Genomic DNA, 54,260 nt, shown 5'->3' with positions numbered 1-54,260 from the left:
AATATACCAAAAATAATAAAAACAGAAGATGTATTATTCGTTGATAATTCATCAGAAATTTATCATGGCCAAAAAACAATTAAGAAACATTTTCTCGTGTCGGTTCTACTTAAATTTAATGAGTAAGAAAGATATATAACTACAGATATTTTGGCTGCTAACGAGGACCATGCAAAGAGAATTATCAAGGTAAACTATAGTATGTTTCATATTTTAAATATAAATGTTAAGAATGTGAACATTGTTAGGTTATTCAATAATATCCAATAAGGAAAAGGGAGAAACCACTATTACTATTATCACTAGTAGTGGTTTCTTAATGAAAAAGATTTAATTGACATACTTAATAAACGTGGATGGGATTATATAATCGAAAAAAAAGGAAACATTAGATTTATTTTAGAGAATCAAGAAATTATATGTTCTAAAGTGGACACAGAAGGCATTAAAAAAATCATACTTGATATTATAAACTGGTAAACTAGCAGGATTGCATTAGAGGGGAGAAAATCCTTTTAGAACAATTATTATAGATTTTAGATAAGAAACCTTTCTCTTATAACAGAAGCGCAAATAACAGCTATTTTGTAAGTTAGAGAGTATCTAGAACACATCCTTGACACTAAATCTATATTGGAGGAAATAAGATGTTATTAAAACATGTAGAATTAGAAGATATTGAAAATAATGATGGTTGGACTAATAAAGTTGACATTTATGGTTATGAAAATAAGGTATGGGTAATGGCTCATGGTTTTTTTAAAGAATACCCTACTAGGGATTTTGAGAATACAAAAAATAAAATTGATAGTATTATTGCTAAATTAAAAGAGGTGTCTTTTAAAATAATTTATATCAAACAATATTAGTACTAAACAAAGGGTATGGATAATATAATTTATCTATACTCTTTATTATATATAAATTATCTAGCTTTCTAGTTTTAATATTTTAACTTATTTTTAATAGTTTTAGATGTTTTAATATTTTATCGTAGCTTTAAACCCTTGGTACTAATAGGTTAATAGTAGACAATTATAGCAAAATTGGGATAAAATATAACATTTTTAGGATGAAATATAGCAATTTTGGGACGAAATATAGCAAATTTAGGGTGAAAATGTAACATTTTTGGGATAAAATATAACATTTTTAGGATATGTAGTTACCTTAGTTTTATAGTTTTAATATTTTAGGTATCTGATGAACCCTTGATATATCTGTGTTTAATGATAGTAAATATATCATATTTGGGATAAAAAATAACGTTTTTGGGATAAAGTATAACAATTTTGGGATCAAATGAACAAATGATATTTAAGCACGTTACATTTAGTTGATAATTTAAAGACATCTTTTATAAATTGCATTTCTTAAATTACTCGAGTCCACAGGATCTTTAAAATCATAATGATATGCATATATTTTTTATTAAAAAATATATTTAATACGCTCTTAAAAATTACTACTAAAAAACATCCCAAATATGTTATCTTTTTTCAGATTTTGAATTATAACATATTTGGGATGTTTTTTCTTTTAATAATTGAACTATAAAATTTTTGGGATGCAGTGTCTTTTGAAAAAGGAACTATAACATATTTGGGATAGTGTTATCTTTGGATAAGTGAACTATAACATATTTGGGAATGTTATCAATGGAATGAGTGAACTATAACATATCTGGGGTAGGGTCATCTATGGAAAAAGCGAAACTATAACATATTTGGGATAATGTTATCAATGGAATGAGTGAACTATAACATATCTGGGGTAGGGTCATCTATGGAAAAAGCGAAACTATAACATATTTGGGATAATGTTATCTATGGAAAAAGCGGAACTATAACATATTTGGGATAGTGTTATCTATGGAAAAAGCGGAACTATAACATATTTGGGATAGTGTTATCTATGAAAAAAGCGGAACTATAACATATTTGGGATAGTGTTATCTATGGAAAAAGCGGAACTATAACATATTTGGGATAGTGTTATCTATGAAAAAAGCGGAACTATAACATATTTGGGATGTGTTATCTACGGAATAAGTGAACTATAACATATTTGGGATAGTGTTATCTATGAAAAAAGCGGAACTATAACATATTTGGGATAGTGTTATCTATGAAAAAAGCGGAACTATAACATATTTGGGATAATGTTATCTATGAAAAAAGTGGAACTATAACATATTTGGGATAATGTTATCTATGAAAAAAGTGGAACTATAACATATTTGGGATAATGTTATCTATGAAAAAAGTGGAACTATAACATATTTGGGATAGTGTTATCTATGAAAAAAGCAGAACTATGACATATTTGGGGTAGGCAAGTTTAAGATATTACCAATTAGAATATTCTGAAATATAACAGTTAATAATCTTTTGTTATATTTCACTTTCTTTTCTCTGAAAATAATGTCATAATTTGTTTAAGATTACAAACTTGTTAGTAGGTGATAGTTTGATAGAAACAAAGCAAGTTGAATTTAAAGTAAATGATCTAATCATCCAGTCTAATGATTTAATAGAGGCTTATTATGATAATGAATTAACCACTTTAGAGCATAAGTTTATTCGATATGTTGCTAGTAAAATTAAGAAAAATGATTCCCAATTTCCAGACTACACAATTACTGTTAAAGAATTTGCAGAAGTCATGAATGTTAAAGGAAATAATTATCATAGTCAGGTAAAAGAGTTAGCTGATGATCTAACAAGAAAAAGAATAAAGATTCGCTCGTCTAATGATAAAATGGGATGGTTTCCATGGTTTAGCGCTATTATATATGATAATGGTACTGTTCATGTTTCTTTTAATCCAATAATTAAAGATTATTTAATTAGCTTAGACAGTAGATTTACAGGATATTCATTTGATGATATAAAAAAATTAAAAAGTGGATATACAGTGAGAGTTTATGAACTGTTAAAACAGTATGAGAAAATTGGAAAAAGAACAATAGAGCTAGATGAACTTAAAAGGATGATTGGAGTAGGGGATAAGTATCCTGTATACGGGAATTTCAAACAACGAATATTAAATGTTGCAAAAAAAGAATTAGAAGCAACTGGAGAATTATACTTTTCTTTTAAAGAAGTCAAACAAGGTAGAAAAACAGTAGCAATAGATTTTAATATTCATAAAAAAAGTCCTAAACAACAGACTCCTCTTTCAAAAGAAGCACAAGAATTTATTGAATCAGTAAAGAAATCTCTATATATTCATGGTATCGCTATTTCTGATAAGAAAATTCTATCCTGGAAAAAGTATGGAATAGAATTAATTTTAGAAGTTTTGGAAGAAATAAAGCATAGAGACATTGAAAATTATGAGAATTACATATCAAAAGTGTTAAAAAGTAAGTATGAAAATAAAGATGTTGATCCTGATATAGGAAAAGAGGAAAATACTAGCAAAGAAGTAATAGATGATATAAATGAAATAGATGAATCTCTATTAAATCTTGCTCGTCAAAACATCGTTGCAAAATATGCGCCTGGTAAGGAATTAATTCCAGATTATTTTCTAGAAAAAGAAGTAATTCCATTTTTCATGAAGTTCATGAACGTTAGTGAAAAAGTTGCAAGTGAATTATGGGAAAAATATAAAACAATTATTATGTATCAAATTAAAACCAAAAAAGATGAACAATTACAGAAACGATATAATAGATAACATAACAAAAAATAACTCAATGGGACTACCCCAAATATGAAGGTAAATCAAAGTTACCTAATATTTGGAGTAGTCTTTTTTGCGAAGGAGACTGAATAATGAGAAAGGAAAGAATACATTCAATTGATATTATAAGAGGATTTGCAATCTTAGGCATAGCTTTTGCAAATATATTACCACTAAGTGGTCCTCATTTATATGAATCCTCTCCAAGTAGTATTTGGATGGATCCTATTGATAAACTAGTAGAATCGATTTTATTTATCTTCGCTGAAGGTAATTTTTATTCCCTCTTCTCTATCCTTTTTGGTTTTAGCGCAATTATTTTTATGGAGAACGCAGAAGACAAAGGATATAATCCTTACTATTTATTCTCAAAGAGATTATGGATACTGTTTGCAATTGGATTTTTACATGCCTTTTTCATTTTTTATGGAGATATACTCATGATATACGCAGTAATCGGTTTGTTCTTACTTCCTGTATATAAAGTTCCTGGTCGTGTTATGATGCTGCTGATTGGTATATTTATGATTCCAATGTTGTTTGAATTAATTAAGATACTGTTATTTGATTATCAAATTGCAGCTGTTGATTATAACTTATTACAAAATGTGATTATTAATTATCAAACAGGGGGAAGAATTGCATTATTACAAAATACTGTTGATTGGTTAACGATTTACTCTATAGAAAATCTTCCATCTTTGTTCTGCAGTATTTATCCAATGTTTTTGTTAGGGATGATATTAGGAAAAAATAAAGCATTGATTACTAATATTAAGGGAATCCACAAATTAATGTGGGTGATAAGTGGTAGTATTGGTATTGCAATAAAAACATTAGCAATAATATATTCTGACTCCTACTTTTTAATAAGACTTTCAGAAATTTTTGGTAATATAAGCATGTCCATATTTTATGGTTTATCTATTCTGTTATTACTAAAAAAAACAGGAAAGCATTTCAAATTAATTGCTAATATAGGAAAAACATCTATGAGTAATTATTTATTCCAAACAACATGTTGTTTTTTCCTGTTTAAAGTATTTAAGTTATATGCACAAGTTTCACCTGGTCATTTAGTTTTTCTTTCTATAGCTTTAATATTCATACAAATATTATTAAGTAATTGGTGGTTAAAAAAACATAAGCAAGGACCCATTGAATCGATATGGCGTAAGTTAACTTACTATAAAAGGACTCCTTCCTATAATAGGGTTGATAAGAAATAGATATAATAGTAGAATGAAAATGTAACTATTTTATATTTTTAACATTTTAGCAGCCTTTTATCGGCTAGCAGTTTAGATATTAAACGCAGCGTCCTTTGGGATGATTTATTGAGTATTACACTTTATGTGTAATTCATTAAACCATCTCTCAGGGCGCTTTTTTGCGTTTTATATAAATAATATATTGAGAGGATGAAGAAAAATGATGAAAGAAACAATTAGTAAGGGGCCAGTTTTACAAGGAAATGTATTTGAGGAAAGTAAAAGAAAAGCGGAAAAAATTATTGCTAGTAAACCAATCTTACATTCTCGTCATAGTATCGAGATCATTTTGCCAGATGGGGAACGAAGAATATTTAAAGCTAAGTCAGTGTCAAAAGAACATGCATTTAATGAATTCTTAGTATTTATTGAGTGTTTAGAGCAAGGAATTAACTCAAAAGTAATGTGGAGGTATAAAGGCGATAAGGTTTATCATTTTAGTACAACTATCAACGAAAAACCTTCTACAATTACACGCTTAAAGAAAGCGATAATGGGATATTTTTTTGATATTGAATAAGAGCTATGAGGACATTTACATTTAATTAAGAGAGGTAGATTTATTATGAGTAGATATAACGACGCAAAGGAATATATTAAGTATTTTGGGGAGAATGACACTAGTCTTCCACATTTACTGGCTATTATTGTCGGTGAAACCGTATGTGACTCAACGATCGATACTTTAGGTGAGTTAGGTTTTAGTGGGATTTCTCAATTATCTGAAGAGGAGCTATTGAAGTTCGAAGGAATAACTACGGAAACTTTATTTAGAATAAAAGCACTAAATGGAATCTTAAATATGGTACCAAAATTTGATTGGCAATCGGAATTTAAAATATCTTCTAAATTTGATGTAATTGAATATGTGAGAGATATTCGTTATAAGCAGGATTCACAATTAGATCTTTTATTTTTAAATAAGAATAATGTGGTTATAGGCAGACAAAATATTGTTAAAGGGACTAGAACACTCAATAAAGACTTAGTTCATTTGGCATTTCGACAAGCAATTAAAAGAAACGCTTCAAAAATAGTAGTCTGTAGTAATGAACCTGCAGGTTATGCAGTTTTAAAAGATGAAGACTATTCTTTATTCGACTATTTTTTATCTATATCCAATCTAATGAATGTTGAGGTACTTGATCATATTATTTTGGGTAAAAAAATGTGCGTTTCTATTGCGGAAGAGATTACGAATAAGTCCAAAGGAGAATTAGCATGAAAAACCAATGTAACCTAATAGGCCGATTGAGTAGAGATCCTTATTTAGCAGGTACAGAGGAAAATCCAGTCTGTTTTATGACACTTGCTGTAAATCGAAACTATAGAAATCAGCATGGAGAAAGAGAGGCAGACTTTATTCCAATTAAAGCATTTAAAGAGAAAAAGTTAGCTACCACTTGTCATAATAATTTACAAAAAGGTAGTTTAATTGCTGTTACAGCACGTTTGCAAGCAAAATTTAAGGATAATAAAACAGAAATTGAAATCATTGCAGAAGATATAGTCTTTTTAGATTCAGGTAAAAGGAGACTGAAGACTGAGGATGATGGAGAGAATAATCACAAATATTCATATGAGGAGAATTATCATCAAGAGGATATAATGCCTTGGGAAAGATAATATTGAGTAAACGTTCATTCTAATAGAATGGGCGTTTTTTCATGATTAAAAATAGGAGGAAATAACATGTCTCATATAGGTAACAAACGTGCGACACGTTGAGCTATAAATGACATTAAAAAAAGTCGTGAAAAGCTCGGATATGGGATTGCAAATTCATATCTAACTGTCATTCCAAACTATGAAATGAGGGAACTAACCACCCCGAAGCATAGTCACTAAGACTCCTACATGCGTCAACTCCCTCCGAAGGATTTGAGGTGTGAAGCTAGGTAAAGTCGATTGAAGTTGGTCCCAATGCTGTTATATGTAATGGTTCAACGATAAATCGGGTGTCTATAAAATATATATGGTGAGAATGTCCTTGTAACTGACGAACTTTCGAATGTACACAACTATAACCTAGATGATTAGGAATAATCATCGCCGTATAAAGCGGTACTTGTGAGGATGAGTAAGAATGTTTGTTATGAAAATCCTTAGCAACAAAGAAGGGTTGCTCCAGCAAGTAGTTGTAAAGAAAGCACCTAAGTATATATGAACAGATAGGAATGATTGGAACGTGGAAAGCGAGTAACGTGGAGGTTCGGAGACTTTTGAAGCGTTCATACGGAAAAGAGCAAATCTATAACGTGTGTTAATACTCGTGATGGTGGTGGCATGGTACCGAAGAAACAGGGATAACAAACTGTGGAGGGAAGGCCACTAGTCTAACGGAATTAAACAGAAAATTACTAGGGTAAGCAATCGGTTAGGACAAGTAGGCAAAATCCTTTTAAAGGAGAGTAGCGAACTTACCAATGAATGATAGTGTAAGATATTCCGAATATTATTTAATGCAACCAATTTTTGATAATCTATACGCCAAATCAAAAGAAAATTTTTCATTTTCTAATCTCTATGAACTAATTATTAGTAGAGACAATCTACTTTTAGCATATAGAAATATCAAATCCAATACGGGCAGTAAAACTGTTGGAACAGACGGATTAAGTATCAAAGATTATAAAATAATGGATGAAGCTACCTTTATCAATAATATCCGAGAAAGGTTAGCCAACTTCCACCCTAATAGTGTACGTCGAGTTTTCATTCCTAAAGCTAATGGAAAGGAAAGACCGCTTGGCATACCTACAATGGAAGATAGACTTATCCAACAATCCATAAAACAGATACTTGAACCAATATGTGAAGCGAAATTCTTTGAACATTCCTACGGTTTTAGACCAAACCGCTCAACACATCACGCTCTTGCAAGGATGCTAAACCTTATAAACGTAGGGAAAAATCATTATGTTGTTGATATTGACATTGAAGGATTCTTCGATAACGTCAATCACAACAAATTGATTAAACAACTATTTTCTTTAGGTATTAAGGACAAAAAGCTCCTGGCAATTATTAAAAAGATGTTAAAAGCCAATATTGAAGGTGAAGGGATACCAAACAAAGGTGTTCCACAAGGTGGAATACTTTCCCCTTTACTCTCAAATGTCGTTCTAAACGAACTCGACCATTGGGTAAGTGACCAATTTGAAACCTTCGACATTAGCAAACTAGGAAGTAAAGATACTCGTAAATACCGCTTTTTGCAGACCAAAACAAACATGAAGCAAGGCTTTATTGTTAGGTACGCAGACGACTTTAAAATCATCACAACTTCATATAATGAAGCGAAAAGATGGTATTTTGCAGTACAAAATTTCCTTGAAAAGAGACTAGGTTTAAATATCTCGAAAGAAAAATCGAAGATAACTAATCTCCGCAAAAGAAAATCCGAATTTCTTGGATTCAAAATTAAAGGGGTTAGGAAAGGAAAAAGAATCGTAGCACATAGTTTCATCAGCGATAAAAAGAAACAAGATATTATACAATCCTTACGCGAAAGAGCTAGAACACTATATCGTTCTAACACCCGAAAAGAAGCATATGAATACAACTCTTATATTAGAGGAATTCATAACTACTTTTCTGCTGCATCGCACGTTAGCGTTGATATGAAAGAAATTGCCTACAAAACTTACCGAACTATATGGAATAATCTTTCAAAAATTAGTGAATCAGGCAAATGTGAAGTGAAAGGATATGAAAGATACAATTACACTACCTTTTCCATCAAAGAAGTACCTTTAATTCCTGTTTCAGCGGTGAAATCTATCGTGGTGAAACAATTTCAACAAGATATTAATGACTACAGTCCGAAAGGTAGAGAGCTAAATAGTAAAGTCAATCTCATGTATAACATTCAAAAAGCTGTGCAACAACTAGCGAAAACTTACATTGAGAAAAGAAGCATTCAATACAATGATAATCGTGTCTCAAAGTTCAGTGCCAGTAAAGGCAAATGTTTTGTTACAGATGTGGACCTAACTAGAGACATTCACAACTATCATTGCCACCATATTACACCTATATATTTAGGTGGAACTGACGAATACGAAAATTTGGCTGTACTTCATAAATTTGCTCATATCTTGGTTCATGCTACGAAAGAGGAAACTATAGAAAAATATATGAGGTTGTTGAATATAAACGAATATCAACTAAAGAAATTAAACAAGCTTCGTAAAGCTTGCAAACTACAACCTATTAAAGACTAGTAAACTGTATAACCAGTTAGATGGGGCGCCGTATGAGGTGAAAGTCTCACGTACGGTGCTAACCGGGGGAAAAGTCGGAGATTACATCAAAGACTTACCTATCGGAACTAAAAGCAGGTTTTTTTGCAACACCTGAAACACAAGGTGAATATATCATTAAATTACTAAATGTCGAAGGTAGTGGTGTTTGGTTTGATCCCACTTGCGGAGAGGGAGAGATTCTAAATCAACTTGCAGCTGCCTTTAATAATGAAGAGACTATTATTAATACTTATGGAGTCGAACTTGATAGAAGACGTGCTGAACGCGCTTCAAAGCTTTTGAATCATTGTATAAATGCCCCTATAGAATCTATGGTAATACAAAATGAAGCTGTGTCATTCTTATTTCTTAATCCACCATATGATTTTGCATTAAAGGGGATGGATGATTCTTCAGCCAAAAGAAAAGAATGGGTTGAATTAGAAAGGAATTATAGATATCTAAAAGAGAATGGAATATTGATATATATTATTCCTTCATATCGTTTTGCAGATCAAAAAATTTCTAGGTTTTTAGCAACTAACTTTAATGAAGTTGGCATTATGCGATTTTCAAAAGAGGATTATGAAGACTATAAACAGTGTATTTTTATTGGAAGAAAAAAGGCAGGAAAATATAAAGGAATTAATGAAAAATTATATGATTTTTTATTAAGAATGGATTCCGAGGAATTTATATTAAAGAATGTAAATACGATTGATCAGATTGTAACTAGAGAATTTAAATGGAATGTACCAAGCGGTTATAAAAACTTATCTACATTTTATACAAAATTGGCAAATAAAGACGATTTTGTTGAAAGTATTAGAGAGAGTAAAGGATTCGAAGCTTTTATGAATAGAACCAAGCCACGCCAATTAAGTATAGGTGGAGAACCTATTCTGCCGCTTAATCAAGGGCAATTGTCTTTATTATTAGCAAGCGGAGCGATTAATGGTGAGCTAGGTGAAGGCGAAAATTATCATTTAGTACAAGGTCTTGAATCCGTTTCTAAAATTGTGGATGAAGAGGTAAAACATCACGACAATGGCAGCAAGACTGTAATAACTAAAACCAGAACAAAGAGGGATGTATCTGTAAAGATAATAACTCCAAATGGGATGATAAAAAAATTAGTGTGACGGTGATTGATATGATAAAAATTTTAGAATTATTCGGAGGTATTGGGGCCCCAAGAAAAGCTTTATTAAATCTGGGGGTTGATCATAAAGCTATAGATTATGTAGAGATAAAAGAAAATAGAGTACGTGCTTATAATGCTCTATATGACCATGCTCATAAACCACAATCCGTTGTTGGATGGAATCTGAAGCCGGATATCCTTATCCACGGATCTCCCTGCCAAGATTTTTCAAGGTCAGGATATAGAAAAGGTGGAAATATAAAGACTAAGACTCGCAGTTCATTAATGTTTGAAACGCTTAAAATTATAGAAAATATGGGGAAGTGGAAACCAAAAGTTGTAATTTGGGAAAATGTAAAAGGCGTTTTAGATAGAGACCTAATTGGCCCGTTTAACTCTTATATTCAACAAATGCGTAAACTAGGATACACAAATTCTTTCGATGTTTTAAATGCTGTTGACTTTGGTATTCCACAGCAAAGAGAAAGAGTGTTTTGTATATCCATTTTTGGAAAAGAGGCATTTGACTTCAATAAATTAGAAAGAACCCCAATGCGTCATATTAGTGAATTTTTAGAGAATAAAGTAACTGGCTCTCAGTATTTGGTTAATGTTCCAAGTATGTTGAGTAGAATAGAAGAATTTAACCCAGTAAAGGAAACGGATAAGTACAAACGTAGATTATCCGTAATAGAAGATTATTGTTGGACTATAACAGAAAGACAAGATCGATGTCCTAACGCTGGAATTATTAGATTAAAAGATAAAGTGGGATATAGATATCTAACTGAAAGAGAAGTATGGAGATTAATGGGTTTTGATGATAAAGATTTTGAATTAATCTTGGAACAATTCCCTTCTAGAAAGGGTTGTAGAAATGCTACTCTTTACGAACTAGCAGGAAATAGTATAGTAGTCCCAATTTTAGAAGCAATTTTTAAAGTTATTCTAAAAGAGGATTTTGCAGAAGATTTACTAACAAATACAAAAGGGCAATTAGAGTTGATTATTTAAAAATATAAAATGGAAAAAACGGATTAGATCTAATATTCTAATCCGTTTATTAGGAGGATATAAACATGAACTCACAATTAAGTATTTTTGACCTTAATATTAAGAAAGTTAAAGAAATAAGAACAGAAAAGCAAATTGATAAGAATGTTGCATATGACGTTGGAGACTTTATTACTGGTTCTAGAAAAGAATTAGATAAAATAAAAAGAAGATTTCAGGAAAATCATTCTGAGGAAGAATTAGAAAACATAGAAAAGCTTAATCCGCTTCTTTCAGAGGAATTAATAACCAAAAGAGAATTAACAAAATCTTTTTCTCTGAAGCTTGAGAAGGAAAATGGTGTAGAACCAGGAGTTGCTAAATTGAAGCAATTAATTATTAATAGAATAGATAAGGTTCCCGCTGTTCAAACAAAAGAGGGAAGAAGAGACTTTATGTTAGCAATCCAAAGTTTCTTAGAACTTATTAATAAAGTGAAAAAGTGGGACGATGTTTCAGACTTTATTGTTGGTTTTTCCAAAACGCTTATATTAGAAAGAAATAAAGAATCAGATACAAATTTCTTTATTTTAGGGAAAAGCTTCTTAAAATTTTTTCTGAGGGCAGGATATAAATCATCTATTAATACAGCATCAAAAATAAATACATGGGACGATATCTTTGGGAAAAAGGAAAATGGCGTAAAAGGTACAAAAAAGAAAAATAGTAAATGGGAAAGAGTATTACCAGAAAGACCTGATAGAAGAGGTGGGAAACCAAGCGCGGTAAAAAAGCCAGAAGATTTGGTGGAGTTGTTTGGATTTCGAGGAGTGCAATTTGGCCATTATATGGATGATGAAAAAGGCATGGAGCATTTAGTTCGAGCTTCAGAAGCAATTTTGGATTTAGCAGATGTACTTGAAATTGATGTTACTTCTTTATCTTTAGATGGAACACTTGGACTAGCGTTTGGAGCAAGAGGAAGAGGCGGAAATGCATTAGGTACTTATGAGGCTCTATCAAGAGTTATTAATATGACAAAAAATAAAGGTTGTTTAGGAATTCTCGCCCATGAGCTATTTCATAGCATTGATCACTACATTTACATTAAAAGTCATAAAAATACAAGTAGTAGAGGATATGGAACAGAATGTAATACACTAGGTGAACAAATACCTTCTCAAATAAAAAGTGCCTTAGAATATTTATCTGAGAGTTTAAGAGAAGGAAATGGAACAGCATATTTCATAAACACAAACAAAGATGATGTTACTTATAGAGGAGTTGCTTTAAAAAGAGATTATGAACGTTTTAACGGAGATATAGCATTAGCTATAAAAAAAGAATGTACTATTCAGCAAGATAGCATAAATAGAAGACTTGATTTTTCTCAGTATTATGGAGCATCAGAAATTTCACTAAAGAAAGAAAAAGAAAAACTCAAAAGAAGGGCAAAAAGAGAAGTTAAAAAATATGCATTGGCTATGGCTTGGTATCATGAAAAAATTACTGGAGAAAGAGTTGAAAGAATGCCTTATCCAACTGATAAATCACAATATTACCTAAATGCAATCGAGTTAGACGATGGAAATGAATCTAAATATTGGAGTAATATTATTGAAATGGCTGCAAGGGCGTTTGAAGCTTACATTGCAGATAAACTATCAGCAACTAATAGACGTAATGACTATCTAGTGTATGGGACATCAGATGAGATTGCTTTTCCTCAAGGAAAAGAGCGAGAAAAAATAAATAAAGCTTTTGATATATTATTTGATACATTAAAGATCAATGACATATTATAAATCAAAAAATATAAGAAATCCAAGATATCTAGCTCAAGATACCTTGGGTTTCTTTTTTATATAAAAATTACTATTAACTTCTTTATAACTCTAACTTTAGACCCTAACATTTTGTTTATTCTTTATATATACTTTATACTATAGTTTTATTATGATGATGGTAAAATGATAACTAATAGCCAATTTAATTGAAGAGTGAATAAATAAATGGAGTGTCCAAAGGACTTTAAAAATAAAGTTGTTTTCTTCCTCAAAATGGTTATAATATAGGTAATATGTCATTAGCGTTACAAAAGAATAGGAAATTTATAAAGAAATTCACTGTATACCGGAACTTTATTACTTAATATCTAAAGTGTAATAACAGCTAAGTAAACGTTGGTTTAGTTAGCTTTTTTTTGGTGAATTATATACTTTATTGAGAGATATCTATAGAAATTTATAAAATGTTTGTATATATAAGTTAAAATAAATAGAAGATGATATAAGAATGAGGGATATTAAGATGGAAAATTACTTATTAAAACGGATAGGTTTTACATCTGAAGATAATTATGTGATTTTATATTCTTTGTTAAAGGAAAATTTTACAAATTGTAATGAAAATATAAGATCTAGTGTTTTACTTTCTATAATTCAAGAAAAACCTAAAAATAGATGTAAAAAAGTCCAAGAAGTAAAATTGCTAATTTCTAAGGAACAAGCCGATTACTTATTAAAAATTAATGAAGAAAAAGAGTTAATAAGAGAAATAAATTCCATCATATTGAAATAATTAATACCTTTGGAAATTAATCCTATTGAATAATTCCAAAAAGTATGTTTTAATAAATTCAATATTAAATACAAAGGGAAAAACCCTATGAAAAGGCCAAATTTCGATTTGGTATTTTGTCATAGGGTTTTTCCCTTTTTGTTTAATCCATAAACAAAAGCTTGTATGATAAAATAAAAAAAACCACCTAGATACAATTAAACTATCAGGCGCTAAACTGATAGTAGTTTAATTGAGTGAAAGCGGGAGTTTTCTAAACTTATATTCTTGAAAATATTTTAACATAAATATATGTTTTAGCAAGTAAAACTCCTTCTTTAATTTGTTTACTTGGGTTTACTTAGGAGGAACAATAGTGGAAGAAGAGTATTATAATTTAAAAGGTAAAAAGGATAAACTAAAGTATTTTCGATTAAAAGATACAGGTATGTTTACGCAAAGAAGTAAATTGATAAATATAGAGGATACTCAAGAATATAAAACCTATTTTTACCCAGAGCAAGATAAATTGATCTTTGAGGAAAATCAAGTTAGAAATTTTAGTTTAGACGAGCACGGAGAGTCTATTCCAGCAATTGATGGTGAACTTACTATTTTTAATAACTATTTTTTTGACTTTTGGGGATTTTATCTGGGAGACGCCACACGATTATATGCATATTTAAAAAGACATGCTTATGGGGAAAAAGACTATGTGTATCCCAATTTTGAATTGATTTCAGAGAAAATGGATAAATCAAGAAAAACATTACATACCTATTTAGATATACTAGAGCATTACGGCTTTGTCTATAAGTTTAATGTAATAAATGAGTCTCGGAATAATATGGAAGAGAGTCCTATTTTTAAAGTCAGGAAACAAACTCCTTTATTATCTAAAAAGCTAATAGAGGGAGATAATAATATAATTATCCCTGAAAACGCACCTGCTCATGTAAAGAAAATGCTAAAAAAAGAGCGTGAAGGATTACCTCCTAGATTACGCAAAGAGCACGAAGTTTTTACCAAGAAGCATTTAAAAAACAAAGCGGATATCCTTCCAGAACAATTAGATTATGAGGAGATTTACAATAAATACTTACAATATAAAGATATACTTAAAAATATTCATAAAAAAGTTCAAAGTGAAGAAGTTGACCCAACTATTACCTATTCTGAAACAGAGGTACATTTAAAAAAGAATATGACACAAGATGAAAAACTGCTTTTAGCTGTTGTTCTAGAATCTGCACAAGCAAATATTTCTAAACCCTCTTTCGATACTTGGTTTAAAGATATCCTAATAAAAGTTCAAAATAATATTTTAACTATTTATGCACCGAACGAATTTGCTATGGATTGGCTAGAAGAAAGATATAAAGATAATATAGTAGAATGGGTGAATAAAACAGGTAGTTGGATCACTGACATAAATTTCTCCCATTATGAATGTTATAAGCAAGTTTAATTAATATTAATCCGACCGTCACCCAATAGGCTGCAAAGACAAAGGGGAGAAAAGAATAGGGAGGTTGTCCACCTCCTGCGTCTTTGTAGGCATCCCACATGCAAAGAAATACAGACAGGGATAAAACATCAACCATCCATAATTGGTTTGCTCGATTGCTTCTTCAAGCCTTCCATTAAAACTCAATAAGATAACTTCATTAAAGTTTACCTATACAGATAGTAAATACGTTTGGAACTGGTGATTGAAGGAAAAGAAAACTTTAATTTTATTTCAATAAAAAATTCCTTTAAAAAAGAACTTAAGAACTTACTTCGTTATGTATTAAATTCATATCTTTTTGTAGAAATGCACGAATTTCATCTAGTGTAAGCCCCATCTGACGTGCAAGCAAAATTAGCTCAATCCCATTCTGTGTCTAAAGTATCATTATCCAACCTATCAACCACCCCGAAAATTGACCTATGCAATTTCCTTTTATTGTATATCCACATATCCTTTTTACGAATACGATACTGGATTCTATTTAAAGTTTATGTCGTTTTTTAGGAAAATCTATTTATTTTTTTGTGGAAATCTCAAGCGCGAAAGCAGGACATTAAGTCGTTTTTTTACTAGGGGTACAGTCAAGAAAACGAGGATATATTTACTAGCCATATGGGTGGGTAGTAAAGGTAATCTGAAATGTTGTATGTATCCTATAATGAATTTAAATTATTCTTTTGTTTAATATTAAATGGGATGGCAGGAGGTGAAAAAGATGCCAAATATTTTTGAAGCAGTAACTAATACGTTAAAAACGTTAGTTGTTGATGAATCAAATTCACCACTTCATACAGGAGAAGTAACAAGTTGTTGGACTTACTATACTTCTATAAAAGAGTTTATTCGTTTTGAAGAAGTTGGGTTGAATACAACAGTTGATGATGAAGTGCGTGAAATGTTGACAGATGCAATTAAACTGTGTGAGAAACAAGTGACTCAATTAGAGGAATTTATGAAAAAGGAAGGAATCCCACTACCTGAACTGCCAGCATCTAAGCCAGCATCAGACCCAAATGATATTCCGTTAGGTGCAAAATCAACTGATGATGAAATTACAAATGGTGTTGGAATTAAGGTTGCTACTGCAATTATGCAGTGTGCTACTGGTCAAGCACAATCGATTCGGAATGATCTTGGACTAATGTGGGTAAAATTTCATTTGGAAATGGTTACCTTTGGAACAACTCTAAAAACATTAATGCAAAAAAGAGGTTGGATTAGAGTTCCTCCATATTACTATCCCCCAGGAATGCCGAAACAATAAACAAAAAGAGCCAATTTTGGCTCTTTTTTAATCTAGTTCAACTCGAATTGATTTTTTAGTTACTTCTTTTTGACCAATGATAAAATAAAGGCTGAACTGTACCCTATTGATAAGAAAATAGACGGATCGGTTTCTTACATAAAACAATTACGCTAAGAGAGACTAAGTATATTATTTACTTTCTTTGTTAACCATAGTTAAGAGTGTTAACAGTATTAGAAATAGGAGGGCCATGCATTTATGAAGGCTGTAACTTATCAAGGACCAAATCATGTACAGGTTAATCAAGTAGAGGATGCAAAATTAGAAAAAAAAGACGATATTATAGTTAAGATTACTTCTACTGCTATTTGCGGATCTGATTTGCATTTATATCAAGGTAACATGCCATTACCCCCTGGATATATTATTGGCCACGAACCAATGGGTATTGTGGAAGAAGTTGGACCTGAAGTTACAAAAGTAAAAAAGGGAGACCGTGTTGTCGTTCCCTTTAATGTTTCATGTGGACATTGCTTTTATTGCCAACATGAAATGGAAAGCCAATGCGATAACTCAAACCCTCATTATGATTCTGGCGGATACTTTGGTTATACTGAGAAGTTCGGTAACCATCCAGGTGGTCAAGCTGAATATTTAAAAGTCCCTTTTGGAAACTTCACTCCCTTTGTTATCCCGGAGTCATGCGAATTGGAGGATGAGTCACTGCTCTTTTTATCGGATGTTCTGCCAACAGCTTATTGGAGTGTAAAAAATGCAGGTGTAAAATCAGGCGATACAGTTATTGTTCTTGGATGCGGACCTGTTGGGTTGATGGTACAAAAATTTGCCTGGATGGAAGGTGCAAAGCGTGTAATAGCAGTTGATTACTTGGATTACCGAATCAATCATGCAAAAAAGATGAACAATGTTGAGGTATTTGAGTTCACAAAATACCCTGATATGGGGGAACATTTAAAAGAAATCACACATGGTGGGGCAGATGTCGTCATCGATTGTGTAGGTATGGATGGAAAGAAATCACCCCTAGAGTTTCTGGAACAAAAATTCAAACTGCAGGGCGGAACCCTTGGACCTATTCAAATTTCTACTAAAGCTGTCCGAAAGTATGGGACAGTGCAAATGACTGGTGTTTACGGAGGTAACTATAATCTATTTCCATTAGGTGCATTTTGGATTAGAAATATTAATCTTAGAATGGGACAGGCTCCAGTCATTCATTTTATGCCAGAATTGTTTAAAAAAATAACAAATAACGAATTTGACCCAAGAGATATTATCACACACAAAATGTCCCTTGAAGAAGCAAGTCATGGTTATCGAATTTTTAATAATCGTGAGGATGAATGTATAAAAGTCGTTTTAAAACCGTAATACTCTTCTCTTTCCAAAAAGACTTCATAAATTGTATAGAAGTCTTTTTGTCTGTTATTATTTAGATTATTGGATAATTCAGCTCGTAACTTGGGTAGCAATAATATGGTGGTCTCATTCCTATTTTTGGCATGGGCCAGGAATCCTCCATATAGACCATCTTTACTTTTTCATTTGAATGGTTTACTAGCAATAGCTTTACTTCTGGATTAAATTCATATCTCAAAATGGTAACCCCTTCCATTAGGAATGTGTGGATTCTCCCCCATCAACATGAAGAACTTGACCAGTAACAAAACGAGAATCATCAGAAGCAAGATAGACAAAGGTTGGTGCGAGTTCAAATGGATGGGCAACTCGTTCCATTGGATTAAATGCTCCATATACAGCGACTTGGTCTGACGAGAAACTTGCTGAAATAAGTGGGGTCCAAATTCGGCCGGGGGCGACGGCATTGACTCGGATCCCTTGTTTCACGACATTTTTAGCCAAGGCACGTGTCCAACCAACTATTGCGCCTTTTGTGGCCGTATAATCAATCATTTGCTGCTCACCTACATACGTCACCACTGAAGAAGTGCCAATGATTGAGCTGCCTGGTTTTAAATGAGGAAGCGCTGCTCTTGTTGTGTAAAAATGAGAGTATATATTAACTTTGAAAGTGTCATCGAATTGCTCATCTGTAATGTCAAGCAGACTTAGTTGTTGGAATTGGATACCAACGTGGTTACAAAGAATATCAAGACGTCCAAACGTATTTACTGTTTGTTCTACAATGGAGATACACTGTTGTTTGTCTCGCAAGTCCCCAGGCATTAGAAAACAACGTTGTCCGAGTTGTTCAATCCTCGTTTTTGTTCTATTTGCATCCTCGTGTTCATCTAAATATGAAATAGCAACATCTGCTCCTTCTTTAGCAAACGCAATTGCTACTGCTGCACCAATACCACTGTCACCCCCTGTAATAAGTGCTACTTTTCCTGTTAACTTTCCACTCCCTTTATAGTTCGGGTTTTCGATAATTGGAAGGGGTACCATGAATTTTTCCACTCCGGGATGGCGCAGCTGGCGCTGTTCAGGTAAACTTATCGGAATTTCTTCGTAACGTGTAATTTTCCCATAGTTAGGGTACATGGGATAAGGTTGAGTTTTCATGTTCGCTTTAAACATTTGTTGCATTTGCTTTATTTGGTCTAATTGACGACTTTGATCCTTTTGATCCATGGAAACCTCCTATAGAAATAATTTTCTTCTATAGAATGTTTATGTTGTTCACTACAAATATAGTAAAAAAAGTGTGAAAAAAGTTGTTACTTTCAACACAGAAGCGTATTCTTCCTCAAAAGAGACACCTTTTTTCTTTATTGAACTGACCTTTAGGACTAGGAGCTTTACTCAACATTCTACCCCTCTAACGGATCAACTTATTGTTACTTAACAGTTTTTTAATCCCGGCTACCTCAAGAATAGTACCTAAAAAAATAGGTCAACTAGAAAAAACCGGCTAACCACATAATACGATTTGGCCCTTGCTGAATAACAACAAATACGTTTTGTTGTTCCACAAATTCTTTTTTTTATTGTTTTTGAACTCTCTAACTGATTCTAGCAAACTTTCTGACTCTCTTTCTCCAAGCTCTTCAAGAAAATCGGTGAATTCTCCTTCTCCGTTTTTATCACTAAAATCATCCATTAAGTCATTAAACTCCCATTCTATGATTTCTAACTCTTGCGATGTACAGGTTTCTAAAAAATCCATCGTGGCATACATATCATCACGAAGATTGGTGTAAATTTCCCATGAGTCCTAGTCCCACCATCTTTAATCCCATCGGTTCATCATCCATTGAATCTTTTCAACATCTACATTCGATTTACTCCTCTTCATTATATTAAGGATATACTTATTTCTCTTGCTACAGGCACATCGAATGGAAGTTACGGAGGTTTACGATTGAGATCAATACGATATTTCCCAAATCGGTTAACATGTGCCGTCACATAAGGGCTCAAATAAGGAATCAATTCTTCATCATATCCATTTCCATCTTGCATGTAGTCTTGGAGGATACGAGATAAAGTGAAGACGTTGTAAAAAATGAGACAGTTAGCAACAAGGTGATTATATTTAATCATTTTTCGTTGCTTTTCCCGGTCATTTTCAGCGATGATACCTTCACCACCGAAGAACAGCCACTTTGTAAACCCATTAAATGCTTCACTTTTGTTGGTAGCTGACTGAATGGTAGCTCTAAGTACCTCGTCAGCAGCCATATATTTTAACAAGAACATGGTCCTGATCACTCGCCCTAGTTCCCGGAAGGCTTGAAATAATTTATTCTTTTTTGTGTATGTCCCTAATTTATTTAGAATGGTAGAAGGGGTGATCTTCCCGGCTTGAATGGACATGGCCACCCTTAACATGTCTGGATAGTGTGTTTCAATCTCATCTGTAAAAAGGTCATCAATATGATCGTAAACCTCGTCTTTACTTGGACGGAACAATTTTAACTTCTTCCAATTACGAATTCTAGGCATCAGTTGAATACCTAATAAAGCAGACAGTCCAAAAACGGTTGTACTCTGACCTTGCAAGAAATAAAAAGGGTTGCCCAAGAGGACGCTAAAACCGACCTTTTGGGCAACCCTTTTTTTCTATATCTGTATTATGATTTTTCTGTTATTTTATTTCTTACTTTTCCCTGTCTTATCACAGGCTGATATTGTAATAGATGACTTAATTGAATGAAAAACAATATTACCTAAAATGGAAAATGCGTATTTAACTAACAAGTAAATAGCTTCGATTGACAGCTTATTTTTCAAATAAGATTTAAGACATGACTTCAACAAACGGGTCGATTGTTGAAGATCATAGGCAGAAAATGATCAAACTTTCTTATAAAAAATGTATACTAATTCACAGGGGAACAATCCATTTTAATCAATCTTTTTTTAAAATGGATTGTTTTTATTTTACTCTTTTTAAACCACAGGCTCTGCCTGTGTGAAAATAAAACTTGTAGAGTCGTATTAGAAAAAAACTCCAATCGTTATAATAGAAGATGGCCGTCAAACCAACTTCAAATAACGAGAGGAGTTCTGCTCATGTCGAGCGACAATAGTTTATCACATAGTGTGTCCTGAATGCTAGAGGATGCTGAAAGAATTATAGTAACCCAAAAGCAATGCTTTCTAAGAGATGGAAGTAGGTCTTCCGCAATCGACATACAGGTGTAGATTGCAAAACACCCATAGGTGCTGTAGTCAAAAGCTATGGTATTGAGCGTATGAGGAAAAGGCAGTAAAGAAACTGTCAGTTGGGTGCCACAAAGCTGAACGAGAGTGAAGAACTGATGAAGCATCGTTAAGACTTACAAGTATAGTCAAAACCAGAGTATTGTGTGGACGCTGGGATAAATCTATCGGAAACCTGTTTACTGGATAGATGGCTGTCGGTGTTGAGGTTACAGGAGTGTGGCATAGGCTCTTGGGAGGAACAGGAGAATCTTGTATTGCTATGTTAAACGGAAAAATACAAGCTTACAAATATGCGAGTATGAAAGTAGGGATGAGCAGTACAGGTGCGGAAGAATTCGTAGTAGTGGGGAAGCTGATGTAATGTCAGTGGAGCGAAGGGGTTCTGTCATTAAACTTCTTGAATATTACAACCAAAAAATGGGAGGATTTTATGAAAGAGGGGAAATCATTTCGGATTTCACAGAATGAAATACTGAATGCCTATAAGGCAGTCAAGGCAAACAAAGGCGCAGGTGGGGTAGATGGCATAGAAATAGATGAGTTTGATAAAGATTGGAAAAACAACCTTTATAAGCTCTGGAATAGAATGTCATCGGGAAGCTATTTTCCTAAGCCGGTGCGTGGAGTGGAAATACCAAAGAAGAATGGGAAAATGAGACTGTTAGGAATACCAACGATCGAAGATCGTGTGGCACAGATGGTTCTGAGAAATCGGATAGAGCCATTAGTGGAACCAATATTCTATGAAGATTCCTATGGTTATCGTCCAAGAAAATCTGCATTGGACGCAGTGGGACAAGCGAGAAAACGATGTTTTCGTATGAAATGGGTTGTAGAGTTTGACATCGTAGGACTCTTTGACAATATAGAACATGAACGATTGATGAGATTGATAGCGTATCATGTGAAAGATAATTGGATTATTTTATATATTAAAAGATGCCTAAATACATCCATTCAAATGCCAAACGGAGAGATTTTTGAAAGAAAATCGGGAACCCCTCAAGGCGGAGTAATCAGTCCAGTTCTTGCGAACCTATTTATGCATTATATGTTTGATGATTGGATGGTAAGAAATTTTCCAAATTGTCCATGGGAGAGATATGCAGATGATGGACTGATACATTGTGTTAGCAGAAAACAAGCGGAGTATGTACTTGACAGATTGATAGAACAGATGGGTTATGCTGGTTTGGAAATACATCCTGAGAAAAGCAAAATCGTTTTCTGTCAAAGAGATAATAGGCAGTTGGAATCAGATAATCATTCATTTATCTTTTTGGGATATTGCTTTAGGCAGAGAATGGTTAAGAGCCAAAAGGGGATATACTTTATGGGGTTTACACCTGCGGTCAGTAAAGAAGCTGGGAAAAACTTTAGAGAGAAAATCCGAAATGTAATAAAGGAAATGAATACAACTGATATAGTGCTGCTGTCACAAAAACTAAATCCCATCATTCGTGGATGGATGAATTACTTTATGAAATACACTCCAAGTGAAGCATTTAGACAAGGTATAAATTATGTGAATCTAACATTGACAAGATGGTTAGTAAGAACAAGGAAAAAGGTTAGACGAAGCTATATAAAATCACAACATCTTTTGTATCGTATAGCAATGTCAAATCCGGAAAGATTCTACCATTGGAAAGTGGGCTATATGCCAGTGAGATGACAAGAGCCGTATGATGGGAGACTATCACGTACGGTTCTGTGAGAGATTTGGGGTGAAACTCCCCTTATCTACTCGACCAAGATGGAATTGTAAGTATCATATCGTATTTATTCCCAAATACAGAAGGAAAGTAGTATATGGGAAATTAAGAAAAGATATAGGTGCTATATTGAGAAAACTATGTGAAATGAAAGATGTAGAAATAATGGAAGCACATGCCATGCCAGATCATATACACATGCTGGTAAAAATACCACCGAAAATGTCTGTTTCGTATTTCATGGGATATTTAAAAGGTAAAAGTTCATTGATGATCCATGATAGACATGCAAATTTAAAATATAATCATGGAAATCGAACGTTTTGGGCGAAAGGATATTACGTAAGTACGGTTGGATTAAACGAAAAAACAATTGCAAAGTATATACGAGAGCAAGAAGCAGAGGACCGTTTGCGAGATAATATGAGCAAACGAGAATACGTCGATCCATTTAAAGATAAGTAGGGAGAGTAAACGGTTGGCGGTCAATTTAGAGGTCCCTTTAGGGGCTTCGTTGGTAAAGTGCCCTTATAGGGCGAAATTAAAACCGCCGGTTCTACCGGCGGATACTTACTTTGTCCATAAATATGGTTTTGTAAGGTGTTTTTGATCAAACTTTATTCTAAAGCTACACTATCTAAAATGTATGTGGAATGGGGATTCGTATGCTTGTAGAGGCAATATGCAAGGAAAAAGGGATTACTCAAACTCAAGTAATGAAAAGTGGAGAACCAAAGATGAAGAATTTAAACCTTTTTGAAAAAATAAATACTCTTAAGGAAAAAAATATTATTGATGAGGCTCAAAAACAGGTTCTGCCCCAGATTAGAGACATGGGGAATCATACTAAAAACACATGAAGTAAGAATATTAAAACAAGCTCTTCATGTTGTTGAGTTTGTACTCTATAACATATATGTGCTACCGAATATTACCATTATCACCAAGCCGAAGCGATGTAAATATTTCTTAATTCAAAACTATAAATAATGTTAAAGTTATCCACTAAAATTTCCGCATTATCAAAATTGTAATGGGGGTTGTAGTTTTTTCAAAGCGTTTTATAAATTTCACAACACCCCATGTAAAATTTACAAAGCGGAAATATAATATGGGTTGTAAAAATTACAAGGCGTAATTATCTAACAATTTTCGCTTTGTAAAATTTTCAACCCCTATTGTGAAATTTTCAAGGTATTTATAGGTTGAGAAATTTACAAGGGGTGGTTGTAATTTTTGCAAGCAAATAAATACTAAGTTAATAAAAACAAATCTTTTAAAAAGATATATTATATAAGGGAAAACCAATTTTGTTATCTACTTGTCTTAAAAGAAAAGTAGGGATATAATACCACTATACAAATGTTTCGTACTTTTATTTTTTATTTGCAATCCCTTAAGGGATTAGCAGTCTTAATATAACGTTAACAGCCTTTGTGGTTGATGAAAATAAATAGCTTATAAGCTATTTATCTACATTAAATCACAAAGGCTTTTTTGCGTTATTTTAATGAAGCACTTGTATAGATGAATTCATAACAGAAAGGATTGAGAGAGGTATGACGACGAAAAAGCAATCTAAAAAGAGAAAATTAAAAGAGGGTACCAAGAATTCTAGGACCACCAAGGAACTAGTAAAACAAATCGAAAAGAAAGTAGAACAGGATGGATATTGCATTTTAAAGCAGATTCATCATGGGAATGAAACTTACCATAAAATTTGGTGGTGGATGGAAATAGAATTAATGATTGGAGAATATGACGTAGCAGCTAACAAGGTTAAAGAAATAAAAGATATCAATATCGAAAATCGACAGAATCTACTAGATATAGTAGCAGGATTAGAAGGAAGCGTATCCCTTGTGCCGCTTGTTAAAGATTAAACCAATCAGGAAGCACAATGTAATGGGAAATGAGATTATAACCACACACAAAGGTGAAAATATGAACATAGAAACTGTTCAGTTCTCGTATTTCAAATACAAAGATAGATATATAGAATATTGCGGTTATCAATATAACCAATATTGGTTTTTGATTCATAATTCAAAAAGATCCGAAGTAGTGTCTATATCTAATGAGCTTTGTCCATCTTTTGATACAGCAATGTCTTATATATCTAATATGTATATTGATAAAAAAATGAAATAATAAAAGGGAGGTGCCCTACCTAATTAGATAGAGGCATCGATGCTTTCTATTCTTATTAGGTAGAAAGCATGAAGGAAACTAAAACGATAAGTATAACAGAAGAGTTAATAGAAACACCAAAAATGATTGAAGTATATCTTGATGATGCATGGCAGACTGCTTTTTGCTATGGATTAGCCTATGAAAAACCAAAGCAAAATTGGCAAAGAGCAAAACTGCTTTTAACTATTATTGCTGGTAATGATTCTACTGTACAAGCTATGAAGGCTGCTATTGATATAGGATCAAGTGGTTTGTCTTTCGGAAACGGAGAGAAAGGCTTAACAGATTATACTTATACAAAAGAATTGGAACTCTATACAGAAAAAGGGAAATACGAAAAATTTCCAATGACTATTATTAATAATAGAAAAGCAATTGTTGTTGTTCATGATGAATTAATGGGAAATGATGATTATATTTTATCTTTTACTGGGGATCCAGCAGAAGACTTACGTACAGTTTTAGGCGGAGGCAAATTTGGACTACATATCTTACCCGAATGGAAAGATATTATTTTTCATGAATTTTTAAATATAGGAATTTTACAATCTGTAGATATTTACTTTGATTCTAAATTATTTCCAAAAGGATTTTCCTTATTTAAGTTACAAGCTACAGAAGAAGAGGTTGATAATTTAATCTCTAAAATGATTAAAGAGAAAAAGTTAAGATTCCGCAAAGAGGGTACTGGAACTGAAGTAGAAATGGTATCAGATTTGACAGAGTATATGCAACAAAATGTTGAGGGAATGATTAATAAAGTTAGCAGAGAGGTATCACCAATTCATAATCCTTTAGTGGATCATATTAGTCCTAAAATTAGTACTTATAAACGTGAATTGTTTCCAGTTCAAGCTCATGTAAGTACTGCTGTAGCGAAAAAACTTGCTAAGAGTAAGGCTGTAATCATCCAAGGCGAAATGTCGACAGGTAGTGCGGCACGTTCCGCTATAAGTGTAGCTTAAACACGAAAAGCGGGGGCCGAATCTTTATAAGATTGGTTACAACTCTTTAAACGATTTACAGGGTGAAATTTCCCTGTCATGGCTAATATTCCAAGTCAAGTCATGTCTATGAGACTCCTACATGCGTCTATCATTCCAATGTGATAGAGGTCTGAAGCTAGGTGAAGTCGTCCTTGAAGCGAACTCGTTGAACGTGGATATAGGGCGGTAGGCTTTAAAAACATTCTATGATGAGCGAAATCGAACCCTCGTATGTACGCTCCGTTACTCATTCCCCAACCTAATAACGAGATATATGGTTGGGATTTGCGTGAAGGTATTTCTCTTTTGCCAGTAGAGAAATTGCTTATATAGGTCTTTCCAGTGCCTATATAAGATTCATGAGAGTTAGGAATAGTCTACTCATGAACAAGTAGCGCCGGAGTATAGAGGGCATCTAAGGAATGTAAAAGAAGGGCTGGTTTAAAGGGAACGTGCGAGAGCCAATAAGTGGAGGTATTGGAACTTATGAAACTTATTGGAAGTCAGCGACACCATAGTACCAATAATGAATAGCCGTTTGTATCTTGCTATAAGTTGCTTCTGCAACGAAATGTAAGAGAGGGTAGAAACTATTCTAGGGAAGGGTGTTAGTCGAGAAGTATTGCACTAATTGAGGAAAATGTTCAAACGAACCATGTGAGAGTAAAAGAGTTAATTCATTTCGGATAGTCCATTTTCTCTAATCAAGGGGGCGATCCACATAGAAATGAAGGATAATAAACAATTTCCACAAAACGAAAAAGAGCTAAAACTAGCACTTGATAGTATGTACCGATTAGCCAAAGAAAGCAATAAACCTTTCTATAACCTTATTGAACTTATGAAGAACGAGCAGACTATACTGACCGCCATTCATAATATCAAGGGTAATAAAGGAAGCAAAACTGCTGGTATTGATGGTAAGACTATTGATTACTATCTTCAAATGGACAGAGATAAGTTGATGTCCCTAATTCGTAGGAATATCAATAATTATCAACCTAGTCCAGTAAGAAGAAAGTACATTCCCAAATCAGATGGTAAGCAACGTCCCTTGGGTATTCCTAACATGATAGACCGCATCATACAAGAAATAGCCAAAATTGTCATTGAACCCATAGCAGAAGCTAAGTTTTACCATTACAGCTTTGGTTTCAGACCAATGCGTTCAGCTGAACAAGCCATTGCTGAAACACTAGAACGTATTAGGAGAAGCAAAACCTATTGGGTAATAGAGGGCGATATTAAAGGATATTTCGATAATATCAATCATAATAAGTTGATTGAAATAATGTGGACATTAGGAATCCGAGACAAAAGAGTGCTTATGATGATTAAGAAGATGATAAAAGCAGGAATTATGGAAGAAGGTAACTTCAGAGACAGCGTTAGTGGTTCACCACAAGGCGGTATCATCTCACCTCTTCTGGCTAACATTTATCTTAATTACTTTGATTGGGAGATTGCTAGAATGTTCCAAGAGCATCCAGCTAGGTATAAGGTCAAAGACGTTTCTCGAAATGGGTTACAACGTGTTCGTCAAAGACACGAAGATACATTTCTAATCAGATACGCAGACGACTGGGTTATACTCTGTAAAAGTGAGGAAAATGCCAAAAGGATTCTCAAAAAAGTGGAGAAATATTTTAACCACCAATTGAAACTGGAGCTATCCAAGGAAAAGACCTTAATTACTGATGTGAGAACTAATAGGGTCAATTTCTTAGGATTCTGGATTTTTGCAGAAGAACATCGGCTTAGAAAAGGCAGCATACAAGGAAAAGCTATTCCTAATATGGATAAAGCCAAATTGAAAATAAAGGAAATTAATAAAGATATTAAAACCCTTTATGACCATCGCGGTACTAAATCCAAACAGGTTGCCATAATCGAGAGTATCAACTCAAAGATTGTCGGTATAGCAAATTATTATAAAATCGCCAACGTATCTACTATATTTCAAGGGTTTGATAAACGTATTCATTATGCCCAATGGAGAACATGGTTGTTTATGAACAATCGTCGAGGACGATATCATCAACTAACTACTCCAGCGGACACCCTTATAAATAGAAGAGATAGACATAAAGAGCAAAAAAGCAAGGTGTTCTTCGTTGAAGAGCATGGAGCCAAAGTAAGAATAACCAAATTTGCATTTACTCCTAAACGTAATGCAATGAAAGTGAATCTCTTAATGTCTCCCTACACAGAAGAAGGTAGAAATATTTATAAACGGACAACTGGCAAACGTGAGGCACTAGAAAGACCGAATTTCTTCCAAGAGGATATTCCTTTCTATCAACTCAATAACCGTTATCCGATATATAATTTCGAATTCTATCTAAATAGAGAGTACGCATTTAACAGAGATAGGGGGAAATGTAACTGCTGTAAGGTTTCACTATATGAATGGAATCTTAATACACATCACAAAAACCCTAAACTACCGCTCAATAAAGTCAATAAGGTGATAAATCTAGTTTCCTTATGCAAAACATGCCACAAGCTGGTTCACAATGAAAATCCTGTTACCCATACCAAAGGTGGAAAGAAAATAGAGCAACTTAGAAAGTTGCTTAAAGAGGCTAAATAAGTACGGCTTTCGAGGATTAATTAACTCTTATTCGTATTTGAACAAATTAGTGTGATGTCAGTTATAGTCGCAATGCTATAACAGGCTTTATGGAGAACTGAGACAACAGTTTAAAATATGGCTTCCCGATGGAACGCCGTATGCGGTGAAAATCGCACGTACGGTGTGAGGCGGGGGAAAAGATGGAGATTACTTCAAATTCTTACCTATCGCACCCGAAATGGGTAGTGGCTACCTCAATCCTTACGGATTGGGATGCCACACATAAAGTACCATTATGACTGCTGTGGCTGATGTACTATCGGATATGAAAAATAAAGAAGGATATCATAGTGTTTTAATGTGCCCACCTTCTTTAACTAAAAAGTGGCCAGAAGAGATTAAAGAAATAATTCCTCATGCTGAAGTGAGAGTAATTGAAAGAACGAGTCAATTAATTACTTATCATCGTGATTGGTTAATGAGTGGAAGAAAGAAACCAAAAAAACCAGTTTTTTTCGTTATATCTTTTACGACCATGAGAGGAGATTCATCTATCGTTCCGGCTGTTCAATTTAGTCAGAAAAAAACTAGTAAACAGCAAAGTGAAGATAGATTACCTTATCGATATGGTTATTATTGTCCTTCTTGTGGAAAGGCTCACCAGGTAATTGAAGATATAAAAATGATTCCTGATACGGATGAACCTTCTAAAGAAATAGAAGTGCGTTCTACAAGAACCATGGATAAAGACGAATTCGGAACTGGAAGAAGGCTCCAAAATACACAAAAGCCCGCAAATGCCTTTTGTTCAGAATGTGGAGAAAGCTTATGGACCAAGAAGGTAGCAACTCGTTATTCATCAATAAAAGAATGGTATGTATATGAAAAGAAATTGATTCATGCCATTAAAGAGGGAAATAAGAACTTATTAGAGCATATTCAAAGTAACCAAAAAGAGGTACCAAAAAAGCAGGGTCAACCACGAAGAGTTGCTAGTATTGAATACATTCGAAGAAAAATGAAAAATTTTTTTGATATTGCAATTGTGGATGAGATTCATGAACTGAAAGCATCGACAAGTGCTCAAGGAAATGCACTTGGAAGTATTGCAGCTGCAGCTAAGAAAGTGGTTGGAGGAACGGGAACATTATTTGGTGGAAAAGTGCGCCCATAAGGGCATTTAGTAATTCGACTTTAGGCAAGTCGTAGGAGTGTAGAGGCATCGATTGTCTCCTATCATCTACTAATTTACTCGTGAGGGAAACCAATAACGGGGAACACAGCATATTAGGTGAAAAGCCATAAGTCACCAAGTTGTCATGGTGCAACTGAATGGCAAGATGAAACCGAAACAGACGAGGATGAATGCTAAACTGCGTGAACGATAGCCAAAGGAGTCCTAGCGAAGACATAGACGGAAGACTTCTATTAACGTCTATTGACCAAATATTATCTAATAGCCTTGCCGTTAGATAATTACTGCTTTATAAATAGCTTTTCCGTTTATAAAGTTATGCCTCAGTGGTCTTCCAACCATAGTAAATGGTAAATGGCGAAAGTCGCATCCGACACTGGTTCAAGCCTATGTTACTAAATGTACTAAATGGGGATTGCCTAAGTTGGAATGCCTGTAAAGGCTATGGCACTTTAGGTGTCTGAATATCCAATATGGCAACAGAGAGTCCGTAGTAGTCAGAGCTAGGGAAAGCCTAGTACATGGCGAAGGGACCAAGTTATCTAGTCCAGAACAAAATCAGGAAGGTGTGGAGACACTTTGAGAATCCCAAAAGTAGTTATGGACAACCTAGTTGAAATGTCCAAGAGAGATGAGAATTACGTTTTCGAGCGTATATATCGAAATCTATATAATGAAGAGTTCTTCCTAGAAGCTTATGCAAAGTTAGCCAAAAAGGAAGGTAATATGACAGAGGGAACGGACGGAAAAACCATTGATGGTATGAGCATCGACCGAATCCGTAAAATTATTGAACAGTTAAAAGACGAAAGTTATCAACCAAGACCTTCAAGAAGAGAATACATCCCAAAGAAGCCAACAGGTCAAAGACCTCTAGGAATTCCTTCAATGGATGATAAGTTAGTTCAAGAAGTAGCACGTAGAATCTTAGAAGGGTTATACGAGCCTATCTTCCGTGATTCTTCACATGGTTTTAGACCTAAACTTAGTTGCCAAACTGCTGTAGACAAAATACAAAAAACATTCACTGGAGTTAAGTGGTTTGTTGAAGGAGACATCAAAGGATTCTTTGACAACATTGACCATCACACTTTAATCAATCTTCTTAGGAAAAGGATAAAAGATGAAAAGTTCATCCGACTTATCTGGAAATTCCTCAAAGCAGGATACCTAGAGGATTGGGTTTACCACAAGACTTTCAGCGGCACACCTCAAGGTGGCGTTATCAGTCCATTATTAGCAAATATCTATCTACATGAATTGGATAAGTATATGGAACAATATGCTGAAGAATTCAATAAAGGTAAGAAGCGAAAACGGACACATGAATACAGAGCGTTAGAATGGCAACTAACGAAAATGAAGAAATCAGATGAAGAATGGGCTTTAATGTCCACTTCCGAGAAAAAGGAACACACCAGAGTTTACAAGGCACTCATTAAGAAACGTAATGAGATGAATGTGACTGACCCGTTTGATCCTGACTTCCGAAGAATCAATTATGTTCGTTATGCTGATGATTTTCTTGTCGGTGTAATTGGTAGCAAGGGAGATGCATTAAAAATCAAACAGGATATTAAAGCATTCTTAGCTAATAAGCTAAAACTTGAACTATCTGTAGAGAAGACCCTTATCACTCATGCTCATAAGGAGAAAGCTAGATTTCTAGGTTTTGATATTGTAACAAGTTACAGTACACAACCAACAAGAAATAAAGATGGCAAACTCCAAAGGCAAAATAACGGTAAGGTTAAACTTTATGTCCCGAAGGAAAAATGGGTAAATAAACTTCTTGATAGGAACATTCTAAGAATAAACGATAACGATTGGAAAATGATTCATAGACCTGAACTTATCAATAATGACGACCTTGAAATTATTAGCATCTATGATGCTGAATTACGAGGATTCTACGAATATTACAAAATAGCAAATAACGTGAGTGTGCTTAATAAAATGGCATACATCATGGAATACAGTATGTATAAAACGTTTGCTAGTAAATATAAAATTTCGGTTAGAAAAGTCATAGATAAATTCAGTGTTAATGGAGTATTTACTGTTCAATATGAAACGAAAAAAGGAATGAAGTCTAAAACTTTAATCAGCTAGTTTACAAGAGCAGAAAAAGTAAATAAAGATTTCAAAGTGGATAATCTACCTAATGGTTGGATGTACAGTGGTATCACAAGCCTAATTGACAGAATGAAAGCTCGCGTATGTGAATACTGCGGAGCGATAGATGTCGATTTAGAGATGCATCATGTCCGGAAATTAAAAGACCTCAAAAAGAAGAAAAATCTTCAAAAGTGGGAAATGATTATGATTGCTCGTAACCGAAGACAATTAGCTTTATGTGCTAGAGGACAAGGAAACGACTGTCATATGAAATTACACAAAGGACAATTGTAATTAAACTAGGTGGATAATAGTGAGCCGTATGCTTGGAGACTTGCAAGTACGGTTCTGGGGGAGAGTTGGTGGAAACCTACCATAGTAATATGGCAAGGCACCGCCTTCTTATCTCGTTGCGGAAGATATTTATTATACCTTATGGAGGCTGTTTCCTTCTTTGATGGTGGAAAATGGTTATAAATATTCTGAAGTTAGAAAATGGAACGAAGAATATGGGGTAATTGAAACTACCACTTATAATCAAGATTCCAATGCTGAATATACAAACAAGCAATCAAGAGGTGGGACAAAAAGAAACGAGAAAATACTACCAGGTATTTCACCGTTTGTTTTTTCAAAATTTCTTGTGCAAAATACAGTACTTGTTAGATTAGTTGATGTTTGGCCAGATCCAGTTGAATTCGTGAATGTGCCAACTATACTAGTGAAACCAGATGAAGATCTTCAACAAAATTATCTGAGAATGGTCAACACTTTTGAAAGATCCATTGAGGAGTTAGAAGATGGGTTTAAATTATATATGCCGTTAACTCAGACTGGAATTTCATACCCAGATAATCCATTTACTTATCCGGCATTTTATATGAAAGGTGAACTTATTTGGAAGCCAGAACCATTTGAACAAGAAAGAATTCTTAGTAAAGAGAAGAAGTTACAGGAAATAATTAAGGGCGAGATATCTGAAGGAAGAAAATCTATTGTTTATGTTCGAGATACCGGGTCAAGCGTTGAAGGTAGGGATGTTAGACCACGATTAAAGCATATTTTAGAAATGATTGGTGCTAAGGTCTGTATCCTGGATACTTCTTCAACAAGTACAAATAGACGAAGTGAATGGTTAGAAAAAAAGATAAAAAAAGAAAATTATGATGTTTGTATTGTATCTCAAGAATTAGTGAAAGTAGGATTAGACCGTGCGACAAGAAGTTGCTAAATAATAGTGTTTCCATAAGAAACCGTCTTAGTCATTGAGGACGTTCCCGCCCGAAACTGCTTTTCGAGTAATCGAATTGTTGGGTTGCATGAGGGTTAAATGCTTAATGGAGGAATTTACACAGAATTCCAAAAGAGCTAGGGAAAGTTAGGAAGGTATAAGCGTAAGCTGAACCTTTGTAGTCTTCGTTACCGACAACAAGCGTACTGTGATTGAACAAGCTTGTAGATGTGGATAGGAAAAGTTCTACGGTCGAGGAACTGCGAAATGACCCATAGATCCACCGGAGTAAAGAAGGATGCCTAACCTAACGTATCTATTATTAGTGAAACTTGGTAAGCCCTATACATTCCTCTCATCTAAGGTAGGGTGACCGTAAGGAAACCACAATATGTAGAGGGTAAAGGAACGTGGAGAAAGCGAATGTCGACATAACGAAAGTTAAGGTGAAAACTCATTTGTATAAGCCGTCGAATAGGGCAATACCCAAATCGAAAGATTGCAGACTTCCACGTGGTCATCAACACGAATAGAAAGCGAAAAGAATAATCCTTAAAGAGAGGGAGATATGTTATGAAAACCAACGAGTACGTTGCGTCGGCTGTTTCCCCACTGGTGGATAACTGGCACTCAATTAATTGGATGAAAGTTAATCGCTATGTAAGGAAACTTCAACAACGAATCTATCGTGCCGAACAACTTAAACAAACGAGAAAAGTAAGGAAATTACAAAGACTTCTACTTAGAAGTAAAGCGAATTTACTGTTAAGTATTAAGCGCGTAACGCAAGAAAATAGAGGCAAAAAGACAGCTGGTATAGACGGATATATTTCTAACACTCCGCAAGAGCGAGTTGAATTATACAACAAACTTAAAATGTACAGTATAAGAAATATTAAGGTTAAACCGGCTAGAAGAACATATATCCCTAAAAAGAATGGAAAGAAACGTCCGTTAGGCATTCCTGTAATTGTTGATAGAGTGTACCAAAACGTATTTAAAACTGCTCTAGAACCACAGTGGGAAGCAAAATTTGAAATGACATCGTATGGATTCAGACCTAAACGTGGCGCACATGACGCTATGAGCGATTTATTCGTGAAATTAAGCAGAGGAAGCGCTAAGGGGTGGATTTTCGAAGGTGATTTTGAAGGCTGCTTTGACAACTTAAACCACGACCTTATTATGGAAAGAATTAAAAACTTCCCAAATAACAAAATCGTTAGAGAATGGTTGGAAAGTGGATACGTTGACAATGCTACATTCCATAAAACAGACAAGGGAACACCACAAGGCGGAATCATCTCACCACTGTTAGCGAACATAGCATTACATGGGATGGAAGAAGAAATTGGAGTAAGATATATCCACTCTAAAAGACAGGGAGATACATTGTATACCTCGTCAGTTGGCGTTGTTAGATATGCAGATGATTTCGTTATCGTCTGCCCTACGAAAGAACAAGCCGTTGGGATGTACGAAAAATTACAACCATATCTAGACAAACGTGGATTGAAGTTAGCAAAGGAGAAAACAAGAGTTGTTCATATTAGTGAAGGATTCGATTTCCTCGGATTTAACTTCAAACAATACCCAACTAAGGATGGAAATAAATTATTCATTAAACCATCACTTGAAAGTGTCAAAAATGCTAAACAGAAAATCAAGGAAGTATTCGACTGGGGAAAAGGCAGAGAAACAGCATATCTAATTGAAAAACTGAATCGTGTATTACAAGGGATTGCAAACTATTGGTCACCAACAGTAGCCAAAGTAATTTTCAGAGACATTGATACTTATGTTAATGAAAAAGTCGTAATTTACCTTAAACACAGACATCATAGAACTTCATTTAGAAAACTGATGAAAATGTACTTTAAACCAGACAATACAGGCGTAAGCAAAGACAAGTGGCTCCTAACGTGTCCAAAAGATAATACGAAACAGCTTATTCGCATGAGTTGGACTAAGATTGAAAGACACGTAAAGATCAAACAATATAATAGTCCATTTGACGCATCGCTTAAAGCTTACTTTGATAAACGTGACGAGAAAATATTCAATAGGGAAAATACTAATGCTAAAAGGAAACTTGCGAAAAAGAGCAGATACAAATGCAGAATTTGTGGTGAATCCTTACAAGGAATAGAACCAATTGAAAGCAATCATATAGTGCCTGTAGTAATTGGCGGAGTTGATAGTTATGATAACCTCGAACTACTACACAAATCATGTCATAAAACACACCATGTATTGTTAGAGAATTATGGCGAAGGTAAGAAATTACCAAAAGTCGTAAACTACCTAGAAAGCAATGGTATCAAAGACGTGAATAGTAAAAAGGCTATTAATCTTATGAAAAGAGCATTCAAGAAGTTCCGTTATTAAGTTGAGAGGATGATAGATGGCTTGAGCCGTATGTGCTGAAAGGTACAAGTACGGTTCTTAGGGGGGAAAGAGGTGGTAACATCTCCGACCTACCCGACTATTATGTACTCCAACATTGATATTTTATCAATTTAGTTGGTCTTTATTTACAATTAATCAAGCTGCACGAAGAGCGTGGAGAATAAAACAAACTGAGGAGTGTAGACTGTATTATTTAGCGTATAAAAATATGTACCAAGAACAAATGGCAACATTGATAGCCATGAAGAATAAAGCTGCTGGTGCTATTAACGGTGATGTTTCAAGTGATGGATTGAATGCTATGTTAGGGGATACTGGCGATTTACAATCCATGTTAATACAGTCGATAAAGAAAGGAAATGTGCTTCAAGGAAGTACGGAAGAATGGGTTGCAGAAGCGTCTGATAGAGCTAGAGAAATTCTTTCTAATATTGGAAAACCAAAGAATTTCTCATTAAAATCAAACAAAGAATATTTCGAAGAATGGGCTAATAAGTACATTAAAACTGACAGTTCAAGAAATGTTCTTATAAGAAAATCTAAAACTATCGCTAGCAATATAGAGAAAGGTAAAATTCCTGGTTTTCATTTTAACGAAATGATATTGGAAGTAGATTTATATGCTGCTTTTGGAAGTGATTCAGCTCTTGATGGTGAAATAGTAGACTATTTAACTCGAAGTGAGAGGGAGTCTAAAACAAATAATGATAGTTCACAAATTTCCTTGTTTGATTTAGTGGAGGAAAAACCAGAAAAGAAAAATAAACGTAGAGTAGTCAGTGGTCAGCTGGCATTCGAATTATTTTAGGAGGATAAAAATGCATACTATTACGATAAATTTAGATTGGTTTGTATATATGTATTTTCTAATAGAATATTTTTTCCATGCAGTCTGTATGGATTTAAAGATGAAACAGTATTATTTAGAGAATGGATTAATTCCAACAGAGACAGAATCTAAATCGAAAGATGAAATTATTTATTTAGAAGAAACTCAAAATCTAAATATACAGGAAGATGATTGGGAAGAAGTTATGCGCCCAACTAATATTTATCATATTACTCCGACTGTTTCAGAATTAGATGATAGAACAATAGAATACTTATCGAATTTGACTAAAGAAATTAATTTTGAGGAACTATGTGACGAGCAAAGTGGACCTCTTGAAGAGGAACTTAACCTTACAGATTTAAATACCACAACTTCTCGAGAATGTAGAAATAAACAAGTAAATTCAGAAATAGAGGATCAAGTGGATGATATACCCACTACAAAAATAGCTGATAATTTACAAGGGAAGCAGCGTTGGCTTGTATCTGTTCTAGGTATGGAAGAGGAATATATTCATGTTTCAGATGGTAAAAGAGCGTGGATAAATATTGGCGAAAGTGTGTATCGAATAAATAGAAAGGATTCCTTGTCTTTAGAAATTGAAAGAGAAGGAAAAAATATAAGAGTTTTAAAGATAGAAATTTTAGAACATGCTGTTTCATCAGATTATATTATCCCGGATGAAAAAATCGAATATGAGGCAGCTGCAATTTAAGGGTTATTTGCTATTCGGAGGAAGTGAATTTAGTTCACCTCCTTCACTAAATGAACAAATTAGGATTTGTTCATTTAGTGAAGGGGGAATCCTCTCGGGTACAAATCCACCAGTCAAGGTCTATTTAACTAGTTTTTGGTGAATTTTTCATGAAAATTAGTAAAAATATCCCTGTAATCGACAAGCTTCGACAGTTTTACTATATATATTAATACTATACTAATGTACATCAATGATAAAAAAAATGAAAGAAATTATAAAAAGCCATCTAAAGGGGGCAGTGGAATGAGATCTGAAATCAACACAGCTGGTTTAGAATCTATATTGTCTGTGATTGAGGATGACAATCGTTATATTCAAAAACTAAATTTAGATTATAGGATAAAAGATAATAAATTCTATATTGGTTGTTTATATGGAGATACATTTAATATGTCACTCAAGAAAAATTACTTAGAGGTGCTATCTCAAGAAGTAATTAGTATGTACGAGAGATGCTTATTGCCTTTAAGCACTCTTAAAGTTCATGATTTTACAGTAAATTTAGAAATTAATGATAGAGGTGAATTTATACGGGAAGAGCAATATATAGAGATTATTATCCCTGTAGAAGCAGTTGATAAATTATCAACTTTATCCCAATTATATAGCAAATTGAAAAAGCTCATCCCTCTTTTTCCCATAATTAATTCGATAGAGGTTCAAGGAGAAAGAAAACAGTTAAATCAAATTCGAATTTACCTTAACCCTAAGGAAAAATCCTATTTAATAAATGAAAATAAAACGGATGTTTTAGGACAATGGATAGCAAGTTTTGATAATTTTATAGACAATCTTCCAGAAACACCGTTCTATACAAAAATTAAAGTCCAAAATGGAATGATAAAACCAATACAATTTAAAAATGAAAAGGAGAAATGGAAATGGTTCGTATAGGAGAAAAAAGTATAAATGAGATTATGGTAACAATTAAGGAAAAACAATTAAACTTATCGAGATTAGAATTTAAAACGAGAGATAAGTTTGTTTTAATAGGGCCAATTGGTACAGAGAAAATAAAGCAAGAAGATGACTATTATGAAAATGTAAAAGAAAATCTTATATTTGCTAATTATAGCTGGCTTTCACCATTATGCGATGATTTAAATTGTCCATTTCAAGGACATTTAGAAGTCTTACCTTCAGGAGAAATGAACCATCATAATATTGATTTAACAATCAGTATCCCACTATCTGGAAGCCTAGAAAAGGCAAAAATAATGAGTACATTATATGAGCAATTTAAGGTGTTAGAAAAATATCGGAATTTCATCCAATTTTTTGATGTAAGTGGTTTTAAATACATGACAAATCTCATCCATGTAAGTTTAAAAATTCCTGGTAATAAAATTACGCCTCTTTTAAAAGAGGCAAAAACAAAACCTGTGAATAAACAAATTATTTCTCAGTGGTTAGCTACAGTAGAAAATATCATGGATCAGAATGCCAATAATTTCAGTTATTCACATAAGGTTTATGCTGTTGATGGTAGAATGCAATCCACTACTTTTGAGTCCAAATTCACTTTTAAAGTTCATCAACGAAGAGGGATCTTTAATGATTAGAAGCCAAGTCAAAACGATTATGTCATTAATAATAATCACAATTTTATTGATTCCTACAAAAGCAATGGCAAATCCCTTTAGTGATGCTCCATCTATGGATGATATGATTACAAATTGGGGAAATTCCATAAATGATTCTGCACCGATAGTTTCTAGTTTATTCTCATCTCTTTTTACGATAATGTTCCTGGTTGGAGTTGTTAGGCTAGGGTATTCAATTGTTACAAAAACTGGGCAAGTTATGAAAGGGGCTACCGGTGTACTAATTTGGGCTCCAATTTCTTTCTTTATAATTCGTATTTTTTTAATTGTATTATTTACAATAAACACAACAAATGTTACACTGTTTGCAACTGATGTAATAAACTTATTACAGTTATCTGGTTTTTATACAGTAGTGGGAATGACATTAGTTGGATTAGTTATGTTTCTATTCTATAAACTTTTGAAACACCCTGAATTTGGTAGATGGAGTAAGAGACTATGGGCATCTGCGGGGTTTCTATTGATTATTAGCTTTATAATCCCATATGCATTTGGTGCAGCATAAATAAAGAAGGTGATATCTTGTTGTCTTTAGTAGTAGATAATACAAAAAATGCGAAAGAAATATCTTATACATGCCGGAATTCTTGTGATCTTTATGATGTTTTAACAGAATCCTGTTCAATTAAGAATAAGGTAGATGTAGATAATCCGTTCGTTGTTTCAAAATGTAGTAGTGTAAACGAGCACAATATTTCAGATACTCTTTTCCACATTAATCCGGGAGGAAATCTGAAATAATGTGCTATTTTTTTCACTTTATTTCGGAATGTGCAAAATCTTGTTCAAATTATTCCGTCTTAAATTCAGGAAAAGAAAACCCCTAAAAAGGGGCATCAACTGGCATATAATCCTGTTTTTTTATTCGAATTTTGTACACCTCGTAAGTGTGGAGTACAAACCTTACTTCGTGTTCCAGAGTTACGAACCAATCAAAATCTTTCTCCAAGTATGCATGGAGATACCTGTTTTGGACCCGTATCTCAAATGCATAACCCTGGTCTATCCAGTGGGGCTGATGTCCTAACCATACTCTCCATTCTTGAAGATGGTGGTCAAATACTAATATTCCACGCCTCATGATAAGCCATTATCCTCTATAGCTAACCTGACAATTTCCTCATCAATCAGTTCTTTCTTTAGTTGAGAGCCAAATAATAAACTGTTAATCGTTAATGTATTAATAACCCGTGGCCAACCTTGAGACCGTGATGCGATAGCTTCTACCGCGGTTTCTGTAAAGATGGTCATCTTCGCTCCTGCTAACTTCATATGATGATGAATATAATGGGAAACTTCCTCTCTGGATAATGGCTGAATCTCATATTTCATAATCATTCTCTGTGATAGTGGACGATGATGATTTAATGCTAATCGAGTCTTTAAATGTGGTAAGCCAGCTAAAACTAGGATAAATGGATTGGTTGAGTCCATATGAAAGTTAAATAATAGTGCTATATCCTGCAAAAAAGCATCTTTTGCCATATGCATTTCATCTAAAATGAAAACAGGTGTGATCTTACGTTCCCCTGCCATTCGCTCAATGCCTTGTTGAATTTGCCTAAAGAGATCGACTTTACGGAACTTCGGTTCCTCCCCTAAGCCATATACTAACCCACGGTAAAAATCCATTACACCACCAGTTGAAAGGGGAAAATAGACTACGTGATATAAAGAAGGGTTTAATGACTCCTTAAAAGACCGTAAGGTAAACGTTTTTCCTGCGCCAGGATCCCCAATAAGAAGACCCATTCCCTTCGATTTCTGTAAATAATTTAATGCGTTTAAAGCCCCTTGATAATCAGTGGAAGGAAACGCATCCGAAGGGCGTATATCTTTCGAAAATGGTGCTTGAGCTAAAGAGTAAAAGGATTTATACATGGTCTTGTTCCCCTTTCACTTCAGCTGTTTGAGATAATGAAAATGGCGAGCGAGCCCGTTTTACATGCGCATTATCCTTCATGGATACAGGAATTGCTTCAGCGACTTTCTTATCATCCTCAAAGATATAGACACCATTTTCGTCTAGTCTCACATCGATAGAATGACCGATAAAACGGGAAGGTACTTCGTAGAGCTCTTTATTTAACGTAATCGTCCCATCAGCCTTTACTTTCCGGTGTTCTCGTTTCAAGAAGATGGTCTCAAGAATAGACAAATCCTCCAAAAATGTTATATCCTTTAGTTGAGATTGAAACACTTCATGGGGCGTTTTACCTCTCTAAAGAGGCATGAACTCTTCGGTGATAATCTTTCTCTAACCAGCTCCAGAATCGTTCATTTAACTCTTCTAGTGAATGAGCTGGATCGGCTTGTAATAACGGATAAAACCGTGTTTGAATCGTTTTAAACAACCTTTCTACCTTCCCTTTTGCACGGGGATCATACGGCTGCGTGTGAGCTAAAGTAATTCCGAGTTGGGCACAAGCATATTGAAGCGTTTCAGATCGATAGATCTTACCGTTGTCCGCATAAATGATGGTAGGTTTCCCTCTGCGAATTAAAGCCTCTTTCGTGACTACTCTTAATCCATCAAACTTCTCTGACGAGAAGAACTGTGCATACGGCACAAGACGAGAACAGTCATCAATATAGGCAATTAAAAATGTCTTTGTCTTTTTTCCATTAACGGGTACATAAGGTCCATGGGATAAATCAGCCTGCCACAACACATTCACCTTTTCGTGAGCGAACCGTTTTCTTTCTGGTATCGCCACCATTTGTTTTCCTACAAGGTTGTGTTTTTTTAATAATCGAATTATAGTAGAGTAAGATATTTGGTTTTTTTGTATCTCTCCACGCTCGATTAGTTGTTCGTAGAAAACACTAACCGGCATATGGGGAGATTTTTTTCGTATTTCAAGGACAAGATCTTGGTCATCAGGGGATAGTCTTCGAGAATTCCCTCGATCCAAGCGCTTCTTGGGCTTTAATGCTTCAAATCCATTTCTTCGATAATGAAGAAGCCACTCTTTCATTGTTTTCTCTGCAATTTTCCTTTCTCCATAATGGGGGACAGAATGAACCTTTCCCTCCATTCCATTTAAATATTCCTTCGAATCAACTTGCCCATTCAATAGGGGGGCTATTAGGCCATACCGAAATAGGGCCACTTGTTCACGCTCTTTTTCATTCATGGAATCTTCCTCCTTTTTCATAGAAGGACGACCGGTCATCCATGGTTATTATTCTACTTTTTTCGATATTTTCTGACTATGAAAAAGGTATGTGGGACAAAGAATATTTTTAAAGTCGCCTAAATATGATAGAATTAATTTGCCATAAAGTATTTTGATAAGTGACCCCGTGACCTTCGTAAGAAGGGTGATTCGCCAAAATCAAGGATCATTTTCATATATTTTGTGGCTTCGCTATTTATATCCTCCGACATGCCACTTATCTTCCCCAAGCTGATAAAGAAGCTATGAATCCAATTTATACATGTTAAGAAACGATTTAGATAAAACCTGACTAATTGGCGGCTGCCTTTTGCTTTTTTCCTTTGAAGAATTTTCTTCACTCGTTCTAAAACTGTATGAATAGTATGTTGAAAATACGGGATGAGAAAGTCCGGAAGAATAGAGATATTCACTTCACATTGTAAACATCTTAGGCGACAAATTGGGATCCGTACGGTTGTCTCATCAGTTATTCCATAACGCCAGTAATAGCCGTTACGATGAAGATTCCCATGGGAATGACATTTGCAGTTTGGGCATTGATCAAACAATGGAAATTCATTCTTTTTTCCTCTTTCCCCATACTCCACTAGGCTAATACCAAAATCATGAAATTTGATCATAAAAAAACTCCCCCTTCTAATATGCAAAAAATTTAGCACATTATTCCAGAGAAGTATATAAACAATTCTGAAGGAATTTGAAAATTCCAACGGTATTTGAGAGGATATAAAGTGACAGTTTACAGTAGTAGATATTTACCCATAAGTAGTTTGGAACTGGATATAAAAATAAATCAAAAAGAATTGGATGGATTAGAAGAAGAGGAAATCTCTTATCCTGAGATACAAGGACAAATTGAAACCTTAGAAAAATCGTGCTATCCTTTTAAACCGGATTTTCCAGCTGGAAGAACGGATGCCAATTGGTATGTTTCTCCTTGTCAAGAATACGGTTGTTGGATAGTTAATGATTATAAGAAGCCAATTGTATTAGTTAGTCCTAATCCTGGAGAAAAAGTCTATAAGTCGGCAGTACCACTTCATAATCATAATGCATCAATAGGTTTAGCATCACGAATAGCTTGGTATATTGATGAAAATGGTATAGGGCGATATGTAACCTTACTCAATGGACATATTCTAAACTAACAAAGCCATCAAAGTTTGAAGTAAACGTTGATATCTAGCGATTCAAAGGATATAATAATATCAATTAATTGAATATCTAAAGGGAAAAACCCTATCTGAGTTAGACACTTTTATGGTGTCTTACTTAAGATAGGGTTTTTTTGATTTCTTAGGGAGGACCAGCTATGAAGGAATGTATTTTTATTGTTGAAAATGAGAATATTACTTTTCGCAAAGGCTTTAAAGATCTATTGGAGGTGAAATTCGGTAAAGATTATATAGTCTCGACAAAAGATAGTCTACAAGATACTTTACGTGGTGAGCCAAAACTTATAATTCTCACACAAGAGGCTTTAAAAGAAGTAAAAGCTATGGATAAGATAAAGACTTTGTACGAGTATGGTACTAAGTTCATTTTGATTAAGGAAAATGATAATGGGTTTCCTTTTGAATTAAATATGTTTAACGGTTTTTTATCCAAACGAATGCCTACTAAAGAAATGACTGAAGCGATAGAAAACGTATTGTTACATGGAACAATCTATGTTCACCCTGATATAGGTGCATATATCTTATCAAAATATAACCGATTTGTTAATGTCTTAAAAACAAAAGAAGAGATTCGGTTGTGAATGATGTAATGAAAGTTTTGTTTTATTTAAAAAAAGTTGTATTTGTGGTATTTTGTGTTATGATTATTTTAAATTAAGTAATTGGAGTGATCATAATGGCAAATACATTGTTGGTTGTTGGTGGAAATCAAGATAAAACGTTCAAAAAAATGGGCGACAGATTTGAGCTTAAAGTGCTACATCATCCTGGAGAATCGAAAAAGTCAGGAAATAAAAAAGAATACCAAACGTTAATCAATAAGGCGGATTGTGTAGTTGTGTTAAAAGGGGCAATAAATCGTAAATCTATGATTATGGTTAAGGAGATTTGCAAAGAGCAAAACAAAACAATTGTTTATCATCAAGGACGCGGAGTAACTGGAGCAATTCAATCATCACTTGCTTATTTTGAAGGATTGTCTGCATAAAAAGGAGCTAAGATAATGTTCTTCATTACTACGGACATTAAAGGTGTAAAAGGTAAGATTTGCGTATTTTATAAAATTTCTTTTTCAGATGAAAAATTTGAAAAGTATTTATTAGAATTAGCTTACCAAAAGGTAACCATACATTTAGAAATTAAAAAGAAACATTTTCATTTGTTTAGTAGAAATAAAGGAGCAAAAATCATTTTCTCTGATAGTTTGCTAACAAAGGATCAGGACTGTTTAGAGGACTATATTTTGAGCGGAACGACATTCTCCTTTTCTGAGATGGAAGAGGCATTAGAGTTTGCAAAAAATGTTAGAAAAGCAACTATATCTTATTTGAGAAAGCAAGAGAAGAAGTATAAATGGAAATGCCGCCAAGTTAATTGGAGCACATATGTTAAAGCTAAATTTATGTTATGAAAGGAAGACATAAAATGATATCAGCTATGTTTCGTGATGGAAGGATTATCTCTATTAATGAATATAATGATGATCTACACAGTCAACAAATTTATTGTATCGATAAAAGCTGCAAGGCACCATTGGTTCATGTAAAAGGTAACGAAAGAACAACACCATATTTTAAAACTACAGGTAAAAATGAATCTAAGCATACTTCTTCCTGTGGATTTTACAGACCTCTATCGTTTGAAGAGAGCCTTTCGAAAATTAATGACTATCAAAGTGATTTTATAGATCAAGGGTTAAGTGAAACAGTGATTAAATTAAGTTTTAATAAATTAGACCCTGATTATGAACCTAGAAGAATCCAAAGAGAAGACAAAGATGAAGAAAAAAAGAATAAGGAAACTATTAAAATAAAAAACGAAACCGCTCCTCCTAACAGCATAAGCTCACTGAAATCTATTGTTAAATTGTTTTCCACTTATGAACCAGATATTCTTAGTAGTATTTTAATTCAAGTGAAAGGCCACAAAATCCCTATTTCCAATTTGATTTTGTCCCAAGAGGTAGCTCATGAGAAGTTATGGTCTGATATGGCTGTACTTAACCTTCCTTATTTAGTTCATGGAGAGATAGAAGCAATAAATAGAAGAGAAAAAGTTATTTACTTGAACTTTAAAAAAATTAATAATATCCCTTTTTCAATCGTTATCTTTGAAAAATACTTTAAATATTTCACTTATACGGATGAAGAATTAATCGGAAAGTACATTCTTTGTTGGGGACACCTACATAAAAATACATTTAACGATAAGAGTTTTACCAATCTACTAATTAAATCGGACGAATATATAGAAATCATTAAAAAAGGATGAATTAATTTGATCAGACAAGAAGTAATAGAAACCTTAGAAGGCAACCTAATAAAAGGGGTATTTTTAGGGGGATGTTTCTCCATTCCGTTATGGATTTGTTTGATAGGTTGGATAAAGCTATTTATATCTATAATGGAATATTTTTTTGAAACGGGTTTCCCCTACATATAGAAAATTTCAACTTGTAGGAGAAACAAAAAGGTGAGGTTGTACATGAAAAGGGTGGGTTACTTAACTAAGAAAACCTCTAAAGGAAAGGTGTATTTGTATATTCGTAAATCTTATAGAGAGGGGAAGAAGGTAAAACATCAATATATATATGGATTTGGACCAATTGAAACGGCCAAAGAAAAGCTATATAAAATTTTTGAGGAAGAAATAGAATTCCCAAAAGAATTGAAGATAAATGGATTTAATCTAGATGATGTCTATGATTGGATATTAACTTTAGAAACAGGTGTAACAAAAAGTGGAAGGTTATTTGATATAGGCTGTTTTCGAAAATAGATAGGAGTATAGATATAAGATGATGAGTCAAGAAGAGAGAACAAAAATGAAAACATATGTAAGGAAAATTCTTATTTTTTTTATAGTATTGTTCATCGTAAGATCATTTATTTTTGTTCCTTTAAAGGTAGATGGAGAATCTATGAAGCCTACACTACAGAATGGTGATTTAGTTCTAATAAATAAATTTAATACACCGGATAGATTTTCAATCATAATTGCCCGTCTTCCATCAGGAGAGAAAATAGTAAAGCGAGTAATTGGGTTGCCAGGTGAAACGGTCCAATACAAGAACAATCAATTGTTTATAAATAATGAAGCTATTGATGAGGTGTTTATACCTAAAAACAAAGATATTTATACGGAAGATTATGCTTTAGTGGGGAAAGTACCAGCTGATCATTTATTTGTATTAGGGGATAATAGACAATTTAGTACGGATAGTAGAGAAATAGGAACAATTCCTATTGAAAGTGTAGAAGGCTGCATTGGAATGCGTTATTGGCCTTTAAACAAAGTGTCTATTTCAATCGGAAAGGATAGTTTTAAATGATTATTTTTCTTCTAATATGTGTTATATCGTTAATGTTTGTTATTGACTACTTGAAAAGAAATATAACGGAGTTGAAAAAAGAACAACGAAGAGACAGTTTGGAACATAGAAAAATCCAACAATTTATAAACGTAAGGAATGGTACTGAAATAAGAGAACGAAGTGGAATGAAAAATGGGCAATTGAAAGGTTACTCTAATAAAAGCAGTTATGAAACTAACAAAAACTCTAATGAGTTTTTCAATAATAATTTTTATTTTGAAAATGGAAATGTACTAAGGGAAATGATTGAAAATTCAAACGAGTAATCAAGTAGTTCTGATTATACAAACAATAATTCTTATGATTATTCATCTAGTGATTATAGTAATGACTCTTCAAGTGATAGTTCTTCATCTTTTGATTAAGGAGGAAAATGTAATGAACCAAAAAATAGCAATAATGACCCTCAGTATTATTTTATTATTTTTCACAGCATATAGTACAGCCTCTGCAAAGGTATCTTTAGGGAAAACCGGAGGTTCTAGTGTGAAAAGTTCTTCTATTAATAGCGGTAAGGTTAGCTCAGTGAAATCAAAAAATAATACAAAAACCAATGCAAAAACTAGTCCTAGTAATATTAAAAGTAAAAATGCTGCAGCAAATGCAACTAAAGGAAAAAATAAATATAAAGGACAAGCTTATTATAAGGGGAATAATTTTAGCAAAACATTATTAACCGCTGCTGGTGTGTATTTGATTTTAGATTCTGTGACCAATGAAGGAGATCCGATATACGTTTCTGCTGAAACAGGCGAACCAGTTAAAGTTGAAGAATTGAAAGATGTAAAAGCTGTTGAGGATACTGAACCGATTACTGAAGAAGAAAAGGAAGAGGCGAGCAAAAAGGTAAATAGTTATTATGAATTAATAAGACAAGGGAATTATGGAACAGCAATTAAAGAGCTGTTACTATCTAAACCGGAAATTGAAAGTCAATTAGTGCCTGAAGAAAAGAGAAATACCTCTGATATTCAACAAGTAATAAAACAAATATCCCAATTTTATACTAGCAAAGTTAATTCTGTTGCTACTTTTAGCATAGAAGATGCTAAGGAAATCGATGGAAGAAGTATTTTGTTTACTGCTTCGTTAACTGACTCCAAAAAATATACCTATCAAGAAAGAATCGTTGCTATTAAGTTTGAAAATCAATGGTATTTAACTTTTGAACTAGTAGATGATGCTGTTAACCAAGTGATCGATAAACATGATTTAACCCCAAGGGAAGTAGTTACTAAATATTATAAAGAAGTAATAAATGCAAACTATGGGGCTGCAAGCACTTTAGTCTCTAAAAATCAAAGCTTTACAAAGGGGAAGACAGATGAAGAAATTAAAACTGAAATGATTGAAGCATTTAGTGAAAACGAAAACCCGTTATCATCAATAGACATACTTAAAGAGAAAAAAGAAAATGATCAAATGTATTCTTTCACCGTTAATCTAACTCATCTATATCCTGGATTTTTTGACGATTATATAGAGAAAACAACTGAGGTTGAAATTAAAGCTTTATATGAGGGAGGAATGTGGAAGCTTAACTTTGATGACGAGAAAAAGGCAAGTAGCAAAAACGAATCTCCCTTTTTATCACTAGATGATTTAAAGATTCTGCTACATATCGTCTTTATAGGTGCTTTATGTATTTCAATAGCGATAATGTTAAGCAATGGTTTAAAAGATAGGAAGAAGCTTAAAATGGCCATTATAAAAGGGAGAAGGTAATAACATGCAAATAATATTATGGATAGAAAAAATACTGTTGGTATTTCTTATTGGTTCATTATTATTTAAGATTCATTATTCTCGTAAATATTTGGACCAATTAAAAAATCATAAAAAGGTAAGTTTTATAAATGAAATTGATATTCCTTATGGGAAGAGCATAGGGAAAGTTATTGAGTTTTCTTTTCCTATTAATGAATATGACCCTCTGAATCCGAAATGGAATCTGATTTGGTCCATGAGAAAAGAAAATCTTAGGGTAAGTAACCGTTACTACGAAGTAAATAAAAAGAGATTTGCTTTCAAGCTGGACAATAGCAATTATTACTTATTCAGAAATGAAATTTTGATTCCTTTATCAAAAATTAAAGAAGAATATTTTGTGATTCATTTTAATGAAGAAATTATTTATTCGATTTCGTCATTGGAAGACCTCTCTAAAAAACTTTCTGAGCAGGATTTAAAAAAAAGAGATAGAGAGAGTTATAGGTTTTATTAAGGAAATTTCTGAATATGCTAATGGAATTGAAATGCAGGCTAGTCAAAAAGTAAAAATCTATCAAGATGAAAAGATGAAAGATTTATTAGAGAAACATCATTTAGCTATGGAACAAAATATAAAAAAGGTGCAATTGATTAACAAGATCAAATAAATAGAGAAGGAGATCAGGTATGTTGTTTTATATTGATGTATTGGGGGCAATTCTGAAGATACTTGGTTGGATTAAATCATTGATAGAAATGATAGATTAGTAATAGGGAATAAAAGAGGTTTATCAATGAATAATTGTGTTAATTTTTGTGTTAGCAGGTTTTATTGGCATACTTTTAGGAAGACCATTTAAAAATTGAAGTTGAAAAATAAAGACCTTTAATGCGGAATTGAAATGAAAATATAAAAGAGAGGGTCATTAGTGAGTATGAAAAATAAGAAAAGAAATTTAATTGTGTTCGGTTTTTTAGTTATAACTATCATATATATTTTTAGTTCATTTATTACAAGATCTTTAGAAAGCACATTTAATGTTTTACCTAAAAAAGATGAAGATATTGTTGTTAATGAGGAAAGAATTTATAAGATAGGTGATTATATAGTAGATAATTCCGTTTACTTCTCTGGTTTTATTAATGATTCGATTTCAATTGGAGTAATGAATGTAAGTAGTCGGGGGGATGATACTACACAGCTATATTACCCTTTAAAAAAAAATCAAATAATTGAAACGGATGTTATTAATGCTCCATTTAGTTTCACTGAAAAATTTAAAGTTGTTGATTTTAATGCTGAGACTGGAAGGCTGGAGTTAAAGAGAGTGAAGTAGTAGATAACCTATTTGCGGTAGAAAAGATTTTAATTGTGGCAAATTGACAGCTCCCATTAGAGAATGAGACTAAAACGATTACAGACTAAAGGAGAGGGTTTCACATATGTTTAAAAATCCGAATAGTAATCACTTCGCAAAAAAAATTATATAGGTAGGTAAACTTATGAATATGATACAATTTTTTGAAAGATTTTTATTATATGCCAAAATATTTGCCCCAATATTAATTTTCTTGATAATATTTTCAATTTTAATGGTTTTTGTATTAGTTGTTAGGGATATTTTTGATAGTCTTCGCATTAAATTTCTTGATAATAAAAATACAAATAAAGATAGTGATGATAAATTCAACTTAAAACAGGACATAGAAAATTAGTAGATAACTAAAGTTTGAGGGTTATAAAGAATTAAATTTGAATAGATAACTATTATTCATTAAAGGGAGGTAGTAAGTATGAAAAGAGTGGCAATAAAAGTAACACTAGAAAGAGAAGTTTGGCTTAGTAAAGAAGTATGGGAAGAAAGTTTTGGAGGTCAGTTACCTCAAGACATGGACGATTTAGACATGATAGAAGAAGAATGTTTAAGGAGAAATACAGAGTTTAAAAATGCAGAATTCATAAGTGAATTCTAGTTAAAGTACTTCCAAACCATATAAAATTAAAGTGCGTTAAAAAGGAGTGGGAAAAATGAAAGAAATTTTGATCGATATAACTTTAGATGAACCAAAAGCAACAATATTAGAAGCGATGGAACAAGCAGGATACAAGTATAAGGGTATATTCAAATACGACTATCCAGAATGGGGGCATAAATACTATGAAAGAATAAAAACAGAGTTATTCGAAAAAGAAAACAAACTCTTCTATTTTGCTAATGTTCCCCAATGGAAGGAAGGAAATATTTCAGTTATCAGAATCGGTGAAGTGGAGAATAAAAGTAACAAAAATCCTGAATATATTTATGCGTAGTTCGAAACTATTCTGCTGTAGAAAGGGGTTTATATATGAAAGTTCCAAAAGAAATAAAGGATAGTATTAGAAAGTCTGCAAAAGCGTTTCACACAGCGAGAGAACATGAAAAAATAGTAAGGGGTTAGCTTGATGAACAAGGTCTTGAAAATGATACTGTTCACGATAGCTGGATTGACACAATTGAAATGGGGTCTGGAAATTCAAAAGATTTTATTGAATTTCTAAAAAGAGTTGATGAATAGTTCGAAACTATTGTGAAGGAGTGAGTTGTTAATGGAAAATGAAGTGGTTAAGACAGTAAGTCTTGAATGTTTAGGTGTGAATCTGATTTTCTTGCTTTAACTAATAGCAAAGAATATGAATTGAATATATGTTATTGATGTTTTCTAAATGGTATGGCTAATTCATATATGAAGAGAAACGGAATAGAAAATAGATAATTTATATGGGGTAGAAAGAAGGGGATTTTCTCAGTGTCGCAAAAAGATTTAAGAGTATGTCCGAAATGTTTAAATGAGAAGAATATTGCTGATAAGACATGTAGTTACTGCAAAGAAAAATCAATAGTAATTAAAGATGGGGTTATTCTGAATTTCTTATTATTCTTTGTCCTTATGGTAATTCAGCTTGTAGCATATACATACAATGCAAGTTCACAAGATAAGTTGCTAATAGGATTTTTCTCAATGTTACTTCTGATTTTAACGAATATATTAGTTTTTGTTGCCTTGAAAAAGTTTGAAGAGAAGAATAAGTATCGTAGAAGTAACAAAAATTGAATCAAACAAAAAACGTGTTTATCTTATATTATAATTGCAAATCATACAGCAAAAGATTATATAAGGAAAAAATGATTTCAAAGTAGATAACTATTATTCATTAAAGGAGAGTTAATCGTGAAGAAAGAAAAATTAAACAAACCTTACACCATAGTTATTTTTCATAATGATAAGCCAGTTAAAAAGAAGAGATTTATTTCATTAGAAAAGTTAGATAGATATTGTGACCACGTTGAGAAATTAGGTAAAACCTATGGAACGTACAGCATAAACGCTTGGTAACTATTGCGAAGGAGTGAGGAAATGGAACACTTTTTAAAAATACAACCGCAATATTTTGAAGAAGTACGAAATGGAAATAAAAGTTTTGAAATCAGAAAAAATGACAGAGATTTTAAAGTTGGAGATACTCTTTATTTACAAGAATATAACCCTTTAGCACAAGAGTATACAGGGGAAGTAGTTAAAAGAGAAATTACTTATATTACTAATTATGCACAGCAAGAAAATTATATAGTAATGGCTATTGTTTGATAACTATTGTACGGTAGGAAAGGGGTTTTGCAATGAATAAGAATCAGAAAATTGTATGCGACTGGTTTCTAAACAATGGAATGGATTTTTTATCAGCTATAGTTGAATTAGAAGGGGTTTATGAGAGTATTCCTAACGAGGTTGCAGAAGCTTTTAGCGAACTAACTGATAAAGAAATAATAGAAGTAATAAAAAAATCAGCAAATAACATATTAAAACGTATAGCATAGTACGAAACAACTGTTCATTAGATAACCATTATGACAAAAAAATTTTAAGATTGGAGAAGCGAATCAAAAAGATGTGAATTTTAAAGTGAGTACCTTTCTAACAATAGAAGGATATAAAATATTAATACAATTAGTTGAATAGTACAAAGGTTATATGAAGGAGAGAAAATAAAGTGAATTTAATAAATATATTAATAGTGAGTTTAGTCATCATTAATTTATTTTTAATTAAGAATAAACGTTTTCCAATTATAAAAAAAGTATTGCCTTGGATAATTGTCATATTATTTTCATACCATTGGGGTGTCGGAGGATTAATTCAATATCCTTTTCTCGCTAATGTTGTTGGAATTATAGTCATTTCTTTTTGGTTTATAGTCATTACACAATATTTAAGAAGTTTATACATGAATCAAAAAGTAGAATAACTAAATTTAATAGGGTTTAACAACACGAACTTGAAAAACTTTTATAATGAAAATCGTGTTGTAAAGATAGTACTTATAATATGCCTTGATATTGAAAATTAAATAACTATTTTGTGGAAAGGGAAATGAAGAATATGAAAGATTCCATTATTATTAATGAAGCGAGAGGAAAAGCAGTAAATAATTTAATAAAGATTATGAAGAGTAGTTCGAAAAAAAGTAGAATAGCAATTCATTTTACTAGACTTAATAACAAAAGTGAAAATCTACAAAGAATAATTGAAAAGAGATAATTACAAGGTTTTAGATAGATATAGCTATAGTATGGAAAATTAACCATAAGAAAAATAGCTTAGTAATGTAGGAAGGAGAACAAAATTTTGATGATAACAGCAAAAAGTTATTTTAGTGGTGCTGGTGGAATGGACTTAGGAATGTTAGACGCTGGTATTGAAATTATGGAATCTTTTGAAATAGATAAAGTTGCTTGTGAGACTTTAAGGAAAAACTTTAAACACAGAATAAACCAAACCGATATCACAAAAATAACTGTACTCGATCAGCAAGATGCAGATGTTTATATTGGAACTTTCCCTTGTACGAAGTATAGCCGGATTGCTGATATACATGGAACTAGAACAGGCGATGATTTATTTTTACATTTTTTTAGACATGTGGCTTTAGCACAACCAGAAGTGTATATAGTTGAAAATGTTCCTGGTATGCGAAAATTTCAAGTGGTGATGGAGTGCTTAACTAGATTACCCAATTATTACGTTAGAGTAGAATGCCCTGTTAACGCAAATATGTGGCTCCCTCAAGAACGTAAAAGATTAATAGTTATAGGAACTAAAAAGCCTTTCCATAATTTATCTTATCCAGAAGCAAAACCAATGAGAATGAGAGATATTATTGATATTGGAGCAGAAGTATATACTCCTGATTATGTTCAAAAAAGATTAAATGGTGCATATCGAGATAAGCCAATTATTACAGATTTAGATGGAAAAGCTCCAACTTGTGTAGCGCAAAATATTGCCTCAATCTCTTACAAGTTGCATTTGTAGACAATGAGCACTATCGATACCTATTTTGCTTACCACTACAGAAGACTTATCATTAAAAACAAAAATGGAAGAAAGGAAAGAAGTATGCTTAATAAACTCATCGAGTTGATATCTGAAGGAAATATTAGTCTTGGACAATTATCCATTATTTTCGCTGTTATTCTAACAATAACTGCTATAATCGGTTACACCTTTCTTTTCTGGGAGCAGCGATCTTATGAAAAACTACTAACAGGTAAACCATTACCTTCTAATAGGGGTAGCGTCAGGAAAATGCGGATTTACAACGTTAAGGAAATCAAAATATAAAAAGCCTAATTTCTCGGTGTTATAAGTGAAAAATTAGGCTTTAGTTACTTCATTAAAGCGCCTGATTGTTGAAGACTAAAGTTTATATTCACCAAGAAATGCTCTTATCCTAACAAATTTTATTTAGGACTTACATGTATGCCTTCACTCTCTCGCCAATCTGCGTAAAGTATACGCTTTACATTATCATATCCATTGGTAGTTAATTGGTTATCTAACCAC

Annotated in this window: 57 protein-coding genes and 3 pseudogenes; 52 read left to right on the top strand and 8 right to left on the bottom strand. The window is 33.1% G+C overall.

What is annotated here, in order from left to right:
• The first annotated feature begins 647 nt into the window (after positions 1 to 647).
• The 12 genes from F9279_RS20615 (at position 648) to F9279_RS26100 (ending at position 15,372) form a co-directional block, all read left to right on the top strand.
• Entirely contained in the window at positions 648 to 869 is a 222-nt protein-coding gene (locus F9279_RS20615) for a hypothetical protein (protein WP_016205245.1), read from the top strand.
• Positions 870 to 2,469: 1,600 nt separating this feature from the next.
• Positions 2,470 to 3,684, top strand: a complete 1,215-nt coding sequence (locus F9279_RS20610) for a replication initiation protein (RefSeq protein ID WP_016205244.1) — start codon at positions 2,470 to 2,472, stop codon at positions 3,682 to 3,684.
• Positions 3,685 to 3,782: 98 nt separating this feature from the next.
• Entirely contained in the window at positions 3,783 to 4,919 is a 1,137-nt protein-coding gene (locus tag F9279_RS20605; RefSeq protein ID WP_152116078.1) for a DUF418 domain-containing protein, read from the top strand.
• Positions 4,920 to 5,121: 202 nt separating this feature from the next.
• The gene (locus F9279_RS20600) at positions 5,122 to 5,481 is read left to right on the top strand and encodes a DUF6018 family natural product bioysynthesis protein (RefSeq protein WP_016205242.1); all 360 of its coding nucleotides are present in this window, start codon (positions 5,122 to 5,124) and stop codon (positions 5,479 to 5,481) included.
• A gap of 45 nt (positions 5,482 to 5,526) precedes the next feature.
• Positions 5,527 to 6,186, top strand: coding sequence for a JAB domain-containing protein (locus F9279_RS20595; protein WP_152116077.1), 660 nt, complete (start codon positions 5,527 to 5,529; stop codon positions 6,184 to 6,186).
• A complete protein-coding gene (locus F9279_RS20590; protein ID WP_016205240.1) occupies positions 6,183 to 6,587 on the top strand; it encodes a single-stranded DNA-binding protein in 405 nt (134 codons plus the stop codon). The genes F9279_RS20595 and F9279_RS20590 overlap by 4 nt, the downstream gene beginning before the upstream one ends.
• A gap of 800 nt (positions 6,588 to 7,387) precedes the next feature.
• The gene (ltrA, locus tag F9279_RS20585; RefSeq protein ID WP_016205239.1) at positions 7,388 to 9,187 is read left to right on the top strand and encodes a group II intron reverse transcriptase/maturase; all 1,800 of its coding nucleotides are present in this window, start codon (positions 7,388 to 7,390) and stop codon (positions 9,185 to 9,187) included.
• 80 nt (positions 9,188 to 9,267) lie between these two features.
• The gene (locus F9279_RS20580) at positions 9,268 to 10,350 is read left to right on the top strand and encodes a DUF6094 domain-containing protein (protein ID WP_222125405.1); all 1,083 of its coding nucleotides are present in this window, start codon (positions 9,268 to 9,270) and stop codon (positions 10,348 to 10,350) included.
• 11 nt (positions 10,351 to 10,361) lie between these two features.
• Positions 10,362 to 11,366: a DNA cytosine methyltransferase gene (locus F9279_RS20575; protein ID WP_152116076.1), complete on the top strand. Its 1,005-nt coding sequence runs from the start codon at positions 10,362 to 10,364 to the stop codon at positions 11,364 to 11,366.
• Positions 11,367 to 11,431: 65 nt separating this feature from the next.
• Positions 11,432 to 13,150 carry an LPD1 domain-containing protein gene (locus F9279_RS20570; RefSeq protein ID WP_152116075.1) on the top strand — a complete coding sequence of 573 codons (1,719 nt, stop codon included), beginning with the start codon at positions 11,432 to 11,434 and terminating at the stop codon, positions 13,148 to 13,150.
• Positions 13,151 to 13,655: 505 nt separating this feature from the next.
• Positions 13,656 to 13,925 (top strand): hypothetical protein, encoded by a 270-nt coding sequence (locus tag F9279_RS20565; RefSeq protein WP_016205235.1) that lies wholly within the window; start codon positions 13,656 to 13,658, stop codon positions 13,923 to 13,925.
• 355 nt (positions 13,926 to 14,280) lie between these two features.
• Positions 14,281 to 15,372 (top strand): DnaA N-terminal domain-containing protein, encoded by a 1,092-nt coding sequence (locus F9279_RS26100; protein WP_152116074.1) that lies wholly within the window; start codon positions 14,281 to 14,283, stop codon positions 15,370 to 15,372.
• Positions 15,373 to 15,376: 4 nt separating this feature from the next.
• Here the strand turns inward: F9279_RS26100 and F9279_RS25785 are convergent.
• Positions 15,377 to 15,579, bottom strand: a pseudogene (locus F9279_RS25785) (hypothetical protein); the annotation flags it as partial.
• A gap of 94 nt (positions 15,580 to 15,673) precedes the next feature.
• The gene (sinI, locus tag F9279_RS20550) at positions 15,674 to 15,778 is read right to left on the bottom strand and encodes a DNA-binding anti-repressor SinI (protein WP_152116079.1); all 105 of its coding nucleotides are present in this window, start codon (positions 15,776 to 15,778) and stop codon (positions 15,674 to 15,676) included.
• A gap of 354 nt (positions 15,779 to 16,132) precedes the next feature.
• On the opposite strand from sinI, the gene F9279_RS20545 reads away from it, so the two are divergent.
• Both F9279_RS20545 and F9279_RS20540 read left to right on the top strand, forming a co-directional pair.
• Positions 16,133 to 16,681 (top strand): DUF3231 family protein, encoded by a 549-nt coding sequence (locus F9279_RS20545; protein ID WP_152116073.1) that lies wholly within the window; start codon positions 16,133 to 16,135, stop codon positions 16,679 to 16,681.
• Between the two features lie 240 nt (positions 16,682 to 16,921).
• Positions 16,922 to 18,055 carry a zinc-dependent alcohol dehydrogenase gene (locus F9279_RS20540; protein ID WP_065180902.1) on the top strand — a complete coding sequence of 378 codons (1,134 nt, stop codon included), beginning with the start codon at positions 16,922 to 16,924 and terminating at the stop codon, positions 18,053 to 18,055.
• A gap of 243 nt (positions 18,056 to 18,298) precedes the next feature.
• On the opposite strand, the gene F9279_RS20535 is transcribed toward F9279_RS20540, so the two are convergent.
• The 3 genes from F9279_RS20535 to F9279_RS20525 all read right to left on the bottom strand — a co-directional run bounded on the left by F9279_RS20535 (position 18,299) and on the right by F9279_RS20525 (position 20,671).
• Entirely contained in the window at positions 18,299 to 19,279 is a 981-nt protein-coding gene (locus F9279_RS20535; RefSeq protein WP_048687630.1) for an SDR family oxidoreductase, read from the bottom strand.
• Positions 19,280 to 19,559: 280 nt separating this feature from the next.
• Positions 19,560 to 19,826: a hypothetical protein gene (locus F9279_RS20530; RefSeq protein WP_226793780.1), complete on the bottom strand. Its 267-nt coding sequence runs from the start codon at positions 19,824 to 19,826 to the stop codon at positions 19,560 to 19,562.
• Positions 19,827 to 19,993: 167 nt separating this feature from the next.
• Complete coding sequence (locus F9279_RS20525; RefSeq protein WP_226793776.1) at positions 19,994 to 20,671, bottom strand: transposase; 678 nt, start codon at positions 20,669 to 20,671, stop codon at positions 19,994 to 19,996.
• An 832-nt stretch (positions 20,672 to 21,503) separates the two neighbouring features.
• Here F9279_RS20525 and F9279_RS25360 point away from each other — a divergent pair.
• The 16 genes and pseudogenes from F9279_RS25360 (at position 21,504) to F9279_RS20445 (ending at position 39,439) form a co-directional block, all read left to right on the top strand.
• On the top strand, positions 21,504 to 21,677 hold the full coding sequence (locus tag F9279_RS25360) for a hypothetical protein (RefSeq protein ID WP_193224653.1): 174 nt from the start codon (positions 21,504 to 21,506) through the stop codon (positions 21,675 to 21,677).
• A 69-nt stretch (positions 21,678 to 21,746) separates the two neighbouring features.
• Positions 21,747 to 22,991: a group II intron reverse transcriptase/maturase gene (ltrA, locus tag F9279_RS20520; RefSeq protein ID WP_152116071.1), complete on the top strand. Its 1,245-nt coding sequence runs from the start codon at positions 21,747 to 21,749 to the stop codon at positions 22,989 to 22,991.
• A gap of 13 nt (positions 22,992 to 23,004) precedes the next feature.
• Positions 23,005 to 23,496, top strand: coding sequence for an IS200/IS605 family transposase (gene tnpA, locus F9279_RS20515; RefSeq protein ID WP_371474081.1), 492 nt, complete (start codon positions 23,005 to 23,007; stop codon positions 23,494 to 23,496).
• Between the two features lie 200 nt (positions 23,497 to 23,696).
• The gene (locus tag F9279_RS20510; protein WP_193224652.1) at positions 23,697 to 23,891 is read left to right on the top strand and encodes a DUF4145 domain-containing protein; all 195 of its coding nucleotides are present in this window, start codon (positions 23,697 to 23,699) and stop codon (positions 23,889 to 23,891) included.
• A 699-nt stretch (positions 23,892 to 24,590) separates the two neighbouring features.
• Positions 24,591 to 24,914 (top strand): hypothetical protein, encoded by a 324-nt coding sequence (locus tag F9279_RS20505; protein WP_152116068.1) that lies wholly within the window; start codon positions 24,591 to 24,593, stop codon positions 24,912 to 24,914.
• 336 nt (positions 24,915 to 25,250) lie between these two features.
• The gene (locus tag F9279_RS20500) at positions 25,251 to 26,189 is read left to right on the top strand and encodes a hypothetical protein (RefSeq protein ID WP_193224651.1); all 939 of its coding nucleotides are present in this window, start codon (positions 25,251 to 25,253) and stop codon (positions 26,187 to 26,189) included.
• Between the two features lie 748 nt (positions 26,190 to 26,937).
• A complete protein-coding gene (gene ltrA, locus F9279_RS20495) occupies positions 26,938 to 28,803 on the top strand; it encodes a group II intron reverse transcriptase/maturase (protein ID WP_152116067.1) in 1,866 nt (621 codons plus the stop codon).
• A 277-nt stretch (positions 28,804 to 29,080) separates the two neighbouring features.
• The gene (locus F9279_RS20485) at positions 29,081 to 29,959 is read left to right on the top strand and encodes a hypothetical protein (RefSeq protein WP_226793773.1); all 879 of its coding nucleotides are present in this window, start codon (positions 29,081 to 29,083) and stop codon (positions 29,957 to 29,959) included.
• Positions 29,960 to 30,559: 600 nt separating this feature from the next.
• Positions 30,560 to 32,392 (top strand): annotated as a pseudogene (locus F9279_RS20480) (reverse transcriptase domain-containing protein).
• Positions 32,393 to 32,558: 166 nt separating this feature from the next.
• Positions 32,559 to 33,329, top strand: coding sequence for a hypothetical protein (locus F9279_RS20475; RefSeq protein WP_226793770.1), 771 nt, complete (start codon positions 32,559 to 32,561; stop codon positions 33,327 to 33,329).
• 573 nt (positions 33,330 to 33,902) lie between these two features.
• Entirely contained in the window at positions 33,903 to 35,717 is a 1,815-nt protein-coding gene (gene ltrA, locus F9279_RS20470) for a group II intron reverse transcriptase/maturase (protein WP_144545618.1), read from the top strand.
• Positions 35,718 to 35,946: 229 nt separating this feature from the next.
• The gene (locus tag F9279_RS20465; protein ID WP_047944134.1) at positions 35,947 to 36,546 is read left to right on the top strand and encodes a hypothetical protein; all 600 of its coding nucleotides are present in this window, start codon (positions 35,947 to 35,949) and stop codon (positions 36,544 to 36,546) included.
• A gap of 10 nt (positions 36,547 to 36,556) precedes the next feature.
• Entirely contained in the window at positions 36,557 to 37,285 is a 729-nt protein-coding gene (locus tag F9279_RS20460) for a hypothetical protein (protein ID WP_047944133.1), read from the top strand.
• 285 nt (positions 37,286 to 37,570) lie between these two features.
• A complete protein-coding gene (locus F9279_RS20455) occupies positions 37,571 to 38,221 on the top strand; it encodes a hypothetical protein (protein WP_152116066.1) in 651 nt (216 codons plus the stop codon).
• Entirely contained in the window at positions 38,209 to 38,889 is a 681-nt protein-coding gene (locus F9279_RS20450; RefSeq protein WP_047944131.1) for a hypothetical protein, read from the top strand. The genes F9279_RS20455 and F9279_RS20450 overlap by 13 nt, the downstream gene beginning before the upstream one ends.
• Positions 38,882 to 39,439, top strand: coding sequence for a hypothetical protein (locus tag F9279_RS20445; protein WP_047944130.1), 558 nt, complete (start codon positions 38,882 to 38,884; stop codon positions 39,437 to 39,439). Before F9279_RS20450 ends, F9279_RS20445 begins: the two co-directional genes overlap by 8 nt.
• Before the next feature lie 572 nt (positions 39,440 to 40,011).
• On the opposite strand, the gene F9279_RS20440 is transcribed toward F9279_RS20445, so the two are convergent.
• From F9279_RS20440 to F9279_RS20430, 3 genes and pseudogenes are all read right to left on the bottom strand, one after another.
• A complete protein-coding gene (locus F9279_RS20440) occupies positions 40,012 to 40,815 on the bottom strand; it encodes an ExeA family protein (RefSeq protein WP_047944128.1) in 804 nt (267 codons plus the stop codon).
• Positions 40,808 to 42,071: pseudogene (locus F9279_RS20435) on the bottom strand (DDE-type integrase/transposase/recombinase). Before F9279_RS20435 ends, F9279_RS20440 begins: the two are co-directional and overlap by 8 nt.
• A gap of 134 nt (positions 42,072 to 42,205) precedes the next feature.
• The gene (locus tag F9279_RS20430) at positions 42,206 to 42,736 is read right to left on the bottom strand and encodes a DUF6431 domain-containing protein (RefSeq protein WP_035416525.1); all 531 of its coding nucleotides are present in this window, start codon (positions 42,734 to 42,736) and stop codon (positions 42,206 to 42,208) included.
• A gap of 111 nt (positions 42,737 to 42,847) precedes the next feature.
• Here F9279_RS20430 and F9279_RS20425 point away from each other — a divergent pair, with 111 nt between their 5' ends.
• The 22 genes from F9279_RS20425 to F9279_RS20335 all read left to right on the top strand — a co-directional run bounded on the left by F9279_RS20425 (position 42,848) and on the right by F9279_RS20335 (position 54,038).
• The gene (locus F9279_RS20425; RefSeq protein WP_053215781.1) at positions 42,848 to 43,264 is read left to right on the top strand and encodes a hypothetical protein; all 417 of its coding nucleotides are present in this window, start codon (positions 42,848 to 42,850) and stop codon (positions 43,262 to 43,264) included.
• 164 nt (positions 43,265 to 43,428) lie between these two features.
• Positions 43,429 to 43,875: a response regulator transcription factor gene (locus tag F9279_RS20420; RefSeq protein WP_047944127.1), complete on the top strand. Its 447-nt coding sequence runs from the start codon at positions 43,429 to 43,431 to the stop codon at positions 43,873 to 43,875.
• A gap of 95 nt (positions 43,876 to 43,970) precedes the next feature.
• Positions 43,971 to 44,282: a DUF2325 domain-containing protein gene (locus F9279_RS20415; RefSeq protein ID WP_047944126.1), complete on the top strand. Its 312-nt coding sequence runs from the start codon at positions 43,971 to 43,973 to the stop codon at positions 44,280 to 44,282.
• Between the two features lie 15 nt (positions 44,283 to 44,297).
• Positions 44,298 to 44,705, top strand: a complete 408-nt coding sequence (locus tag F9279_RS20410; protein WP_047944125.1) for a hypothetical protein — start codon at positions 44,298 to 44,300, stop codon at positions 44,703 to 44,705.
• A gap of 14 nt (positions 44,706 to 44,719) precedes the next feature.
• On the top strand, positions 44,720 to 45,565 hold the full coding sequence (locus tag F9279_RS20405; RefSeq protein ID WP_047944124.1) for a hypothetical protein: 846 nt from the start codon (positions 44,720 to 44,722) through the stop codon (positions 45,563 to 45,565).
• 213 nt (positions 45,566 to 45,778) lie between these two features.
• Complete coding sequence (locus tag F9279_RS20400) at positions 45,779 to 46,072, top strand: hypothetical protein (protein WP_047944123.1); 294 nt, start codon at positions 45,779 to 45,781, stop codon at positions 46,070 to 46,072.
• Between the two features lie 19 nt (positions 46,073 to 46,091).
• Positions 46,092 to 46,625, top strand: coding sequence for a signal peptidase I (lepB, locus tag F9279_RS20395; protein WP_053215780.1), 534 nt, complete (start codon positions 46,092 to 46,094; stop codon positions 46,623 to 46,625).
• On the top strand, positions 46,622 to 46,933 hold the full coding sequence (locus F9279_RS20390; RefSeq protein ID WP_047944122.1) for a hypothetical protein: 312 nt from the start codon (positions 46,622 to 46,624) through the stop codon (positions 46,931 to 46,933). The genes lepB and F9279_RS20390 overlap by 4 nt, the downstream gene beginning before the upstream one ends.
• A gap of 112 nt (positions 46,934 to 47,045) precedes the next feature.
• On the top strand, positions 47,046 to 48,392 hold the full coding sequence (locus tag F9279_RS20385) for a hypothetical protein (protein WP_047944121.1): 1,347 nt from the start codon (positions 47,046 to 47,048) through the stop codon (positions 48,390 to 48,392).
• Between the two features lie 4 nt (positions 48,393 to 48,396).
• Positions 48,397 to 48,891, top strand: coding sequence for a hypothetical protein (locus tag F9279_RS20380; RefSeq protein WP_047944120.1), 495 nt, complete (start codon positions 48,397 to 48,399; stop codon positions 48,889 to 48,891).
• A gap of 31 nt (positions 48,892 to 48,922) precedes the next feature.
• Positions 48,923 to 49,045, top strand: a complete 123-nt coding sequence (locus F9279_RS26010) for a hypothetical protein (protein WP_264298272.1) — start codon at positions 48,923 to 48,925, stop codon at positions 49,043 to 49,045.
• Positions 49,046 to 49,312: 267 nt separating this feature from the next.
• Entirely contained in the window at positions 49,313 to 49,714 is a 402-nt protein-coding gene (locus F9279_RS20375) for a hypothetical protein (RefSeq protein WP_226793767.1), read from the top strand.
• Between the two features lie 457 nt (positions 49,715 to 50,171).
• The gene (locus F9279_RS20370) at positions 50,172 to 50,351 is read left to right on the top strand and encodes a hypothetical protein (RefSeq protein ID WP_047944117.1); all 180 of its coding nucleotides are present in this window, start codon (positions 50,172 to 50,174) and stop codon (positions 50,349 to 50,351) included.
• Between the two features lie 55 nt (positions 50,352 to 50,406).
• Complete coding sequence (locus F9279_RS20365; RefSeq protein ID WP_047944116.1) at positions 50,407 to 50,688, top strand: hypothetical protein; 282 nt, start codon at positions 50,407 to 50,409, stop codon at positions 50,686 to 50,688.
• Positions 50,689 to 51,164: 476 nt separating this feature from the next.
• The gene (locus F9279_RS20360) at positions 51,165 to 51,470 is read left to right on the top strand and encodes a hypothetical protein (protein WP_016204188.1); all 306 of its coding nucleotides are present in this window, start codon (positions 51,165 to 51,167) and stop codon (positions 51,468 to 51,470) included.
• A gap of 117 nt (positions 51,471 to 51,587) precedes the next feature.
• A complete protein-coding gene (locus F9279_RS25350; RefSeq protein WP_161798411.1) occupies positions 51,588 to 51,752 on the top strand; it encodes a hypothetical protein in 165 nt (54 codons plus the stop codon).
• A gap of 21 nt (positions 51,753 to 51,773) precedes the next feature.
• The gene (locus F9279_RS20355) at positions 51,774 to 52,004 is read left to right on the top strand and encodes a DUF3850 domain-containing protein (RefSeq protein WP_016204189.1); all 231 of its coding nucleotides are present in this window, start codon (positions 51,774 to 51,776) and stop codon (positions 52,002 to 52,004) included.
• A gap of 32 nt (positions 52,005 to 52,036) precedes the next feature.
• Positions 52,037 to 52,234 carry a hypothetical protein gene (locus tag F9279_RS20350; RefSeq protein ID WP_047944115.1) on the top strand — a complete coding sequence of 66 codons (198 nt, stop codon included), beginning with the start codon at positions 52,037 to 52,039 and terminating at the stop codon, positions 52,232 to 52,234.
• 197 nt (positions 52,235 to 52,431) lie between these two features.
• Positions 52,432 to 52,662 carry a hypothetical protein gene (locus tag F9279_RS20345; RefSeq protein ID WP_193224650.1) on the top strand — a complete coding sequence of 77 codons (231 nt, stop codon included), beginning with the start codon at positions 52,432 to 52,434 and terminating at the stop codon, positions 52,660 to 52,662.
• A gap of 125 nt (positions 52,663 to 52,787) precedes the next feature.
• Positions 52,788 to 52,955 (top strand): hypothetical protein, encoded by a 168-nt coding sequence (locus F9279_RS25345; protein ID WP_156827845.1) that lies wholly within the window; start codon positions 52,788 to 52,790, stop codon positions 52,953 to 52,955.
• A gap of 90 nt (positions 52,956 to 53,045) precedes the next feature.
• A complete protein-coding gene (locus F9279_RS20340) occupies positions 53,046 to 53,729 on the top strand; it encodes a DNA cytosine methyltransferase (protein ID WP_226793783.1) in 684 nt (227 codons plus the stop codon).
• A 3-nt stretch (positions 53,730 to 53,732) separates the two neighbouring features.
• The gene (locus F9279_RS20335; RefSeq protein WP_193224649.1) at positions 53,733 to 54,038 is read left to right on the top strand and encodes a hypothetical protein; all 306 of its coding nucleotides are present in this window, start codon (positions 53,733 to 53,735) and stop codon (positions 54,036 to 54,038) included.
• Positions 54,039 to 54,260 lie beyond the last annotated feature (222 nt).

Source organism: Bacillus sp. B1-b2 (assembly GCF_009183415.1).
Classification (GTDB): domain Bacteria; phylum Bacillota; class Bacilli; order Bacillales; family Cytobacillaceae; genus Niallia.
This window is presented reverse-complemented; position numbering and strand designations above follow the sequence as displayed.

Bases quoted from the DNA above. Each gene is read 5' to 3' on its own strand.
- F9279_RS20335 (WP_193224649.1), top strand. From the start codon at position 53,733: ATGAGCACTATCGATACCTATTTTGCTTACCACTACAGAAGACTTATC.
- F9279_RS20455 (WP_152116066.1), top strand. From the start codon at position 37,571: ATGAGATCTGAAATCAACACAGCTGGTTTAGAATCTATATTGTCTGTG.
- F9279_RS20420 (WP_047944127.1), top strand. From the start codon at position 43,429: ATGAAGGAATGTATTTTTATTGTTGAAAATGAGAATATTACTTTTCGC.
- F9279_RS20410 (WP_047944125.1), top strand. From the start codon at position 44,298: ATGTTCTTCATTACTACGGACATTAAAGGTGTAAAAGGTAAGATTTGC.
- F9279_RS20530 (WP_226793780.1), bottom strand. From the start codon at position 19,826: ATGTATGCCACGATGGATTTTTTAGAAACCTGTACATCGCAAGAGTTA.
- F9279_RS20485 (WP_226793773.1), top strand. From the start codon at position 29,081: ATGACTGCTGTGGCTGATGTACTATCGGATATGAAAAATAAAGAAGGA.
- F9279_RS20615 (WP_016205245.1), top strand. From the start codon at position 648: ATGTTATTAAAACATGTAGAATTAGAAGATATTGAAAATAATGATGGT.
- F9279_RS20385 (WP_047944121.1), top strand. From the start codon at position 47,046: ATGAACCAAAAAATAGCAATAATGACCCTCAGTATTATTTTATTATTT.
- F9279_RS20605 (WP_152116078.1), top strand. From the start codon at position 3,783: ATGAGAAAGGAAAGAATACATTCAATTGATATTATAAGAGGATTTGCA.
- F9279_RS20365 (WP_047944116.1), top strand. From the start codon at position 50,407: ATGAAAGAAATTTTGATCGATATAACTTTAGATGAACCAAAAGCAACA.
- F9279_RS20450 (WP_047944131.1), top strand. From the start codon at position 38,209: ATGGTTCGTATAGGAGAAAAAAGTATAAATGAGATTATGGTAACAATT.
- F9279_RS20355 (WP_016204189.1), top strand. From the start codon at position 51,774: ATGGAACACTTTTTAAAAATACAACCGCAATATTTTGAAGAAGTACGA.
- F9279_RS20545 (WP_152116073.1), top strand. From the start codon at position 16,133: ATGCCAAATATTTTTGAAGCAGTAACTAATACGTTAAAAACGTTAGTT.
- F9279_RS20535 (WP_048687630.1), bottom strand. From the start codon at position 19,279: ATGGATCAAAAGGATCAAAGTCGTCAATTAGACCAAATAAAGCAAATG.
- F9279_RS20445 (WP_047944130.1), top strand. From the start codon at position 38,882: ATGATTAGAAGCCAAGTCAAAACGATTATGTCATTAATAATAATCACA.
- F9279_RS20460 (WP_047944133.1), top strand. From the start codon at position 36,557: ATGCATACTATTACGATAAATTTAGATTGGTTTGTATATATGTATTTT.
- F9279_RS25360 (WP_193224653.1), top strand. From the start codon at position 21,504: ATGGCTGTCGGTGTTGAGGTTACAGGAGTGTGGCATAGGCTCTTGGGA.
- F9279_RS20440 (WP_047944128.1), bottom strand. From the start codon at position 40,815: ATGTATAAATCCTTTTACTCTTTAGCTCAAGCACCATTTTCGAAAGAT.
- F9279_RS20390 (WP_047944122.1), top strand. From the start codon at position 46,622: ATGATTATTTTTCTTCTAATATGTGTTATATCGTTAATGTTTGTTATT.
- F9279_RS20350 (WP_047944115.1), top strand. From the start codon at position 52,037: ATGAATAAGAATCAGAAAATTGTATGCGACTGGTTTCTAAACAATGGA.
- F9279_RS20400 (WP_047944123.1), top strand. From the start codon at position 45,779: ATGAAAAGGGTGGGTTACTTAACTAAGAAAACCTCTAAAGGAAAGGTG.
- F9279_RS20370 (WP_047944117.1), top strand. From the start codon at position 50,172: ATGAAAAGAGTGGCAATAAAAGTAACACTAGAAAGAGAAGTTTGGCTT.
- tnpA (WP_371474081.1), top strand. From the start codon at position 23,005: ATGGGAGACTATCACGTACGGTTCTGTGAGAGATTTGGGGTGAAACTC.
- ltrA (WP_152116067.1), top strand. From the start codon at position 26,938: ATGAAGGATAATAAACAATTTCCACAAAACGAAAAAGAGCTAAAACTA.
- F9279_RS25345 (WP_156827845.1), top strand. From the start codon at position 52,788: ATGAAGAATATGAAAGATTCCATTATTATTAATGAAGCGAGAGGAAAA.
- ltrA (WP_152116071.1), top strand. From the start codon at position 21,747: ATGAAAGAGGGGAAATCATTTCGGATTTCACAGAATGAAATACTGAAT.
- F9279_RS20415 (WP_047944126.1), top strand. From the start codon at position 43,971: ATGGCAAATACATTGTTGGTTGTTGGTGGAAATCAAGATAAAACGTTC.
- F9279_RS20375 (WP_226793767.1), top strand. From the start codon at position 49,313: ATGAAAAATAAGAAAAGAAATTTAATTGTGTTCGGTTTTTTAGTTATA.
- F9279_RS20510 (WP_193224652.1), top strand. From the start codon at position 23,697: ATGCTTGTAGAGGCAATATGCAAGGAAAAAGGGATTACTCAAACTCAA.
- lepB (WP_053215780.1), top strand. From the start codon at position 46,092: ATGATGAGTCAAGAAGAGAGAACAAAAATGAAAACATATGTAAGGAAA.
- F9279_RS20505 (WP_152116068.1), top strand. From the start codon at position 24,591: ATGACGACGAAAAAGCAATCTAAAAAGAGAAAATTAAAAGAGGGTACC.
- F9279_RS20570 (WP_152116075.1), top strand. From the start codon at position 11,432: ATGAACTCACAATTAAGTATTTTTGACCTTAATATTAAGAAAGTTAAA.
- F9279_RS20500 (WP_193224651.1), top strand. From the start codon at position 25,251: ATGAAGGAAACTAAAACGATAAGTATAACAGAAGAGTTAATAGAAACA.
- F9279_RS20540 (WP_065180902.1), top strand. From the start codon at position 16,922: ATGAAGGCTGTAACTTATCAAGGACCAAATCATGTACAGGTTAATCAA.
- F9279_RS20600 (WP_016205242.1), top strand. From the start codon at position 5,122: ATGATGAAAGAAACAATTAGTAAGGGGCCAGTTTTACAAGGAAATGTA.
- F9279_RS20430 (WP_035416525.1), bottom strand. From the start codon at position 42,736: ATGATCAAATTTCATGATTTTGGTATTAGCCTAGTGGAGTATGGGGAA.
- F9279_RS20595 (WP_152116077.1), top strand. From the start codon at position 5,527: ATGAGTAGATATAACGACGCAAAGGAATATATTAAGTATTTTGGGGAG.
- F9279_RS20340 (WP_226793783.1), top strand. From the start codon at position 53,046: ATGATAACAGCAAAAAGTTATTTTAGTGGTGCTGGTGGAATGGACTTA.
- ltrA (WP_144545618.1), top strand. From the start codon at position 33,903: ATGAAAACCAACGAGTACGTTGCGTCGGCTGTTTCCCCACTGGTGGAT.
- F9279_RS20465 (WP_047944134.1), top strand. From the start codon at position 35,947: ATGTACCAAGAACAAATGGCAACATTGATAGCCATGAAGAATAAAGCT.
- F9279_RS20590 (WP_016205240.1), top strand. From the start codon at position 6,183: ATGAAAAACCAATGTAACCTAATAGGCCGATTGAGTAGAGATCCTTAT.
- F9279_RS20380 (WP_047944120.1), top strand. From the start codon at position 48,397: ATGCAAATAATATTATGGATAGAAAAAATACTGTTGGTATTTCTTATT.
- F9279_RS20565 (WP_016205235.1), top strand. From the start codon at position 13,656: ATGGAAAATTACTTATTAAAACGGATAGGTTTTACATCTGAAGATAAT.
- ltrA (WP_016205239.1), top strand. From the start codon at position 7,388: ATGAATGATAGTGTAAGATATTCCGAATATTATTTAATGCAACCAATT.
- F9279_RS20575 (WP_152116076.1), top strand. From the start codon at position 10,362: ATGATAAAAATTTTAGAATTATTCGGAGGTATTGGGGCCCCAAGAAAA.
- F9279_RS26010 (WP_264298272.1), top strand. From the start codon at position 48,923: ATGCAGGCTAGTCAAAAAGTAAAAATCTATCAAGATGAAAAGATGAAA.
- F9279_RS20405 (WP_047944124.1), top strand. From the start codon at position 44,720: ATGATATCAGCTATGTTTCGTGATGGAAGGATTATCTCTATTAATGAA.